Source organism: Limimonas halophila, assembly GCF_900100655.1.
Lineage (GTDB): Bacteria > Pseudomonadota > Alphaproteobacteria > Kiloniellales > Rhodovibrionaceae > Limimonas > Limimonas halophila.
The window spans coordinates 2,501-56,489 of record NZ_FNCE01000012.1 but is presented as its reverse complement, the minus strand read 5'-3'; the positions used below and the strand labels follow the sequence as shown (position 1 = coordinate 56,489).

At 70.7% G+C, this 53,989-nt stretch carries 36 protein-coding genes, 2 tRNA genes, 2 rRNA genes, 1 other RNA gene and 1 pseudogene; 30 read left to right on the top strand and 12 right to left on the bottom strand.

Features of this window, described 5'->3' with window-relative positions; all coding sequences use genetic code 11:
- Positions 1 to 98: 98 nt before the first annotated feature.
- The 5 genes from BLQ43_RS12630 to BLQ43_RS12610 form a co-directional block, all read right to left on the bottom strand.
- Positions 99 to 3,455 carry an AsmA family protein gene (locus BLQ43_RS12630; protein WP_090021555.1) on the bottom strand — a complete coding sequence of 1,119 codons (3,357 nt, stop codon included), beginning with the start codon at positions 3,453 to 3,455 and terminating at the stop codon, positions 99 to 101.
- Between the two features lie 139 nt (positions 3,456 to 3,594).
- Entirely contained in the window at positions 3,595 to 5,454 is a 1,860-nt protein-coding gene (locus tag BLQ43_RS12625; RefSeq protein ID WP_090021553.1) for a methyl-accepting chemotaxis protein, read from the bottom strand.
- A gap of 48 nt (positions 5,455 to 5,502) precedes the next feature.
- A complete protein-coding gene (locus tag BLQ43_RS12620; RefSeq protein WP_143006281.1) occupies positions 5,503 to 6,471 on the bottom strand; it encodes a hypothetical protein in 969 nt (322 codons plus the stop codon).
- Between the two features lie 322 nt (positions 6,472 to 6,793).
- Positions 6,794 to 10,423 carry a hydantoinase B/oxoprolinase family protein gene (locus BLQ43_RS12615; protein ID WP_090021557.1) on the bottom strand — a complete coding sequence of 1,210 codons (3,630 nt, stop codon included), beginning with the start codon at positions 10,421 to 10,423 and terminating at the stop codon, positions 6,794 to 6,796.
- Between the two features lie 106 nt (positions 10,424 to 10,529).
- Positions 10,530 to 10,781 carry a hypothetical protein gene (locus BLQ43_RS12610; RefSeq protein ID WP_090021549.1) on the bottom strand — a complete coding sequence of 84 codons (252 nt, stop codon included), beginning with the start codon at positions 10,779 to 10,781 and terminating at the stop codon, positions 10,530 to 10,532.
- A 24-nt stretch (positions 10,782 to 10,805) separates the two neighbouring features.
- Here BLQ43_RS12610 and BLQ43_RS12605 point away from each other — a divergent pair, with 24 nt between their 5' ends.
- The 3 genes and pseudogenes from BLQ43_RS12605 (at position 10,806) to BLQ43_RS12600 (ending at position 12,015) form a co-directional block, all read left to right on the top strand.
- On the top strand, positions 10,806 to 11,177 hold the full coding sequence (locus BLQ43_RS12605; RefSeq protein ID WP_245659583.1) for a helix-turn-helix domain-containing protein: 372 nt from the start codon (positions 10,806 to 10,808) through the stop codon (positions 11,175 to 11,177).
- A 31-nt stretch (positions 11,178 to 11,208) separates the two neighbouring features.
- Positions 11,209 to 11,268: pseudogene (locus BLQ43_RS14920) on the top strand (SEC-C metal-binding domain-containing protein); the annotation flags it as partial.
- Between the two features lie 99 nt (positions 11,269 to 11,367).
- The gene (locus BLQ43_RS12600) at positions 11,368 to 12,015 is read left to right on the top strand and encodes a hypothetical protein (protein WP_245659582.1); all 648 of its coding nucleotides are present in this window, start codon (positions 11,368 to 11,370) and stop codon (positions 12,013 to 12,015) included.
- 289 nt (positions 12,016 to 12,304) lie between these two features.
- Here the strand turns inward: BLQ43_RS12600 and BLQ43_RS12595 are convergent, their stop codons facing one another.
- The 3 genes from BLQ43_RS12595 to aceA all read right to left on the bottom strand — a co-directional run bounded on the left by BLQ43_RS12595 (position 12,305) and on the right by aceA (position 17,511).
- Positions 12,305 to 13,765 carry an AAA family ATPase gene (locus BLQ43_RS12595; protein WP_090021540.1) on the bottom strand — a complete coding sequence of 487 codons (1,461 nt, stop codon included), beginning with the start codon at positions 13,763 to 13,765 and terminating at the stop codon, positions 12,305 to 12,307.
- Positions 13,766 to 13,922: 157 nt separating this feature from the next.
- The gene (locus BLQ43_RS12590; RefSeq protein WP_090021537.1) at positions 13,923 to 16,115 is read right to left on the bottom strand and encodes a malate synthase G; all 2,193 of its coding nucleotides are present in this window, start codon (positions 16,113 to 16,115) and stop codon (positions 13,923 to 13,925) included.
- Positions 16,116 to 16,212: 97 nt separating this feature from the next.
- A complete protein-coding gene (gene aceA / locus BLQ43_RS12585; protein ID WP_090021534.1) occupies positions 16,213 to 17,511 on the bottom strand; it encodes an isocitrate lyase in 1,299 nt (432 codons plus the stop codon).
- Between the two features lie 574 nt (positions 17,512 to 18,085).
- Here aceA and BLQ43_RS12580 point away from each other — a divergent pair.
- The 27 genes from BLQ43_RS12580 to BLQ43_RS12450 all read left to right on the top strand — a co-directional run bounded on the left by BLQ43_RS12580 (position 18,086) and on the right by BLQ43_RS12450 (position 50,177).
- Positions 18,086 to 18,862, top strand: coding sequence for a TerB family tellurite resistance protein (locus BLQ43_RS12580; protein ID WP_090021531.1), 777 nt, complete (start codon positions 18,086 to 18,088; stop codon positions 18,860 to 18,862).
- Between the two features lie 6 nt (positions 18,863 to 18,868).
- Positions 18,869 to 20,716 carry an ABC-F family ATP-binding cassette domain-containing protein gene (locus BLQ43_RS12575; protein ID WP_090021528.1) on the top strand — a complete coding sequence of 616 codons (1,848 nt, stop codon included), beginning with the start codon at positions 18,869 to 18,871 and terminating at the stop codon, positions 20,714 to 20,716.
- An 8-nt stretch (positions 20,717 to 20,724) separates the two neighbouring features.
- The gene (locus BLQ43_RS12570) at positions 20,725 to 21,426 is read left to right on the top strand and encodes an N-acetylmuramoyl-L-alanine amidase (RefSeq protein ID WP_090021524.1); all 702 of its coding nucleotides are present in this window, start codon (positions 20,725 to 20,727) and stop codon (positions 21,424 to 21,426) included.
- A gap of 45 nt (positions 21,427 to 21,471) precedes the next feature.
- An RNA gene (gene rnpB / locus BLQ43_RS12565) (RNase P RNA component class A) lies at positions 21,472 to 21,910 on the top strand.
- Between the two features lie 381 nt (positions 21,911 to 22,291).
- A complete protein-coding gene (gene mraZ, locus BLQ43_RS12560; protein ID WP_090021521.1) occupies positions 22,292 to 22,759 on the top strand; it encodes a division/cell wall cluster transcriptional repressor MraZ in 468 nt (155 codons plus the stop codon).
- An 11-nt stretch (positions 22,760 to 22,770) separates the two neighbouring features.
- The gene (gene rsmH, locus BLQ43_RS12555; RefSeq protein ID WP_090021517.1) at positions 22,771 to 23,763 is read left to right on the top strand and encodes a 16S rRNA (cytosine(1402)-N(4))-methyltransferase RsmH; all 993 of its coding nucleotides are present in this window, start codon (positions 22,771 to 22,773) and stop codon (positions 23,761 to 23,763) included.
- Positions 23,760 to 24,182 (top strand): cell division protein FtsL, encoded by a 423-nt coding sequence (gene ftsL / locus BLQ43_RS12550; RefSeq protein WP_090021516.1) that lies wholly within the window; start codon positions 23,760 to 23,762, stop codon positions 24,180 to 24,182. Before rsmH ends, ftsL begins: the two co-directional genes overlap by 4 nt.
- Positions 24,179 to 25,885: a peptidoglycan D,D-transpeptidase FtsI family protein gene (locus BLQ43_RS12545; protein ID WP_090021511.1), complete on the top strand. Its 1,707-nt coding sequence runs from the start codon at positions 24,179 to 24,181 to the stop codon at positions 25,883 to 25,885. The genes ftsL and BLQ43_RS12545 overlap by 4 nt, the downstream gene beginning before the upstream one ends.
- Complete coding sequence (locus BLQ43_RS12540; RefSeq protein ID WP_245659581.1) at positions 25,872 to 27,392, top strand: UDP-N-acetylmuramoyl-L-alanyl-D-glutamate--2,6-diaminopimelate ligase; 1,521 nt, start codon at positions 25,872 to 25,874, stop codon at positions 27,390 to 27,392. The genes BLQ43_RS12545 and BLQ43_RS12540 overlap by 14 nt, the downstream gene beginning before the upstream one ends.
- On the top strand, positions 27,389 to 28,804 hold the full coding sequence (locus BLQ43_RS12535) for a UDP-N-acetylmuramoylalanyl-D-glutamyl-2,6-diaminopimelate--D-alanyl-D-alanine ligase (protein ID WP_090021506.1): 1,416 nt from the start codon (positions 27,389 to 27,391) through the stop codon (positions 28,802 to 28,804). Before BLQ43_RS12540 ends, BLQ43_RS12535 begins: the two co-directional genes overlap by 4 nt.
- 9 nt (positions 28,805 to 28,813) lie before the next feature.
- On the top strand, positions 28,814 to 29,902 hold the full coding sequence (gene mraY, locus BLQ43_RS12530; RefSeq protein ID WP_090021503.1) for a phospho-N-acetylmuramoyl-pentapeptide-transferase: 1,089 nt from the start codon (positions 28,814 to 28,816) through the stop codon (positions 29,900 to 29,902).
- Between the two features lie 7 nt (positions 29,903 to 29,909).
- Complete coding sequence (gene murD / locus BLQ43_RS12525) at positions 29,910 to 31,364, top strand: UDP-N-acetylmuramoyl-L-alanine--D-glutamate ligase (RefSeq protein ID WP_090021501.1); 1,455 nt, start codon at positions 29,910 to 29,912, stop codon at positions 31,362 to 31,364.
- The gene (locus tag BLQ43_RS12520; RefSeq protein ID WP_090021499.1) at positions 31,361 to 32,482 is read left to right on the top strand and encodes an FtsW/RodA/SpoVE family cell cycle protein; all 1,122 of its coding nucleotides are present in this window, start codon (positions 31,361 to 31,363) and stop codon (positions 32,480 to 32,482) included. The genes murD and BLQ43_RS12520 overlap by 4 nt, the downstream gene beginning before the upstream one ends.
- The gene (gene murG / locus BLQ43_RS12515) at positions 32,479 to 33,636 is read left to right on the top strand and encodes an undecaprenyldiphospho-muramoylpentapeptide beta-N-acetylglucosaminyltransferase (RefSeq protein WP_090021496.1); all 1,158 of its coding nucleotides are present in this window, start codon (positions 32,479 to 32,481) and stop codon (positions 33,634 to 33,636) included. The genes BLQ43_RS12520 and murG overlap by 4 nt, the downstream gene beginning before the upstream one ends.
- On the top strand, positions 33,633 to 35,069 hold the full coding sequence (gene murC / locus BLQ43_RS12510) for a UDP-N-acetylmuramate--L-alanine ligase (RefSeq protein WP_090021494.1): 1,437 nt from the start codon (positions 33,633 to 33,635) through the stop codon (positions 35,067 to 35,069). The genes murG and murC overlap by 4 nt, the downstream gene beginning before the upstream one ends.
- Positions 35,066 to 36,010, top strand: coding sequence for a UDP-N-acetylmuramate dehydrogenase (gene murB, locus BLQ43_RS12505; protein ID WP_090021491.1), 945 nt, complete (start codon positions 35,066 to 35,068; stop codon positions 36,008 to 36,010). The genes murC and murB overlap by 4 nt, the downstream gene beginning before the upstream one ends.
- Positions 36,007 to 36,924, top strand: coding sequence for a D-alanine--D-alanine ligase (locus BLQ43_RS12500; protein WP_090021488.1), 918 nt, complete (start codon positions 36,007 to 36,009; stop codon positions 36,922 to 36,924). The genes murB and BLQ43_RS12500 overlap by 4 nt, the downstream gene beginning before the upstream one ends.
- A complete protein-coding gene (locus tag BLQ43_RS12495; protein WP_176758670.1) occupies positions 36,912 to 37,742 on the top strand; it encodes a cell division protein FtsQ/DivIB in 831 nt (276 codons plus the stop codon). The genes BLQ43_RS12500 and BLQ43_RS12495 overlap by 13 nt, the downstream gene beginning before the upstream one ends.
- A 13-nt stretch (positions 37,743 to 37,755) precedes the next feature.
- Positions 37,756 to 39,021 carry a cell division protein FtsA gene (gene ftsA, locus BLQ43_RS12490; protein WP_090021482.1) on the top strand — a complete coding sequence of 422 codons (1,266 nt, stop codon included), beginning with the start codon at positions 37,756 to 37,758 and terminating at the stop codon, positions 39,019 to 39,021.
- A gap of 46 nt (positions 39,022 to 39,067) precedes the next feature.
- Entirely contained in the window at positions 39,068 to 40,705 is a 1,638-nt protein-coding gene (gene ftsZ / locus BLQ43_RS12485) for a cell division protein FtsZ (RefSeq protein WP_090021479.1), read from the top strand.
- Positions 40,706 to 40,997: 292 nt separating this feature from the next.
- Positions 40,998 to 41,870, top strand: a complete 873-nt coding sequence (locus tag BLQ43_RS12480; RefSeq protein WP_245659580.1) for an outer membrane protein assembly factor BamD — start codon at positions 40,998 to 41,000, stop codon at positions 41,868 to 41,870.
- Positions 41,871 to 41,994: 124 nt separating this feature from the next.
- Positions 41,995 to 43,680: a DNA repair protein RecN gene (recN, locus tag BLQ43_RS12475; RefSeq protein ID WP_090021473.1), complete on the top strand. Its 1,686-nt coding sequence runs from the start codon at positions 41,995 to 41,997 to the stop codon at positions 43,678 to 43,680.
- The gene (gene ligA, locus BLQ43_RS12470; RefSeq protein WP_090021471.1) at positions 43,677 to 45,830 is read left to right on the top strand and encodes an NAD-dependent DNA ligase LigA; all 2,154 of its coding nucleotides are present in this window, start codon (positions 43,677 to 43,679) and stop codon (positions 45,828 to 45,830) included. The genes recN and ligA overlap by 4 nt, the downstream gene beginning before the upstream one ends.
- Before the next feature lie 156 nt (positions 45,831 to 45,986).
- Positions 45,987 to 46,364 carry a photoactive yellow protein gene (gene pyp / locus BLQ43_RS12465; RefSeq protein ID WP_090021468.1) on the top strand — a complete coding sequence of 126 codons (378 nt, stop codon included), beginning with the start codon at positions 45,987 to 45,989 and terminating at the stop codon, positions 46,362 to 46,364.
- Between the two features lie 64 nt (positions 46,365 to 46,428).
- Entirely contained in the window at positions 46,429 to 47,685 is a 1,257-nt protein-coding gene (locus BLQ43_RS12460) for an AMP-binding protein (protein WP_176758669.1), read from the top strand.
- Complete coding sequence (locus BLQ43_RS12455; RefSeq protein ID WP_090021463.1) at positions 47,682 to 49,241, top strand: HAL/PAL/TAL family ammonia-lyase; 1,560 nt, start codon at positions 47,682 to 47,684, stop codon at positions 49,239 to 49,241. The genes BLQ43_RS12460 and BLQ43_RS12455 overlap by 4 nt, the downstream gene beginning before the upstream one ends.
- A gap of 66 nt (positions 49,242 to 49,307) precedes the next feature.
- Positions 49,308 to 50,177: a sterol desaturase family protein gene (locus BLQ43_RS12450; protein WP_090021460.1), complete on the top strand. Its 870-nt coding sequence runs from the start codon at positions 49,308 to 49,310 to the stop codon at positions 50,175 to 50,177.
- A 169-nt stretch (positions 50,178 to 50,346) separates the two neighbouring features.
- Here BLQ43_RS12450 and BLQ43_RS12445 read toward each other — a convergent pair.
- The 4 genes from BLQ43_RS12445 to BLQ43_RS12430 form a co-directional block, all read right to left on the bottom strand.
- Positions 50,347 to 50,423 (bottom strand) — tRNA-Met (locus BLQ43_RS12445).
- Positions 50,424 to 50,486: 63 nt separating this feature from the next.
- A 5S ribosomal RNA gene (gene rrf / locus BLQ43_RS12440) occupies positions 50,487 to 50,602 on the bottom strand.
- Positions 50,603 to 50,729: 127 nt separating this feature from the next.
- Positions 50,730 to 53,477 (bottom strand): 23S ribosomal RNA (locus tag BLQ43_RS12435).
- Between the two features lie 293 nt (positions 53,478 to 53,770).
- A tRNA-Ala gene (locus BLQ43_RS12430) sits at positions 53,771 to 53,846 on the bottom strand.
- Positions 53,847 to 53,989: the final 143 nt, after the last annotated feature.

Below are 53,989 nucleotides of genomic sequence, written 5' to 3'. Positions count from 1 at the left end.
CCGTTCTACGGCGATCTGCGGCCTTGTATTTCCGACGCGCAGATTCACGCACGAGCGAACGGATCATCCAATGATCCGTTCTACGGCGATCTGCGCTGTTATTCCCCGTACTCTTCGATCACGCCTTCGATGATGGAGTCCGCCTCGCCCGCATCGTTGGTCGCGGGCTGCTCCGGGGCCGGCGTCGCTTTCAGGTCGGGAAGGGCCGGCTTTTCCGGCGCGGGCCGTGGGGCCGGCTCGTTCGGCGCAGGCTGCCCCTCTCCCGTCGCGCCGTCGGCGTCCGGCACCGCGCCGATAGCGGGTCGATCCGGCGTGGGCCGGTCGGGCGCCACGGGGCCGATCGCCGGCTCTTGCGGCACCGGGCGTTGCGGCGCGACCTCGCCAATCGCCGGTTCGACCGGCTCGGGCGCGGATGTCGCTGGCGGCTCGGGGTCGGCCGCGCCCGCCTCGGGCAAGATGTCCGCCTCGGGCTCCGGCACGGTCACGGCAGGTTCCTGGGGCTCGGGCGCGGCGGCCTCAAGCGCCACGGACGGCGCATCCAGTGCGCCGGACAGGCGCGCCGTCAGCACCGGCTCGCCCCCTGCCCCGGCGTGCGTGACCTCGACCGTCGCGTCGGCCGCCCACGCCGGAAGGTCGGCGGTCCCTGTTAGGCTGGCGCGCGCGCCCGGGCCTGAAAGCGTCGTGTCGTTCGTGGCCAGCACGCCGCCGTCGAGCTCGACCGTCCCCGACAGCGCCGCCTCGCGCCCCGCAAAGGCATCGAGCAGGGCCGCCGGCCCGCCGGCGCGGTTACGGATCGCGGCGGCCGCACCCGGCGCCAGCGTGAGCTGCCCCGTGAGGCTCCCGCGCCCGGTCAAGCCCCGCACCAGCGCATCGGGCGCGCGGCCCTGGGTGCGCAGATTGGCGCGCAGCTCCACCGGCCCCGTCACCGGCTTGCCCGCGCCCAGGCCGCTCAGCACCGGGCCGATGCGAACGTCCCTGGCATGGCCCTGCGCCGTGAGCGACGGCGTCGTGCCGCCGCGCAGCTCGCCCGACAGCGTCAGCCGCCCGCCCGCGAGCCCGCCGGCGAAGCGGGACAGCGCCAAGCGCCCGTCGTCGACGCGTCCGCTCAGGCGTGCGTCCGTAACCGTGATCCCGCGGCCGAGCGGCACGCTGGTCGCCGTGACGTCCACGTCGGCCCCGTAGCCCGTCAGCCAGCGCGTGGTCAGCTCGCCGCCCCCGGCGGTCCAGGCACCCGCGACCAGTTTCCCGAGCGGCAGGCGCGGCGTGCGCAGGTCGGCGTCGAAAGCCGGCTGCTGCCCCTGCCAATCGGCCGAGAGGGTGCCCGACACGTCCATGGGGCCGAGCGTCCCGGCCAGCTTGTGCAGCGTCACCTCGCCCGGCGTGGCCGTGGCCTCGCCGGAGAGGTCCACGCGCGACAGCACGGGCGGCAGGCCAGGCGCGCCCGGCATGCGGCGCGCGAGCGCCGTCAGGTCGTCGTGGACCAGCTTGAGCGTGCCCTGAAAGCTGGGCGGCGTGGCGGCGGGCTGCAGCAAGCCACGCGCGGAAGCCAGTCCATTCAGGGCGTCCAACGTCAGGTCCACGGTGAGCCGCCGCGGCGGCCCTGTGATCGTGCCGCCCAGCGTCATGGCGCCGGCTCCCGGCGGGATCACGGCGTCCAGCCCGGCGAACGCGGCAAACCGCGCCGGGTCGTCGATCGACAGGTTGAGGTTGAGGTCGGCCTCGGGCTGGGTGCCGGCGAGCTTGTCGACCGTTCCGTCCAGATTGAGCGCGCCGCCCGCGAGGCGGCCGATCCGGCCCGTCTCGATGGTCAGCGTGCCGCGGTTGAGCGCGCCCTTGAGGCGCACCTCGCCGAATTTCCGGCCGCGGTAGACGAGACTGTCGGCGCGCAGGTCCAGGTTGGCGTCGAAGCGCCCGAACACCGCCATGACCTCGTCCAGCGGGCGCGCAGTGAGCGGCCCCAGGTAGCCGCCCAGGCGCAGCGTGGGCACGCGCAGCCCGATCCCGAAGCCCGGCCGGTCGCGCAGCGCAATGGCGATACCGCCCTCCAGCTCGGTGGTGTCGATGGCCCCGGCCATCTCGGTGAGCGTGACGCGCCCCGGAGCGGCCCGAATGTCGGCCGCGAGGTCGAGCCGGCGCAGGCGGTCCGCCGCCACCGCTTCCGGTTCCAGGTCCAGCCACCGCAGCGTCCGCCGCAGGCTGCTGGCCGCCACCTCGGCGTGACCGTCGAAGACCGGCGTGCCCTCGTTCAGCGCCACCCGGCCGCGCGCGCTGGCCTCGCCGCTGCCGGGCAGGAGCGCCGATGCCTCGGCGACGCGCACGCCGGCACCCGTCAATGCCACGTCCAGCTCGGTCTGGCGCATGAGCTGGCCGCGATAGGTCAGGCCGGCGACATCCAGGGTTACGCGGCCCTCAACGGCCGACAGCCCGGCGAGCCAGCGCCAGGCGCCGCGCGTCCACGGGATCGGAAGCGTGTCGTCGCCGTTGCCGCGGAAGCGGTCGAGGCTGAGGCGCTGCGCGCTGAGGGATGCGTCGAGGCCGAAGGGGTCGCCGAAGCGCAGCGTGGCGTCGCCCGACAGCTCCGCCTCGCCGAGCGCGAGCGTGAGCGAGTCCGCCCGCACGCGCTCGCCGTCGACATCGAGCTCGGCTTCGGCCACAAAGTCACGGGCGAGCGCCGGGTCCGCCCCGAGCCCGAAGCGATCCAGCATCCCGGCCAGCGTCGCACCGCGCGCCGAGACGGAAACTGTGGCGCTCGTCACCCGCCCGGCGCCCCGCCGCAGGCCGCCCGTCACCGTGGCGCGCGCGTCGCCCTCGGCGAGCCCGAGCTTGAGGCGGTAGGGCACGGTTCCGTCCGCCGCGAGCCGGCCCAGGCGGCCCTCCAAGGTCACGGGCGCGCCGCGCGCGGTGAAGCGCCCGTCGCCGCGGAACGGTCCCCGCAGCGTGCGGGCGGCGAAGCGGGCGTTGACGTTCTTCAGCACGCGGCGGTCACCGGATGCCAGGTCGCGGTGGACGACGCGCCCGTCCACCACATCCAGCGCCGCCACGCTCAGGTCGGACGGAAGGTCGCCGCGCCCCAGCCTGCGCCAGTTCGGCCCTTCGGGGCCGCCGGTTTCCAGCGTGACGCGGGGCTCGACAAGCTCCACCGCGTTGAGGCGGATGCTCCCCTGTAACAGCGGCGCCCACGCGAGTTCCAGGCGCAGCGCGCCCGCGCGCAGGATATGCTCCGCGCGCCCGCCCGGGGCGTTGGCGATGCGCAGGCCGTTCAGGGTGAGCGTGGGACTGGGCAGGACATTGACGTCGACACGGCCCGCAATGGCGACGTCGCGCCCCGTCGCGTCCGCCAGGCGCGCCGCGACGGTTTCCTTGTACGCCGTCCAGTCGATGAAGCGCGGGCCCAGCAGCACCGCCGCCACGAGCAGCACCGCGAGGCCGGCGAGGCCGTAGAGCAGTGTTTTCACGGGCGGTCCTTCGTCGCGGCCGCCGGGAGCAGCCGATCGTCGCGGTGGGCGTCCAACGCCGGGACGTTAATGCACCGTGCGGCAAGCGGCAAATCCGCCGTGCGGCCGTTCCCTCGGCGTGCCCCGCGCGACCGCCCCGTCAGCCCGCCCGGACTTCGTCCAGGAACGTCGTGACCTTCTGCTGCAGCGTGGAGGCCTGCTCGTCGATCGTCCGCGCGCTGTCGCGCACCTCGTCCGCCGCCGTGCCGGTGCGGTCGGCGGCCTCCGTGACCTCGGCGATGGTCTGGGAGACGTTCTGCGTGCCCTGTGAAATCTCCTGAATGTTGCGCGCGATCTCCTGCGTGGAGCTGTTCTGCTGCTCCATCGCGGAGGCGATTGAGCCCGTGGCCTCGTCCATCTCCTTGATGCTGGCGGTGACGGTCTGGATGGCGTTCACCGCCTCCCCCGTCTCCGTCTGCACGCGCGTGATGCGCTGGGAGATGTCCTCGGTCGCCTTGTGGGTCTGATTGGCGAGCGACTTGACCTCGTCGGCCACGACGGCGAAGCCCTTGCCCGCCTCGCCGGCCCGCGCCGCCTCGATCGTGGCGTTGAGGGCGAGGAGGTTGGTCTTCTCGGCGATGTCCTGAATCTGCTGGATGACGTCGCCGATCTCGTCGGCGGCCTCGCGCAGGGTGTTGACGCGCTCGCGCGCCTTTTCCGCCTCGCCGCGGGCGCTCTGGGCGGTGTTGGCGCCCTCGGTCACGCGCCCGGAGACCTCATCGATGGAGTGCGTGAGCTCCTGCGCCGAGGACGCGACGGTCTGGACGTTGGCCGCCGCCTGCTCGGCCGAGGCGCTGACCGTGCGCGCCTTGGTCTGCACGTCCTGGGCGACGGTCGCCATGTTCTGCGAGGTGGAGTCGAGCTGGCGGCCGGAGCTGGCCACCTGCTCCACGATGGCGCCCACCTCGCGCTCGAAGCGGTCGGCCATGTCGCGCAGCGCCTGCTTGCGCTCCTCGGCCGCACGCTTTTCCGCCTCTTCCTGCTCGCGCTTGAGGCGCTCGGCCTCTTCGGCGTTGCTTCGGAATACCGCCAGCGCCTGCGCCATCTCGCCGATCTCGTCGTTGCCGGCACTGGGAATACGGGAGCCGTAGTTGCCCTCGGCAAACTCGCACATGACGGCGATCATGCGCTTGAGCGGGCGCGAGATTCCGAAGACCGCATAGGCGATCACGAGCGCCGCCACGACGAGCACCACGGCACCGCCGACCCCGGCCTGAACCCACGCCTGTTGGTGCGCGTTGGCGCGAGCGGCCGCGTGCGCGGCTTGCAGCTGCTGCTTGCCGTACTGCCGCAGCTGCGTGCTCAGCCCATCGACGACCGTGGCGGACCGCTCGACGGCCTCGCGAAGCGCCCGGATACGCGCGCGCTCCTCATAGGCGAAGTTGTTCACGGCGGCCGTGTGGTTGTTCGCCTTCAGCGCGTCGATCGTGCGCTCGTTGGCCTCGGCGAAGAGCGTGAAGAGGCGTTCCAACTTCGTGCGCGCGCGCTGCAGCACCCCCAGCCGCCGGTCCGCCAAGCGGCGCTTGTCGGCCGCCACGCCCGCGTCGGTGAGCAACCCCGCGTTCTCGACCACGCCCGAGAGCGCCTTGACCTGATCCTGAAACGCGGCCAGGGCCTCCCGCGCCGAGTCGGTTTCGCGGCGGGTGGCCTCGACCAGCCCGGGGTCGCGCTTCAGCAGGCTGCGCTGGTGCACCGCGTTCACGCCGTCCACCTTGGCGCGCAGCTGGGCCATGCTGTCGTTCGTGTTCGCGACCACGGCGTTGACCGTGGCCGTGTGCGCGCGCCGGTCGTTGGCGTCGTCCAAAACCCGCGTCAGCAGGCCGTTGGCCGAAACCATGGTGTAGGCGTTCAGGCCGGCCAGCAGCACGATGGGCACGACCGCCAGGGCGATCACCTTGGCCGACAACCCGAACCGGCGCCCGGCGTGCGTGTGTCCGGCGCGTGCGCCTGCTGCGCTCATGCGGCCCTCCCTCGCTCCTGTCGTTCCGTGCTTGCCGGGGCGGTTGGCTCAGCCAGCGGTCAGCTTGGCCTCGATGCGGTTGAGCATCTCGCCGCACACGCGGACGACGTCGTAGACGTCCGAGGGGGTGCGCCCGACCGGCCTGTCGGGCACGGCCGCCGGGCTGTCGATGCCGAGTTCCGCCTTGATGGCGGTGGTGTCGGCCAGCAGCAGCCGCACCAGGGCTAGCACATCGGCGGGAGTCGGCGTCTCCGGCGGCTCCGGCGAGGGGGTCACGCCGCCCGGAATCGAAAGGTCCGGGGCGCTGGCCACGACCGCACGCATGTGCTCGGCCAGCCCGGCCACACGCTTGTAGACCTGGGCGGGAGTCTTTCCGCTGGACGGCTCCTCGACCGGCTGGCGTCCGGGCACGCCGAAGTGCTCGGCGAGCTTGTCCAGCTCGTTCGCCAGCATCTGGGCGCGGCGGTAGACATCGTTGGGGACGATGGCCGGAACGCCCAACCCGCGCAGCGCCGCCTGCACCTTGCGGACCTCGACGTAGACGTCGCTGGGCACGATGCCGTCCCGCAGGGCAGGCCGCTCCACCTCGGCCTCAATGCCGTAGACCTTGCGCAGCGTGCGCAGCTGCTTGAGCGTGCGCTCGGCCATCTCACCCACGTCGGCCGGGCGCACGTGCCGCACCGGCACGGGATCAAGCGACCGCCGCTCCAGGCCGTTGAGGTAGCGCAGGCGTTGGGTGGATTCGTAAACGCGCCGCACCTCCATCAACACGTGGCGGGGCTTGCGCCCCGACACCTCGGGCACCTCGGGAAGCTCGAAGTCCCGCAGATCCGCCCGGTACAGCAGCTCCAGCTCGGCCAGCATCGTCTCGGCGAGCCGGTGGACGTGCTTGGGCTTGGTCGTCTGGGCGTGGACCGGCCCTGCGACGCCGGCCGCGAGCACGGCGGCGAGCACCAGGGCCAGCCCCCGTCCGGCGGCCCGGCGACGATTGGTTCGGACGGCGGCACAACACGGCATGAGACGATCCCAGAGATTGTTTTAACAACAAATATCCGGTGTTGCTGCGTACAATTTATCGAACGCCTTCCTGGCCCTCAATACACGCGCGGATCATATGAAATCAACTGATAGTGAGAAGCAAGCCAAAGTTTATGCGTTTTTTGCGTGCATACGCGGGGTTGGCCCTGCGGCCATTCGCCGGCAACCGGCCAGGGCGCGGCCACACCTAGCGCGAATCGGCCACCGCTGCAACCAGCACGGGGCGTTCGTGCGCAGCGCCGCAACCGGAAGAATGGCCCGGCGCGCCGCCGCGTGCCGCGCCGCGATCAGCCGGCCACCATCACCCCGTGGCGGAACCGTAGCCGCCGCCGCCCGGCGTTTGAACCACGAGCACGTCGCCGCGGTTCATCGTGGTGCGGTCGGTCGCCCCCAGCTCCTCGCGCGTGCCGTCGGCGCGCTCAACCCAGGCCGCGCCGCAGGCGCCGGGCTCGCCCCCGTTCAGCCCGAAGGGCGGAACCGTGCGATGGTTCGACAGGATCGCCGCCGTCATGGCCTCGTCGAAGCGCAGGCGCCGCTCCACGCCGTCGCCGCCCGTATGATGCCCCCGCCCGCCGGAGCCGCGGCGGATGTGGAAGTCCTCGACGCGCACGGGGTAACGCCACTCCAGCACCTCGGGGTCGGTCAGGCGGGAGTTGGTCATGTTGGTGTGCACGGCGCTGGTGCCGTCGTGGTCGGGGCCGGCGCCGGAGCCGCCGCAGATCGTCTCGTAGTACTGGTGGGTGGCGTTGCCGAAGGTGAGGTTGTTCATCGTCCCCTGCGAGCCCGCCATCACCCCGAGCGCGCCGTAGAGCGCGTCGGTCACGACCTGGCTGGTCTCCACGTTCCCGGCCACGACGGCGTGCGGGTACGTGGGGTTGAGCATCGATCCCTCGGGCAGCGCCAGCTCCAGCGGCTTCATGCAGCCCTCGTTCATGGGGATCTCGTCGTCCACCAGCGTGCGGAAGACGTAGAGCACGGCCGCCCGCGACACCGCCGCCGGGGCGTTGAAGTTGTCGTCGCGCTGCGGGCTGGAGCGCGAGAAGTCCAGGTGCGCGGTGCGCGCCGTCTTGTCGATCGTGATGTCGACGGCGACCTGGCTCCCGTTGTCCATGGGATAGGTGAAGCTGCCGTCCGACAGCACGTCGAGCACGCGGCGCACCTGCTCCTCGGCGTTGTCCTGAACGTGGCGCATGTAGGCGTGCACCACATCCAGCGAGAAGTGGCCGATCATGCGGTTGATCTCGCGCACGCCCTTCTCATTGGCGGCGATCTGGGCCTGCAGGTCGGCGACGTTCTGCGTGGGATTGCGCGCCGGGTAGCGCCCGCTCGCCAGCAGCTCACGCAGCGCGTCCTCGCGGAAGGTGCCTTGCTCGACCAGCCTGAAGGTGTCGATGAGCACGCCCTCTTCGTCGACGTGCGTGGAATCCGGCGGCATGGAGCCCGGCGTGATCCCGCCCACGTCGGCGTGGTGGCCGCGGCTGGCGACGTAGAAGACGACGCGCTCGCCCGTCTCGTCGAACACTGGCGTCACCACGGTGATGTCCGGCAGGTGCGTGCCGCCGTTGTAGGGCGCGTTGAGCATGTAGACGTCGCCGGGCGCCAGCGTGTCCCGCGTCTCGCGGATGATGGTGCGCACCGACTCGCCCATCGAGCCCAGGTGCACGGGCATGTGCGGCGCGTTGGCGACGAGCTTGCCGTCGGGGTCGAAGACGGCGCAGGAGAAGTCCAGGCGCTCCTTGATGTTCACGGAATAGGCCGTGTTCTCCAGCGTCGCGCCCATCTGCTCCGCAACGGACATGAAGAGGTTGTTGAAGACCTCCAGCATGACCGGATCGGCTTCGGTGCCGACGGCGTGGGCGCGGTCCTTCGCCTGCGTGCGCGTGAGCACGAGGTGGTTGCGGTTGGTCAGCTCGGCGCGCCAGCCCGGCTCCACCACGGTGGTGGAGGTGGGTTCGATGACGATGGCCGGCCCGTCCAGGGCGTCGCCGGGCAGCAGGTCGGCGCGCTCGTACACCGGCGTCTCGCGCCACTGCCCCTCGGCGTACATGGAAACGCGGGCGCGTTCGCCGAGCGGCTCCACGCGCGCGTCCGCCTCGACCCAGGGGTCTTCCGCCTGCTCGGTTTCGCCCACGGCCTCGACGGAGGCGGCCTCCACCACCATGGGCTTGCTGGGCATGACGAAGCCGAAGCGCTGGCGGTGCTCGGCCTCGAAGGCTTCGACCACGGCCTCGCGCGAGCCCTCGGGAACGATCAGCGCGGCGTCCGTGCCCGCGTAGCGCACGTGCAGGCGGCGCAGCACCCGATCCGTGGCGACGCCCTGCGCCGCGATCTCGCTCGCCGCCGCCTCGGCCAAGCTGTCGAGCACACCCGCCGCTTCGGTCAGGGTGTGGGCGTCCAGCCGCCGGTCGATGGCCTGTTCCCGCATGGCGCGCACGTCCGCCAGCCCCATGCCGTAGGCGGAGAGCACGCCGGCGAAGGGGTGCAGGAAGATGCGCGTGATGCCGAGCGTGTCGGCGATGTCGCAGGCGTGCTGGCCGCCCGCGCCGCCGAAGCTGGTGAGGGTGTAGCCCGTGACGTCGTGCCCGCGCTGGATGGAGATCTGCTTGATGGCGTTGGCCATGTTGGCGACGGCGATGCGGCGGAAGCCCTCGGCCACCTCGGCCGGCCCGCGCGTGTCGCCCGTGGCGCGCGCAATCTCGTCGGCCAGCTCGGCGAACTTGCGGTGAACGGCGTCGGCGTCCAGCGGCTGGTCGGCGTCGGGCCCGAAGACGTGCGGGAAGAAGTCGGGCTGGACGCGGCCGAGCATGACGTTGGCGTCGGTCACGGTCAGCGGCCCGCCGCGCCGGTAGCTCGCGGGGCCGGGGTTGGCGCCGGCGCTGTCGGGGCCGACGCGGTAGCGCCCGCCGTCGAAGTGGAGGATGGAGCCGCCGCCCGCCGCGACGGTGTGGATCTGCAGCATGGGCGCGCGCATGCGCACCCCGGCGATGCGGGTTTCGAAGGCGCGCTCCAGCTCGCCGGCGTGGTGCGCGACGTCGGTGGAGGTGCCGCCCATGTCGAAGGAGATGATCTTCTCGAAGCCCGCCATCTGCGCAGTGCGCGCGGCGCCGACGATGCCGCCCGCCGGGCCGGAGAGGATGGCGTCCTTGCCGCGAAAGACGCGCGCGTCCGCCAGCCCGCCGTTGGACTGCATGAACATCAGCCGCACGTCGCCCAGCTCCCCGGCGACCTGATCCACGTAGCGCCGCAGGATGGGCGAGAGGTAAGCGTCCACGACCGTGGTGTCGCCGCGCGAGACCAGCTTCATCAGCGGGCTGGCGTCGTGGCTGGTGGAGACCTGCGGGAAGCCGACAGCGCGCGCGATCTCGGCCACTTGGCGCTCGTGCTCGGCGTGGCGGTAGCCGTGCAGGAAGGCCACGGCGACGGCGCGGATGCCCTGGGCGTAGAGGTCTTCGAGCTCGGCGCGCACGGCCTCGGGGTCGGGTTCCGCCACCACGGTGCCGTCGGCCGTGATGCGCTCGTCCACCTCGACGGTCGCCTCGTGCAGCAGCTCGGGCAGGACGATGTGGCGGGCGAACAGCTCGGGCCGGTTCTGGTAGGCGATGCGCAGGGCGTCGCGGAAGCCGCGCGTGGTGACGAGGGCCGTGCGCTCGCCCGTGCGCTCCAGCAGGGCGTTGGTGGCGACCGTGGTGCCCATCTTCACGGCGTCGATGCGCTCGGCCGGGATGGGCTCGGCCTGGGAGATGCCCAGCAGGTCGCGGATGCCCTGGATGGCGGCGTCGGCGTACTGCTCCGGGTTGTCGGAGAGCAGCTTGTGGGTGACGAGCGCGCCGTCGGGGCGGCGGCCGACGACATCGGTGAAGGTGCCGCCGCGGTCCACCCAGATCTGCCAGCGCCCGGTGCCGCCCGCGCGCTCACTCTCGAAGCCCGGCAGCGTCCCCGCGCGCTCGCTGCGCGCCCGCCGATCGCCGTTCCCGCTCACGTCTCAGCCTCCGCCCGGTCGTCGCTGGCCGCAGCCTAGCCGGGTGGCGGCGCGGGTGTCACCGGGAATGCTGTGCGGTCCGGTTGGCGGCGGTGGCGACGTTCTGCGCGATGCCGAACCGCACGCGACCCTGATCCGCGATGGCCCCGGTCTGTTCGGCCAGGGCGGCAAGAAGTCGGCTGTCCAACGGCTGTTCGCTCGCCTGCGCGAGTTCCGCCAGCCCGGCCAGCACGCGCCCGAGCCCTTCCAGCCCGATCACGGCCGGTTCCAGATCGTGAATGGCTTGATAGACCTCGTCCATGTTGGTCATTTTCACGTGCCCAAGCGAATATGGATGGCGTTCGATGTCGGCCGATGCGAGTCACGCGCGAAACGAACCGCCTCACGAGCCCTGAATCATCGATTTTCGCTGATCTTGCATGGATCGCCCGGACCGGTCAATAGGAATTCGATGACCTCATCGGATAAAACCATAACCCCCGGTCAGTGCAGGGCCGCGCGTGGCTTCCTCGACTGGAGCCGGGACCAGCTCGCGAAAGCCGCCAACGTGGGCGTGGCGACCATCGCGGACTTCGAGCGCGGCAAACGCCAGCCCTACGAACGCACGCTCCGCGACATCCGCGCCGCGTTCGAGGCGGAGGGGATTGAATTCTTACAAGACCCCAGCCCTGGTCTACAAATCTCACGATTAAAAATACGAGAATAAATAACAGTTAATACAACGGGAAAACGGCGATATGAGACGTAATGAATTATGCATCTGCGGAAGCGGACTTCGCTGGAAAAACTGTTGCGGATCGCTTTCTAAGAACTTCCACAATTTCAAAAAATCAGGGAAATCTTTTATCGTAACCAACGACACCCTGATAAACTCTATATCTCGCGACGCACGAGTTGTGGAAGAATCGTTTGACGAGATTGCGCGTGATCAGTTATGGAAAATTAGTGCGTTTTACAGCAATGTAATAGAAATTTTATATGTTCAAAAACAACTTTTAAATAAATCAGATGATAAATTAAAACATTCATGCATAAATCTTATCGATCAAGCAATGGTCAGTTTCACAGCCAGTGTAGATTTGGCGAGAAGAGGATTCAGAAAGCAGCACGCTATAATGACACGAAACATGGATGAGCTTCTGATGACTGTTGTATACATCTTGTCAGAAGAAGAAGGACTAGAAAGATTTTATAAAGGAAACATAAAGCACAACGAGATGATGAGAGCATTTAAAAAGATTTTTCCAGATTTTGGTCATATGTATGGACTTTTAAGTGACAGATTCGTTCATGTAAACCAAAGTCATGCCGAAACGGAGCGTCCAACTAGTTATAGGCAAGATGAAGAATCTCTAGCTTTTATCATCCAAAATTTACGGCTTCATGTTTGGCTCTTAGACGCTGTGACCGAACTTGCGTTTATTGATGAAATCCAAGAAAGAAAATATTTCACTTCAAAATTCGGTGGATTAATCGAATACAACCCCTCGAAAAGCGTGTTGGACTGGCTGAACGAGACGATCGGAGATGAATACAGCACATAGTATGATGTTTATATATATATATTTTTTTAAGGTTCACTTACAAGTAGACTGCTCGAAAACCGGAGGGTCCAATAAAATGATTATCACGTTCGGCTATGCTGTATATTCTTATAATAGCGAATCTCGTTCGCACAGGGTTTGTGAATGGCCATTACGGGCAGCGGCTATGATAACCTAAGGGAAAGCCCCCGTTATCGTCATACCCTGCAAATGCCAACCGCTCCAGTGATTCGCAAAATGCCTTCGAGTGTGATCGGCTGAACTGTTGACCAAGACGAAGTTTGCAGGTTCACCCACCCCTCACCGCGGGATCGTCGGCGCGGAGGCGCTCGCTGGCGGTGCGGGTGTCCACGGTTTCCACGGCCGTGCCGGATGGGGCCGTGCCGGATGGGGCCGTGCCGGCGGGGGCCGTGCCGGCGGGCTTGCTGACGGCGTGGACGTGGCGGGGCGCGGCGGCGTCGATCACGCCCGGCGCCTGGGTGGTGGCGAAGACCTGGGCGTGCTCGCCCTGGGCGGCGAGGAAGCCCGCGACGCGGCGCGCCACGGCGGGCGACAGCCCGCGCTCCGGCGTTTCCACCAGCAGGATGTCCGGGCGCGAGAGGTCGCTGTCCAGCACCACGCGCAGGCCCTGGTGCACACCCTCGCCCGCCGCCGCGACGGGAATGTCGTCGACGTCCAAGCGCGCGGGCACGCGGTCCACGGCCGTGCGCGTGTCCGCGTCCGCCGCGGCGAAGGCGTCCAGCTCCACGCCCAGGACGTCGCGGGCGGTTCGTTGCAGGCGGCGGAAGTGCCCGGCGTCGTCCTTCTGCATCTTGAGCTGGAGGAGCTTGTCGGCGTCCTGCTGGCCGATGCCGGGGCGGTCCGCGCGCAGGTGCGTGACCGTCACGCCGCCCAGGGTGCGCGCGATCTCATTGTAGAACGCCGGGATCACGCTTTCCGGGCCGGCGAAGCTCGTCACCTCGCCCTCGATGTCGCGGAAGGCCAGGTTGCTCTTCTCGCCCTCCAGGTCGTCGATGATGCCCTGGACGGCGTGCACGAAGGTGTCGAAGTCGTCGCTGTCGCGGACGAGCTGCTCCAGGCGCTCGGTCAACTCCGCCGAGCCCGCGCCGAGCAGGCGGCCGATGATGCGGTGGGTGCTCATGCGCACGCGGCCGGCGTATTCCGGCTTCACCGCCTCCTTGATCATGTCCCAGTCGTCGCTGTCGAAGCGCTTGAGGAAGCGCCGCAGCTTGCGCTGCTCGCCGCTGATGCCGGCGATTTCCTGCGTGCGCGCGTAGAGCGCGTCCGCCGTGGCCGCGGGCACGTGCAAGAGCGTGTAGGGCCGGTCCGTTTCCAGCTCGACCCGCGCGACGTAGGTGAAGGGCTCGCCCGTCTCCGTGGTCTTCGTCGTCAGCCCCACGGTCAGGCGCGCGGTGTCGACCTTGGTTTCCACGTACTGCGCCAGGTGCGGCGCCGTGCGGCACAAGCGCGCCAGCACATTCGCGGTGTCGGCGCCCAGATCCAGGGTGCAGGTGATCGTGATGGGCGTGGCCGTGGCGGCGTTGTGGAAGTCCAGCTGCCCGGCGAAGGCGTCCGCGCGGTAGGCGATGTTGGTGCTGGCGAAGAAGCCGAAGAAGCCCTCGATCGCCGCGAAGAGGTTGGACTTGCCGGCGGCGTTGGGCCCGGCGAGGACGTTGACGGCGTCCAGGTCCGCCACGTGGCCCTGGGCGAAGCTGCGGTAGTTCTCGATGGCGATCTGCTGGAGCTTCACGGCAAGCCTCCACCCGCGCGGTGTTGCAACGCACCGCCGTCGCCCCGCGACCACGACGGCACCTCGTGTGCGGTTAGCAGCGCCGTGCGCGCGCAATCAAGCCCCGGCCGCACGCCCGCCGGGACGAACGGCGGGCGTGCGGTGCGGGTCAAGCCGATCACTCGCGCGGCCGGACGGGTGCGGTGGTCACACGGCCCGCCTTGGCCTCGGCGCGGCGCGCGTGGAGGATGGGCTCGGTGTAGCCGTTGGGCTGCTCGCGCCCCTGGAAGACGAGGTCGCAGGCGGCGCGGAAGGCCACGCTGGTGCCGAAGTCGGCGGACATGGGCTTGTAGTTGGGATCGCCCTGGTTCTGGCGGTCCACCACCTCGGCCATGCGCTTGAGCGTCGCCATCACCTGCTCCTCGCTGCACACGCCGTGCAGCAGCCAGTTGACGATGTGCTGGCTGTTGATGCGCAGCGTGGCGCGGTCCTCCATCAGCGCCACGTCGTCGATGTCCGGCACCTTGGAGCAGCCGACACCCTGCTCCACCCAGCGCACGACGTAGCCGAGCAGGCTCTGCGCGTTGTTGTCCAGCTCCTGCTGGATGTCTTCCTGCGTCCAGGCCTCGCGGTCGCCCAGCGGCAAGGTCAGCAGCTCGTCCAGGCTCGGCGGCGTGGCGCCCACCAGTTCCCGCTGGCGCGCGAAGACGTCGACCTGATGGTAGTGGATGGCGTGCAGCGTCGCCGCCGTGGGCGACGGCACCCAGGCCGTGGTTGCACCGGCGCGCGGGTGGCCGATCTTGTCCTCAAGCATTGCCGCCATGTGGTCGGGCTTGGCCCACATGCCCTTGCCGATCTGGGCGTGGCCCGGCAGCCCGCAGTCCAGGCCGATGGCAACGTTGCGCTGCTCGTAGGCGTTCAGCCACGCCGAGCCCTTCATGGCCGCCTTCCGCACCGCGGGGCCGGCTTCCATGTCGGTGTGGATCTCGTCGCCCGTGCGGTCGAGGAAGCCGGTGTTGATGAAGACGACGCGCTCGGAAATCTCGGCGATGCAGGCCTTGAGGTTCGCCGAGGTGCGGCGCTCCTCGTCCATCAGCCCCATCTTGAGCGTGTTGCGCGCCAGGCCGAGCACGTCCTCGATGCGGGCGAAAAGCTCGTTCTCGTAGGCCGCCTCGTCCGGCCCGTGGAGCTTCGGCTTGACGATGTAGACCGAGCCCGCGCGCGAGTTCTTCAGCCGCGTGCGCCCGGCGAGGTCGTGGCAGGCGATCAGCGAGGTGATGAGGCCGTCCAGCAGCTCCTCCGGAATGGGCGCGCCGTCCTGGTCCAACACGGCGTCGGTCGTCATCAGCGGGCCGACGTTGCGCACCAGCATCAGGCTGCGCCCGTGCAGCGTCAGCTCGCTGCCGTCCGGCGCGGTGTAGTGGCGGTCGGCGGCCAGCGTGCGCTCCATGAAGCGCCCGCCCTTGGTGAAGCTCTCGGACAGCGTGCCCGTCATAAGGCCGAGCCAGTTGCGGTAGACATGCACCTTGTCCGCGGCGTCCACGGCCGCGACCGAGTCCTCGCAGTCCATGATCGTGGTGACCGCGGCCTCGACCACGACGTCGGAAACGCCCGCCGGGTCGTTGCCGCCCACGCGCGTGCTGCGGTCGATCTGGATCTCCATGGACAGACCGTGGTGCTGCAGCAGGATCGCAGCCGGCTCGGCGGCATCGCCGCTGTAGCCGGCGAATTGCGCGCCGTCGGCCAGCTCCGTGCGCGTGCCGTCGTCCAGCTCGACCATCAGCCGGCCGCCCTGCACGGCGTAGCGGGCCGAATTGCGGTGCGAGCCCGTCGCCAGCGGCGCGGCGCCGTCGAGGAAGTCCCGCACCCAGGCGACGACCTTCTCGCCGCGCTTGGGATTGTAGGTTTCGCCGCGCTCGGCGCCGTCCGTCTCCGGAATGGCGTCGCTGCCGTAGAGCGCGTCGTAGAGGCTGCCCCAGCGCGCGTTGGCCGCGTTGAGGGCGAAGCGCGCGTTGGAGACCGGCACGACCAGCTGCGGCGCCGCCACCTCGCCGATCTCGGCGTCGACGTTGGCGGTGGTGACGCGCACCTCGCCCGGTTCCGCCTTCAGGTAGCCGATATCCTCCAGAAACCGCTTGTACTGCGCGTGATCGTGGGCGCCGTGGCGGTGCTCGCGGTGCCAAGCGTCCAGCCGGCGCTGAAGCTCGGCGCGCTGGGCGACCAGCTCGCGGTTGCGCGGCGCCATGTCGTGAACGAGGCGATCGAAAGCGCCCCAGAGGGTTTCGGCATCCAGCCCCGTGCCCGGCAGGGCTTCCTCGCGGACGAAGCTGTCCAGCTCCGGCGCGATCTGCAGGCGACCGTACGCGCGCATCCTTGCACCTCCCCTGTGGACCCCACCCATTCTCGGATGTGTTCTTCGTCAAAAAAAGGGCCGGGCGTGGCGCCCGGCCCGGCCGCGGTGTCCGCGGTTAGTCCTTCTTGAATTGCGAGGTTTCCGTGGATCCGGCCATCGCGCCGGTTCCCGAATCCTCGCCCTTGATCGCCATGTTCACGGCGTCGAAGTAGCCCGTGCCCACCTCGCGCTGGTGGCGCGTGGCGGTGTAGCCGTACTGCTCGGACTCGAACTCGGCCTGCTGCAGCTCGGCGTAGGCCTCCATGCCGCGCTCGCGGTACTGGCGCGCCATCTCGAAGGCGCCGTGCAGGATCTGGTGGAAGCCGGCCAGGGTGACGAACTGGTACTTGTAGCCCATCGCCGCCAGCTCCTTCTGGAACTTGCGGATGGTCTCGTCGTCCAGGTTGCGCTTCCAGTTGAAGCTGGGCGAGCAGTTGTAGGCCAGCATCTTCCCCGGATAGTGCTTGTGAATCTCCTCGGCGAAGCGGCGCGCCTCGTCGAGATCCGGGGTCGAGGTCTCCCACCACAGCAGGTCGGCGTAGGGGGCGAAGATCTTCTGCCGGTGGATGCAGTAGTCCACGCCGTGGCCCTGCTTGATGCGGTAGAAGCCTTCCTCGGTGCGGTTGTCGAAGTCGATGAAGGGATGATCCCGCTCATCGACGTCGGAGGTGATGAGCTGGGCCGACTGTGCGTCCGTGCGCGAGACGATGAGGGTCGGCACGCCCTCGACGTCCGCGGCCAGGCGCGCGGCGTTGAGCGTCTTGATAAAGTTGCGGATGGGCACCAGCACCTTGCCGCCCAGGTGGCCGCACTTCTTCTCCGAGGCGAGCTGGTCCTCGAAGTGGACGCCCGCGGCGCCCGCCTCGATCATCCAGCGCATCAACTCGAAGGCGTTGAGCGTGCCGCCGAAGCCGGCCTCGGCGTCCGCCATGATCGGCAGGAAATAGTCGATGTTGCCGGCGTTGCCGCCGTCCATGTTCTCCATGGTCTGGATCTGGTCGGCGCGGCGGAAGGCCTCGTTGATGCGGTTCACCATCGCCGGCACCGAGTTGGACGGGTACAGCGACTGGTCCGGATAGGTCTGCGAGGCCAGGTTGGCGTCGGCCGCGACCTGCCAGCCCGAGAGGTAGATCGAGCGCAGCCCGGCCTTGGCCATCTGCACGGCCTGATTGCCCGTGTAGGTGCCGAGCGCGTGGACGTAGTCGCGCTCGTTCAGGTCCTTCCACAGGCGCCAGGCGCCGCGCTCGGCCAGGGTGTGCTTGACCTGCACCGAGCCCTGGAGCCGGCGCACGTCCTCCTGGGTGTAGTCGCGCTTGATGCCCTCGAAACGCCGGGCCTTCAGCTCCTCGGAGAGCCCGAGATCGTCTGCCACCATTGGCGTGCCCTCTCCCCGTTGTTGGGCCGCCGCCGCGCCGGCGGGCGCGGGCGGCGGGTGACTCCTGCCTGACGTGCGTCAACAGCACGCGCCCCACGGCCCCGCGCTGGCGCCCGGGCGTGGCGCGCCGGCCGCGGCGGTGCGGGCCGGACCAAGGGACGCACGCCCTTGACCGCCGCGCGGTTGTGCGCCGCAGCACGAGCGGCACCCTATCGTTTGCAGCGCACCATATCAACGCACTCTACCCCGCCGGAACGCACCAAAAGATTTACATGCATAAACATTCGGCTGGAAATAAAGCAACAATCTTGCTCGAATGTATCAACGAGCGCGCATTTCTTGCGCGTTCGGCGCGTGCCGGCGCGGTCGCGGCGCCGAACGGCCCGCCCGCGCGCTCGGTCCCCGTGCGCGCAGCTTTTTTCGGGTCGCGCTCGGTCCCCTTGCGCGCAGCTTTTTTCGGGTCGCGCTCGGTCCCCTTGCGCGCACCTTTTTTCGGGTCGCGCTCGGTCCCCTTGCGCGCGCGGGCACCAGCGTGAAACAAACACCCCCAAGAGGCAGGAGCCCGGCACGCGGGATGTCGATCTGGGGCAAACTTCTGGGCGGTGCGACCGGCTTCGCCCTGGGCGGGCCGTTGGGCGCCCTTCTCGGCGGGCTGGCCGGGCACGCCGTTGACCACGTGCGCTCCACGACCCAGCGCCTCGTGGGCACCGACGGCCCCATCGGCGACGCCGAGGCGTCCCACGACACCGACGACAACACCCGCAAGATCGCCTTCACGATCGCCGTGATCGTCCTGGGCGCCAAGATGGCGAAGGCCGACGGCACCGTGCGCCGCTCGGAGATCCGCGCCTTCCGCGAGGTCTTCCACGTCCCGCCCGAGGAACTCGACAACGTCGGGCGCATCTTCAACCAGGCGCGCCGCGACTCGCGCGGCTACGAGCCCTACGCCAAGCAGATGGCGCGCCTCTTCCGCCACAGCCCGCACGTGCTGGAGGAGCTGCTCAACGGCCTCTTCCACATCGCCCGTGCCGACGGCGTGGTGACCGAGGGCGAGCTGGCCTACCTGCGCGATCTGGCCCGCATCTTCGCGCTCGACCAGGCGGCGTGGGAGCGCGTCTACGCCGGCAACATGCCGGAGGGCCCCGACAACCCGTATACGGTTCTGGGCGTTGATCCCGACGCCTCGGATGCCGACATCAAGGCTGCCTATCGCCAGCTGGTGCGGGAAAACCACCCCGACCGCCTGACGGCCCAGGGGATGCCGCGCGAGTTCGTGGACACGGCCAACGACAAGCTGGCCACCATCAACGAAGCCTTCGAAACGATCCGCAAGCAACGCGGCCTGACCTGAGCATTCATGGCAACACCCTCTCCGATCCTGCAGCTCAAGCGCGCCACGCTGGCGCTCGGCCATCAAACACTCGCCGAGAACGCCGACCTGGCGCTGGCGCGCGGCGAACACGCCTGCCTCGTGGGGCGCAACGGCAGCGGCAAGTCCACGCTGCTGCGCGCCCTGGCGGGGGAACTCGACCTCGACGGCGGTGAACGCTTCGTCCAGCCCGGCGCGCGCGTCGCCTACCTGCCCCAGGACCCGGACCTGCCCGACGGGCGCAGCGTGAGCGAGCACGTCGCCGCCGGCCTGCCCGAGGACCGCGCCGACGAGCAGCACCGCGTCGACGCCGTGCTGGCGCGCCTCGACCTGCCGGCCGAGCGCGACGTGGGCCACCTCTCCGGCGGCGAGGGCCGGCGCGTGGCGCTGGCGCGCGCGCTCGTCGCCGACCCGGACGTGCTGCTGCTGGACGAGCCCACGAACCACCTGGACCTGCCGACCATCGCCTGGCTGGAAGGCGAGCTGAAGCGCTTCGAGGGCGCGCTGGTGCTGGTCAGCCACGACCGCGCCTTCCTGCGCGCCGTCACCGGCATAACCTTCTGGCTGGACCGCGCGCGTCTGCGCCGGCTGGACAAGGGCTTCGCCCACTTCGACGACTGGGCCGAGGAGGTCGCGGCGGAAGAGCGCCGCCAGCTGGAAAGCCTGGAACGCCGCATCAAGCAGGAAGAGCTGTGGATGCACCAGGGCATCTCCGGCCGGCGCCGGCGCAACATGGGCCGCGTGCGCAAGCTGGAGGCCCTGCGCGCCAGCCGCGCGCAGATGCTCACCAACCAGCCCGGCAGCCTGAAGATCGACGCCGCCCAGGCCGATGACAGCGGGCAGACCGTGATCGAGGCCCGCGACGTCGCCAAGCGCTTCACGCGCGAGGACGGCGAGACGGTCACCGTGGCCGACGGCTTCTCCACCCGCATCCGCAAGGGCGACCGCATCGGCATCGTGGGCCCGAACGGCGCGGGCAAGACCTCGCTGATCCGCCTGCTGACGGGCGAGACGGCGCCGGACAGCGGCACGGTGCGCCACGGCACCAACCTACAGCCGATCTACTTCGACCAGCGGCGCACCCAGCTCGACCCCAACGCGACGCTGTGGGAAACCCTGGCGCCCAAGGGCGGCGACTCCGTCACCGTGGGCGGCAAGCAGCGCCACGTCGTCGCCTACCTGCGCGACTTCCTGTTCGAGGACGAGCAGGCGCGCCAGCCGGTGCGCGCGCTGTCGGGCGGGGAGACCAACCGCCTGCTCCTGGCCAAGCTGTTCGCGCGGCCCAGCAACCTCATCATCATGGACGAGCCCACCAACGACCTGGACATGGAGACGCTAGACCTGCTGGGCGACGTCCTGGCCGATTACGACGGCACGCTGCTGATCGTCAGCCACGACCGCGACTTCCTCGACCAGACCGTGACCTCGATCGTCACGGTCGAGCACGGCGGCCGCGTGGAAGAGTATCCCGGCGGCTATTCGGATGCGGTGCGCCAGCACGGGGAGCTGCTGGGCGGCAGCACGCTCGGCCGCAAGACGAAGGCGGAGAAGAAGGCCAAGGGCGGCGGTGGAAACCGTGCGCGCGAGCGCCCCGACAAGCTGAGCTACAAGGAAAAGCGCGAGCTGGACGAGCTGCCCGGCAAGATCGAGCGCCTGCAAACCAAGGTGGCCGAGCTGGAGGAGCAGCTCGCCGACCCGGACTTTGCGCAGAATCAGCCGGACAAGTTCCAGGAAGCCAGCGACGCCCTCCGGCGCGCCCAAGACGCCCTGGACAAGGCGGAGACGCGCTGGCTGGAGCTGGCCGAGCGCCAGGAGCAGCTCCAGGCCGGGGCGTGAGCACCCCCATGCGGGTTATCGAGGCGCCCTCGCCCAACCACGAGCCGCGCGCGGCGGGCGTGCCGCTCGACACCGTCGTCGTGCACTACACGGGCATGCCGACGGCTGCGCAGGCCATCGACCGCCTGCGCGACCCGGCGGCGAAGGTGAGCGCCCACTACCTGATCGAGACCGGCGGGCGCGTGCTGCGGCTGGTGCCGGAAGGCCGGCGTGCCTGGCACGCGGGCGTGGCCTGCTGGCAGGGGCTGAGCGACATCAACTCGCGGTCCATCGGGATCGAGCTGGTCAACCGCGGCCACGCCTGGGGCTACCACCCGTTTCCCGAGTCGCAACTCGAGTCGCTGCGCGTTCTGCTCGCCGACATCCTGGCGCGATACGGCATTCCGCCGGCCCGCGTGCTCGGCCACAGCGATGTCGCGCCCGAGCGCAAGACCGATCCGGGCGAGCTTTTTCCTTGGCGCACCCTGGCGGCGCATGGGCTCGCCGTCTGGCCCGACCCCGTCCAGCCGCCGGCCGAGACGCCGCCGGTCGCGTGGTTCCAAGCGCGCCTCGCCGCCGTCGGCTACTGCACGCCGCAATCCGGCAGGTTGGACGACGCCACGGCCGCCGTGCTGGCCGCGTTCCAGCGCCGCTTCCGGCCGAAGGCGGTCACGGCCGCGCCAGACACCGGGACGGCCGCGCGGCTGATGGGGCTGACCGCGTCCGCGTAGCGGCTGCTTGCGCCCGCGCCGCACGCGTCCCATCTTCTCGGTGGGTCAGACGGCCGGACGGTCGCTCCCGCGTGCGCGCCACGCGGGGGAGGAAAGTCCGGGCTCCACGGAAGCACGGTGCCGGGTAACGCCCGGCGGGGGCGACCCCAGGGAAAGTGCCACAGAAAGCATACCGCCGCGTACGGGGCGTACGGCGCACGTACACCCGCGCGGTAAGGGTGAAAGGGTGCGGTAAGAGCGCACCGCGCCCCTGGCAACAGGGGCGGCCATGGTAAACCCCACCGGGAGCAAGACCAGATAGGGGCGGCACGCCGGCCGGCACGCCCGGCCGGCAGGCGAGGCTTCCGCGCCGGCCGCCCGGGTCGGTCGCGCGAGGCGTCCGGTAACGGGCGTCCCAGAGGAATGGCCGTCACCCGTGACAGGTGTGGGTTCGCCCTGGCCTGGCACGGGCCCACAGAACCCGGCTTACAGGCCGTCTGACCCCATTACCGTCAATTTAACCATGAATTGCACCTTTTTTGGGTGGCGGGCTCGGCAACGGCGCGGCACGCCGGGCCACACGGCGCGCGACGGCCACACGCACCGGTTGGCTCGAACAAGAACGAAAAACGAACAAATAGCGTGAAAGACTCCGACTGTGTGGGGTTTTCAGGGACTCCGGGGCGTGACTGGAGCCGGCAAAATTTGACACATCTTTCGAATGACCGCGGCCAAAAATCCTTGTTATGAGGGAACTTCCTATTTGGTGTTCGCATTGACCCACGGGGTACCCCATGCTATCCCATGACTTCCCAGATTGTGGCGTGGCATCCCATCTCGTGCGCGGCGCCACACTGGGTCTCAGGGGACGACGAGGGGGCTTGGCGTGGCGGTTTTTCTCGGCACCTTCGAAAACAAGGTGGACCGGAAAGGCCGTGTCTCGGTCCCTGCCGCCTTTCGCAACGCGGTGGCGGGGCAATCGTTTCATGGGATCGTCGCGTTCCCGTCCTATCGCGCGCCGGCGCTCGAAGGTTGCGGGATTGCGCTGATGGAGGAGCTCGGCGAAACCATGGACGAATACGACTTGTTCTCCGACGACCACGATGACCTGGCAACCACGGTGTTCGCGGATTCCCAGCAACTCCCCTTCGACGCCGAGGGCCGCATCATGCTGCCGGCCGAGTTCATGGAGCACGCCGGCATCAGCGAGCGCGCCGCCTTCGTCGGCAAGGGCAAGATGTTTCAAATATGGGAGCCCAACACCCTGAAAAGTCACAAGAATACTGCACGCCAGCGCGCCAGGGAACGCGGGCTGACCATGCCGCTGAAGCGCGGCGGCAAGCAGGAGGCGTAGCGGGGATGGCGATGGCCGCGCTCGACCGCGATCAGCAGGGCGCCCATACGCCGGTCATGCTCGACCCGGTGCTGGCGGCGCTGAATCCGCGCGCCGGCATGGTTTACGTCGACGCAACCTTCGGGCGTGGCGGTTACACCCGCGCCCTGCTGGATCACGGCGCGCACGTCATCGCGCTCGACCGCGATCCCAACGCCCTCGCCCACGGCCGCGAGCTGGTGGGCGAGCACGGCGACCGCCTTCAGCTCCTCCAGGGGCGCTTCGGCGAGCTGGACGCGCTGCTGGCCGAACACGGCGTGGGGCGCGTGGACGGCGTGGTGTTCGACCTGGGCGTGGCCTCGCCGCAGCTTGACGATCCCGAGCGCGGCTTCTCCTTCCGCTTCGACGGCCCGCTGGACATGCGCATGGGCCGCGACGGCCCCACCGCGGCGGACGTGGTGAACACCGCGGACGTGAACACGCTCACCTGCATCATCCGCGACTACGGCGAGGAAAAGAAGGGCCGCGCCGTCGCCCGGGCCATCGCGGCGGCGCGCGAGCACGGGCCGTTCACGCGCACGGGCGAGCTGGCGGAGGTGGTCCGCCGGGCCGTGGGCCGACGCGCCGCCGACGGGCTCGACCCGGCGACGCGCACCTTCCAGGGCCTGCGCATCCACGTGAACGACGAACTGGGCGAGCTGGCGCGCGGCCTGACGGCCGCGGAGCGCGTGCTCGCCCCCGGGGGTCGGCTGGTTGTCGTGGCGTTCCACTCCTTGGAAGACCGCGCTGTGAAACGCTTCCTGCGGGAACGCAGCGGCGACCGGCCGAATCCCTCCCGGCACGCCCCGGCGCCGGCCGACACGGGCGCGCCCGCCCCGAGCTTCCGGCTGCTCACGCGCTCGGCGCGCAAGCCCAGCGAGGCCGAGGCGGCGGCCAACCCGCGCGCCCGCTCCGCCCGCATGCGCGCCGCCGAGCGCACGGACGCCCCGGCCTGGCCCACGGCGGAAAGCGGGGTGGCGCCATGATCCGGCCGGTGGCGGTGATCTGGCTGATCGCGCTCGCGGGCGTCGCGGCCGGAGTCTACCTGGTCAAATACCGCGCCAGCGAGCTGCGCACCGAGATCAAGGAGGTGCGCAGCGACATCCGCAGCGAGCGCGAGCGCCTGCGCGTGCTGCGGGCCGAGTGGACCTACCTGACGCGGCCCGAGCGGCTCGCCCGGCTGGCGCGCGAGCGCCTGGACATGCGCCCGGTGCAGCCGCAGCAGGTCGTCGAGCTGGACCACCTTCCTCCGCGCGTCACCACGCGGGACATCGAGCCGGCGCAGGAAACCATCGCGCTCGCGGACGATCCGGACTCGCCCACGGTCGCGCTGCCGCACACGAAGCCCTGGTCGCTCAACGCCCAGATCGCACGGGTTCCGGCCCGCGAAGGAGGCCGGCAATGACCCCGCATCGGCAACCCGCCCCGCTGTTCGGCAGCCGCCCCGGCCGGGGTCAGGCGCTGGAGGTCTGCCGCACGCGCCTCGTGGTCGCGGGCATCGTCTTCGCCACGCTCTTCGCAGTGGTCGGGCTGCGCGTGCTCACACTCGCCGCGCCCTTCGGCAGCGGCGAGGCCAAGGTCGCCCGCGCCCACACGGGCGAGGGCGGCAAGCTGCGCCGTGCCGACATCGTGGACCGCAACGGCAAGCTGCTGGCCACCACGCTGCCCACGGCCTCGCTCTATGCCGATCCCGGCCGCGTCGACAAGCCGGCCCGGCTGGCCAAGCGCCTGAGCGCGGTGCTGCCGGACAAGGACCGCGCGGCGCTGGAAAAGCGGCTGCGCCGCGACAAGCGCTTCGTCTGGATCAAGCGCGAGCTGACGCCGCGCCAGCACGACCGCATCAACCGCCTGGGCAGTCCGGCGCTCGGGATCCGGCAGGAGCCGCGCCGCTACTACCCGCAGGGCGGGCTGACGGCCCACCTCGTCGGCTTCACCGACATCGACGGCCGCGGCCTGGCGGGCGTGGAAAAGGCCTTCGGCGAGACGCTGCGCGAGCGCGACGAGCCGCTGCGGCTGTCGCTCGACGTGCGCGTGCAGCACGCGCTGTCCGAGGAGCTGCGCGCAGCCATGACGCGCTTCGACGCCAAGGGCGCGGCCGGCGTGGTCATGGACGCGGACACCGGCGAGCTCGTGGCGCTCAGCTCCCTGCCCGCGTTCGACCCGGACGCCCCCGGCAGCGCGCCCGATCACGCGCGCTTCAACCGCACGACGCAGGGCGTCTACGAGATGGGCTCGGTGTTCAAGGTGTTCTCCACCGCCGCCGCGCTCGACAGCGGCGCCGTGCGCATCAGCGACCACTACGGCGTCGAGGAGCCGGTGAAGCTGGCCGGCTACACCGTGCGCGACTTCCACCACAACGAAGGCGAGCTGACGGTCCCGGAAATCTTCATGAAGTCCAGCAACATCGGGACCGTGAAGATGACCCGCGCCGCCGGGGCGGAGACGCTGCAGGCCACGCTCGCCGACCTGGGGCTGACGCGCCGCTCGGGCCTGCGCCTGCCATCGGTGAGCAAGCCCATGGTCCCCGACCCGTGGAAGCGCATCAACGCCATGACGGCGAGCTACGGCCACGGCATCGCGGTCACGCCCGTCAGCCTGACGGCGGCGGTGGCGGCGACGGTCAACGGCGGCACGCTGCCCCGGCCGACGGTGCGCGCGGACGCCGACCACGGCGCGCAGGCGCGGGTGCTCTCGCGCGCCACCTCGGCGACGATGCGGCAGATGATGCGCCTCGTGGTCGCCTACGGCACGGGCTCCAAGGCGCGGGCCGACGGCTACCGCGTGGGCGGCAAGACGGGCACCGCCGACAAGGTGGGCGCCGGCGGCTACAGCACCGACGCCCGCGTGGCCTCCTTCGCCGGGGCCTTCCCGATGGACGACCCGGAATACGTCATCTTCGCGCTCGTCGACGAGCCCAAGCCGCAGGAGGACACCTTCGGCTACGCCACGGGCGGCTGGGTCGCCGCCCCGGCGGTACGGCGCGTGGTCGAGCGCATCGGACCCATGCTGGGCGTGCGCCCCGAAAACGGGCTCACGGTGCCCGAGCAGGAAGACAACCCGCTGCTGCGGCGGGCGAAGCGGAAGGACGTGCAGGTTGCGGCTCGCTGAGCTGGTGCAGGGGATGACGGGCGTGACGATCGCGGCCGGTGACGCGGCGACGGAGATCCGCGCCCTCGCGGCGGACAGCCGCGAGGTGGAGCCGGGTGCGCTCTTCGCCGCCCTGCCCGGCGCCACGGCGGACGGCCGCGCCTTCGTCGCCGACGCACTGAACCGTGGCGCGGCGGCCGTCCTGGCGCCCGAGGGCACCACGCTGCCGGCCGAGGCCAAGGAAACGGCCCTCGTCACCACGGATGCCCCGCGGCAAACGCTGGCGCGCATGGCGGCGCGCTTCTTCACCCGCCAGCCCGCGACCATCGCCGCCGTGACGGGGACCAACGGCAAGACCTCGGTGGCGAGCTTCACGCGCCAGCTCTGGGCGCAGCACGGCGACACCGCCGCCAGCCTGGGCACGCTGGGCCTCGTGCCCGAGCACCTCGCGACGAGCCCCGGCGCGCTGACGACGCCCGACCCGGTGGCGCTGCACCGCTGCCTGGCGGAGCTGGCCGGGGCGGGCTGCGATCATCTGGCGATCGAGGCATCCAGCCACGGCCTCGACCAGGGGCGCCTGGACGGGCTGACGGTGACGGCGGCGGCGTTCACCAACCTCTCCCAGGACCACCTCGACTACCACGCCGACATGGCGGGGTACTGGGCCGCCAAGCGCCGCCTCTTCACCGAGCTGCTGCCCGCCGGCGGCACGGCCGTGATCAACGCGGACGCGCCGGAAGCCGGGGAACTGCTGGACATCTGCCAGGCGCGCGGGCTGCGCGCCCTGACCTACGGCACATATGCGGACAATGGGTCGCAACATTCGGGGTCGCACGGGGGGGCCGAGCTGCTGATCCAGGACCGGGAACCCGGTCCCGCGGGTCAGCAGCTCGGGCTGCGGCTCGCCGGCGAGCGGCACGATGTGCATCTGCCGCTCGTCGGGAGTTTTCAGGCGACGAACGCGCTGGCGGCGCTGGGGCTGGCCGTGGCCGGTGGCATGCCCATCGCCGACGCCGTCGCGGGACTCGCCAAGCTGGAGGGCGTGCCGGGGCGCCTGCAGCGGGTGGCGCAAACGCCGGGCGGCGGGCAGGTCGTGGTCGACTACGCCCACGCCCCGGGCGCGCTGGAGACGGTGCTGACGGCGCTGCACCCGCACGCGCACGGCCGGCTGGTCGTCGTGGTGGGCTGCGGCGGCGACCGCGACCGCGGCAAGCGCCCGCAGATGGGCGCCATCGCCGAGCGCCTCGCCGACCGCGTCATCGTCACCGACGACAACCCGCGCAGCGAGGACGCGGCAGCGATCCGCCGTGCGGTGCTGGCCGGTGCGCCGGGCGCCCGCGAGATCGGCGACCGGGGCGAGGCCATCCGCACCGCCGTCTCCGAGCTGGAACCGGGCGACGTCCTCTTGATTGCCGGAAAAGGTCACGAAACGGGCCAAGTCGTGGGCGAACGTACGCTTCCCTTCGACGACGCCGCCGTGGCGCGCGCGGCCGTGGCGGCGCAGGCAGCGGGAGGCCGAGCACAATGACGGCAGCGGCGCTTTCCACCCCCGAGCCCCTGTGGACCGCGCAGGACGCCGCGGAGGCCACCGGCGGCCACGTCACGCGCGACTGGGCCGCGACGGGCGTGGCCATCGACAGCCGCCACATCGAGCCCGGCGACCTCTTCGTGGCGCTGCGCGGCGAATCCACCGACGGGCACCGCTTCATCGCCGACGCCCTGGCGAAGGGCGCCGCCGCCGTGGTGGCCGACCACTTCCCGGACAACGCGGGCTCGGGCGTGCCCGCGCTCATGGTGGCGGACACCCAGACGGCGCTGGAGGACCTGGCGCGGGCGGCGCGGGCGCGCAGCCAGGCGCGGGTGATCGCGGTCACGGGCAGCGTCGGCAAGACGGGCACGAAGAACGCGCTGGCCCACGTGCTGGGCGCGCAGGGCGAGACGCACGCCGCCGCCGCCAGCCACAACAACCACTGGGGCGTTCCCCTGACCCTGGCGCGGCTGCCGCGCTCGGCCGCCTACTGCGTGGTGGAGATGGGCATGAACGCGCCGGGCGAGATCGCGGCGCTGTCGCGGCTGGCGCGCCCGCACGTCACCGTCATCACCGAGGTCGCGGCCGCGCACACGGCCGCGTTCGCCTCGGTGGAAGGCATCGCCGACGCCAAGGCGGAGATCTTCCAGGGCGCGGACCCCGGTGCGACGGCCGTGCTGCCGCGCGACAACCCGCACGTCGCGCGCCTGGCCGAGCACGCCGGCGCGGCGGGGATCGAGCGCCTGATCAGCTTCGGCCGCGACGCCGAGGCGACCATCCGCGTGGTGGAAGAAGCCCCCGACGAGCGCGGCACCGAGGTCACGGCGGCGCTGGGCCTGCGCCACCTCAGCTTCCGCGTCGGCATCCCCGGCGATCACTGGGTGATGAACGCCCTGGCCGTGCTGGGCGCGGTCGCGGCGGTCGACGCCGACCCCGGCGCGGCGGCGGCGAGCCTCGCGGAGCTCGAGCCCGCGCCGGGGCGCGGGCAGCGGCACACCGTCGCCGTCGACGGCGGCACGGCGACGCTGATCGACGAGAGCTACAACGCCAACCCGACGTCGATGCGCGCAGCCATCGCGCTGCTGGCGCGCGCCGAACCGGGTCCCGGCGGCCGGCGCATCGCGGTGCTGGGCGACATGCTGGAGCTGGGCGAGCGGTCCGCGCACGACCACGGCGGGCTGGCCGAACCGCTGCGCGCGGCGGGCGTGGACGCGGTCTTCACCTGCGGCGACCAGATGACGGCGCTGCGCGATGCGCTACCGGCGGCCGTGCACGCCGGCCACGCCGCCGACGCCGAGACGCTCACCGGGCAGGTCACGGCGGCGCTGCGGCCGGGCGACGTCGTGCTGGTCAAGGGCTCGGCGGGCGCGCGCACGGGCGCGGTGGTCCGCGCGCTGACGGACGCGGGGTGAGCGGGCGCGATGCTGCACAACCTTCTCACACCGCTGTCGGACGAGCTGATCGTCTTCAACCTCTTCCGGTACCTGACGTTCCGGAGCGGGGCGGCGACGCTCACCGCGCTCGCGATCTGCTTCCTGCTCGGCGGGCCGCTCATCCGCTGGCTGCAGAGCAAGCAGCGCGAGGGCCAGCCCATCCGCGAGGACGGGCCGGAAACCCACCTCGTCGGCAAGAAGGGCACGCCCACGATGGGCGGCATGCTCATCCTGATCGCGCTGTCGGTGTCGACGCTGCTGTGGGCGGACCTGACCAACGGCTTCGTCTGGGCCGTGCTCTTCCTCACCCTCGGCTTCGGCGCCGTCGGCTTCGCCGACGACTTCCTCAAGCTCACCCGGCGCAGTCACCACGGCGTGCCCGGCAAGCTGCGCTTGGGCGTGGAGATCGCGATCGCGCTGATCGCCGGGCTGTGGGTGCTTTATCTCACCGACCCGCGCCTCGACACCGCCCTGGCCCTGCCCTTCTTCAAGGACCTGCTGCTGGAGCTGGGCTGGGCCTTCCCGGTGCTGATGGTGCTGGTGATCGTGGGGGCGTCCAACGCCGTGAACCTCACCGACGGCCTGGACGGGCTGGCGATCGTGCCGGTGATGATCGTCGCCGCCTGCTACGCGCTGATCGCCTATCTCGTCGGCAACAGCATCTTCGCCGGCTACCTGCAGATCCACCACGTGCCCGGCACGGGGGAGCTGGCGGTGTTCTGCGCCGCGCTCGTCGGCGCCAGCCTGGGCTTCCTCTGGTACAACGCGCCGCCCGCGATGGTCTTCATGGGCGACACGGGCTCGCTGTCGTGCGGCGCGGCCGTGGGCGGGATCGCCGTCATCACCAAGCACGAACTCGTTCTCGTCGTCATCGGCGGCATCTTCGTGCTGGAGACGGTGTCGGTGATGGCGCAGGTGCTCTCCTACAAGCTGCTCGGCCGCCGCATCTTCCGCATGGCGCCGCTGCACCACCACTTCGAGAAGAAGGGCTGGCAGGAAGAAACCATCGTCGTGCGCTTCTGGATCATCGCCGCCATCCTGGCGTTGATCGGCTTGTCGACCCTGAAACTGCGGTGAGGTCGGGATGATTCCGCTCGCCTTCGCGGCGGACAGGCTGGTCGCGGTTTTCGGCCTCGGCACCTCGGGGCTGGCGGCGGCGCGCGCGCTGCACGAAAGCGGCGCGCGCGTGCTGGCCTGGGACGACGATTCCTCCCGCCGCGAGGCCGCGCAGGCGCAGGGCGTCCCGCTGACCCACCCGGACGAGCCGGCCTGGGGCGCGGCCGCATTCCTCGTGCTCTCGCCCGGCATCCCCGACCGCCATCCCGAGTCGCACCCCGTGGCGGCGCGGGCGCGGGCGAACGACGTGCCCATCGTCAGCGACGTCGAGCTGTTGGCGCGCGCGCAGGCGGACGCGCGCTTCGTCGGCGTCACGGGCACCAACGGCAAGTCCACCACCACCGCGCTCATCGGCCACATCCTCGACGAGGCTGGTGCGGCGCCGCAGGTGGGCGGCAACCTGGGCCGCCCGGCGCTCGCCTTCGAGCCCGCCGCGCCGAACCAGCCCTATGTGCTGGAGATGTCCAGCTACCAACTGGAGCGCACGGCCTCGGCGACCTTCGACGTCGCCGTGCTGCTCAACATCTCGCCCGACCACCTCGACCGCCACGGCGGCATGGACGGCTACGTCGCCGCCAAGCGCCGCATCTTCGAGGGGCAGCGCGCCGCCCACACCGCCGTCGTGGGCGTGGACGACGCGCGCACGCGCGAGATCGCGCGGGCGCTCCGCGCCGCCGACGGGCCGACGATCGTGCCCGTCTCGGCCAGCGAGCCGGTTCCCGGCGGCGTCTCGGCGGCCGGCGGCGTGCTCATCGACGATCTGGACGGCGAGCGCGCCGAGGCCGTGGACCTGCGCACCTGCGCCACGCTGCCCGGCGCACACAACTGGCAGAACGCGGCCGCGGCCTACGCCGCCTGCCGGCGGCTGGGCGTGGCGCGCGAGACGATCGCGGCGGCGTTGAACAGCTATCCCGGGCTGGCGCACCGCCAGGAGGTGGTTGCGGTCATCGACGGCGTCGCCTTCGTCAACGATTCCAAGGCCACGAACGCCGACGCGGCGGCGCGCGCCCTGGCCTCCTACCCGGCGATCTACTGGATCGTGGGCGGGCGCGCGAAGGACGGCGGCCTGACCGGCACCGAGGCCCACTGGGGCAAGGTGTGCCGTGCCTACACCATCGGCGAAGCCGCCGACAGCTTCCGCGCCACGCTCGCGGACACCGTCCCCACGGTCGCTGCCGACACGCTCGACATCGCCGTGCACCAGGCCGCAGAAGCCGCCAGGGCCGACGGCGTGCCGGGCGCGGTGGTGCTGCTCTCGCCCGCCTGCGCCTCCTTCGACCAGTACGCGGACTTCGCGGGGCGCGGCGACCATTTCCGCGCGCTGGTGGCGGACCTGCCGGGCACGCGCGAGCGCCTGACGCCGGCCCATCTGGGCGCGGACACGGACGCGAACACGGCGGCGGACGCGGGAGGTGCACCGTGACGGCGCTGACCCGCACCGACACCCGCCCCCTCAGCCAGTGGTGGTGGAGCGTCGACCGGTGGCTGGTGATCGCCCTGGCGGCGATCGTCACGCTGGGCGCCATCCTGATCCTGGCGGCGGCGCCGCCGGCCGCGGAGCGCATGGGCCTGGGCAGCTTCCAGCTGGTCCAGCGCCAGTTCGCCTACCTGGGGCTGGCGGTGAGCGTGCTCTTCGCGGTCTCGCTGCTCTCCCCCGTGGGCGTGCGGCGGCTGGGGCTGCTGGGCCTCGCGGGCGCGCTGGCGCTGCTGGCGCTGACGCCGCTGGTGGGGGTGGAAATCAACGGCGCGCAGCGCTGGCTGCACCTGGGCGGGCTGTCCATCCAGCCCTCGGAGCTTGTGAAGCCCGTCCTGGCCGTCACCGTGGCCTGGATGCTGACGCTGCCGCGCCGGGGCGAGCCCGTGCCCGGCGACGCCATCGCGCTGGCGCTCGTGGGGCTGACCTGCGCCCTGCTGCTCAGCCAGCCCGACCTGGGGCAGACGCTGCTGGTGGTGGCGACGCTGGGCGTGCAGCTCTTCGTCGCCGGGTTGTCCTGGCTTTGGGTGGCCGCGCTCGGCGCGACGGTTGTGGGCGGCCTCGTGATCGCCTACCTGAGCCTGCCCTACGTGGCCGAGCGCATCGACGCCTTCCTCGCGCCCGGGCCCGCGTCCTACCAGGTCGAGCGCGCGCTCACCGCCTTCGAGCGCGGCGGCCTGCTCGGGACAGGCCCCGGCGAGGGCACGGTCAAGGCGAGCCTGCCGGACGCGCACGCGGACTTCATCCTGGCCGTCGCCGGGGAGGAGCTGGGCGGCCTGGCGGCCGCCGCGATCGTGGGGCTGTTCGCCTTCGTCGTGCTGCGCGGCTTCGTGCGGCTGCTGCACGACGACAACCTCTTCGTGGTGCTGGCGGGAACCGGGCTGCTGGCCTCGTTCGGCATCCAGGCGGCGATCAACATGGGCTCCACGCTGCACCTCATCCCCACCAAGGGCATGACCCTGCCGCTCGTCAGCTACGGCGGCTCCTCGCTCATGGGCGTGGCCCTGGCGATGGGGATGCTGGTGGCGCTCACCCGCCGCAGCCGCAACCCGGAGGGCGAGGCATGAGCGCGCAGCGGGGCAAGCTCATCGTGCTGGCGGCCGGCGGCACCGGCGGGCACCTCTTCCCGGCGCAGGCGCTGGCCCACGAGCTGCTGGAGCGCGGCGACCGCCCCGTGCTGGTGACGGATACCCGCGGCGGCGGCTTCGGGCCGGAGCTGGCGGCGCAGGTGCCCACCCACCGCGTCGCCGCCGCCGGGATCATCCGCCGCGATCCGCTCCACAAGGCCATGGCCGCCGCCAAGCTCGCCTGGGGCTACCTCCAGGCGCGCCGTATCGTGCGCCGGCTGCAGCCCGACGCCGTCGTGGGCTTCGGCAGCTACGCCGCGCTGCCCACGGTGCTGGCGAGCGCCCACGCGGGAACGCGCGTCATCCTGCACGAGCAAAACGCCGTCGCCGGGCGGGCCAACCGCCTGCTGGCGCGCCGGACCGACGCCATCGCCACCGCCTTCCCCGAGGTGCGCGGGCTGCGCGCCGCCGACCGCGCCAAGACGGTGATGACGGGAAACCCCGTGCGCGCGGCCATCGCCGCCATCGGCTCGAAGCCCTACGCCGTGCCCAACCACGACGGGCCGCTGCGCCTGCTCGTCACCGGCGGCAGCCAGGGCGCGCGCGCCTTCAACGAGGTCGTGCCGGCGGCCGTGGCGCGGCTGCCGGAGAGTGTGCGCTCGCGCCTTCAGATCGCGCAGCAGGTGCGCAGCGGCGACAGCGACGAGGTTCGCGCCCGCTACGACGGCGCGGGCGTGGGCAAGCTGGAGCTGCGCACCTTCTTCGACGACATGCCGGCGCGCCTGCAGACGGCGCACCTCGTCATCGCACGCTCGGGCGCCTCGACGGTCACGGAACTGGCCGCCGCCGGCCGTCCGGCGATCCTGGTGCCCTATCCCTTCGCCGCCGACGACCACCAGACCGCCAACGCCGAGGCCATGGTCGCCGCCGGGGCGGCGTGGCTGCTGCCGCAGGCGACGCTGAGCGAGGATGTGCTGGCGGAGCGCCTGGGCGCGCTCTTCGCCGCGCCCGACCAACTCGTCCACGCCGCTGGGCACGCGCGCGCATTCGGGCAGCCGGACTCGGCGAAGAAGCTGGCGGACCTCGTCACGCAAACCGCGCCCGACGGCACGGGCGCCCACCCCGGCACTCCGGACAGGGAGGCCGCGGCATGAAACACCTGCCCCTCGACATCGGGCTGATCCACTTCGTCGGCATCGGCGGCATCGGCATGTCCGGGATCGCCGAGATCCTGCACAACCTGGGCTACCGCGTGCAGGGGAGCGACCTCTCGGAAAGCGCCGGCGTGCGCCGCCTGCGCGCGCTCGGCATCCCCGTCAGCGTCGGCCACGCCGCCGAAAACCTCGCGGACGCCGAGGTCGTGGTCGTCTCCGCCGCCGTGAAGTCCGACAACCCCGAGGTCGCGGCCGCGCGCGAGCGCCGGCTGCCCGTGGTGCGCCGCGCGGAGATGCTGGGCGAGCTGATGCGCCTGAAGGGCGCCGTCGCGGTCGGCGGCACGCACGGCAAGACGACCACCACCTCAATGGTGGCGGCGCTGATGGACGCGGCGGGCCTCGACCCGACGGTCATCAACGGCGGCATCATCAACGCCTACGGCACCAACGCCCGCCTGGGCGACGGCGACTGGATGGTGGTGGAGGCCGACGAGAGCGACGGCTCCTTCACCAAGCTGCCCGCCACGGTCGCGGTGGTGACCAACATCGACCCGGAGCACCTCGACCACTTCGGCTCGGAAGCGGCGCTGCACCGCGCCTTCGAGCAGTTCGTCGAGAACATCCCCTTCTACGGCTTCGCCGTGCTGTGCGTGGACCACCCGCAGGTGCAGACGCTCGTGGGCCGCGTGCGCGACCGCCGCGTGGTGACCTACGGCTTCGGCACGCAGGCGGACGTGCGGGCGGAAAACCTATCGCAGGGGTCGGACGGGGCGAGCTTCACCGTGGTCTTCAGCGAGCGCACCGAGATCGGCCCGGCGCGCGTGGACGACGTGCGCCTGCCCATGCTCGGCCGGCACAACGTCTCCAACGCCCTGGCGGCGATCACCGTGGCGACGGAGCTGGGCCTGGACGCAGAGACGCTGCGCCGCGCCTTCTCCGGCTTTTCCGGGGTGAAGCGGCGCTTCACCACCACCGGCGTCGTGGACGGCGTCACCGTGATCGACGACTACGGCCACCACCCCGTGGAGATCGCCTCGGTGCTCAGCGCCGCGCGCAACGCGGGCTCGGGGCGCGTGCTGGCGGTGGTGCAGCCGCACCGCTACACGCGCCTGAGCAACCTCTTCAACGACTTCTGCACCTGCTTCAACGACGCCGACACCGTGGTCGTGGCGCCGGTCTACCCGGCGGGCGAGGACCCTCTCCCCGGCGTCACGCACACCGCCCTCGCCGCCGGGCTGCGCGAACACGGCCACCGGCGCGTGCTGACCATCAACGACCCCGAGGAGCTGGCGCGGCTGGTGGACGCCGAAACGGCGGCCGGCGACACCGTCGTCTGCCTGGGCGCCGGCAGCATCACGCAATGGGCGCAGGCCCTGCCCTACGAGCTGGAGCGCCTGCACACCAATGGCCGCGCCGCGGGAGGTGGGTCATGACCGCCGCGCCCGCGCGCCCCAACCACCTGATCGACCGCCTGCCGGCCGTGCGCGGGCGTCTGTCGCCCGACGCGCCGCTGGCGCACACCACCTGGTTCCGCGTGGGCGGCCCCGCGGAGGTTTTGTTCCGGCCCGCGGACCGGGACGACCTGGCGCATTTCCTGCGCGCGACCCCCGAGGACGTCCCCGTCACGGTGCTGGGCGTGGGTTCCAACGCGCTCATCCGCGACGGGGGCGTGCGCGGGGTGGTCGTCCGCCTCAAGCGGGGTTTCGCGGAGGTCGAGCCGACCCCGGACACGGCGACGCTGACCGCCGGGGCCGGGGCGCTGGACCGCACCGTCGCCGTGCGCGCGCGCAAGGCCGGGATCGCGGGGCTGGAATTCTACGCCGGGGTGCCGGGCACGATCGGCGGCGCGCTGCGCATGAACGCGGGCGCCTACGGCCGCGAGACGAAGGACGTGCTCACCTGGGCCGAGGGGATCCACCGCGAGACGGGCGAGCTGCACACCTTCGCGCCCGAGGCGATGGACCTGCGCTACCGCCATTGCGGCCTGGACACCGGGTGGATCTTCCTGCGCGCGGGCTTCCAGGGCCACCGCGACGACCCCGAGGCCATCGCCGCGCGCATGGCGGAGATCGACAGGGCGCGCGACGACAGCCAACCCGTGCGCACGCGCACCAGCGGCTCCACCTTCAAGAACCCCAAGGGCGCGAAGGCGTGGGAGCTGATCGACCGCGCCGGCTGCCGGGGGCTGCGTGTGGGCGGCGCGCAGGTGTCCGAGAAGCACACCAACTTCCTCATCAACACGGGCGGCGCCACGGCGGCGGACCTGGAAACCCTGGGCGAGACCGTGCGCCGGCGCGTCTTCGAGACCACGGGCGTCGCGCTCGACTGGGAAATCCGGCGCATCGGCGAGCCGGCCGAAGGAGGGACGGCATGACGGAGGTGGCGGTCCTCTACGGCGGCGCCTCGGCGGAGCGCGAGGTCTCGCTCAAGTCCGGCGAGGCGTGCGCGGCGGCGCTCTACGAGCGCGGCTACAGCGTGCGCCTGATCGACGTGAAGCGCGACGTGGGCGTGCTGGTGAAGGAGCTGACGCCGCCGCCGGACATCGTCTTCAACGCCCTGCACGGCCGCTACGGCGAGGACGGCACCGTCCAGGGCGTGCTGGAGCTGATGGGGCTGACCTACACCCACTCGGGCGTGCTCGCCTCGGCGCTGGCGATGGACAAGGCGATGGCCAAGCGCGTCTTCGCCCGCGCCGGCCTGCCCGTCGTCGAGGGCACGGCCATCAGCCGCGAGGCCCTGATCGCGGAGGAGCCGCTGCCCCGGCCCTACGTCATCAAGCCGGTCGCCGAAGGTTCCTCGGTGGGCGTGCAGATCGTGCAGGACGGCGACCCGCCCGTGCCGGCGGCGGACGCGGACTGGCCCTACGGCGACACCGTGATCGCCGAGCGCTTCGTGCCGGGGCGCGAGCTGACGGTCTCCGTCATGGGCGAGCGCGCGCTGGGCGTCACCGAGCTGCGGCCCAAGGACGGCTTCTACGACTACCGCAACAAGTACACCGGCGGCGCCACGGAGCACCTGCTGCCCGCGCCCGTGCCGCAAAGCGTCCACGACGATGCGCTGACGCTGGCCGCCCGCGCGCACGAGGTTCTGGGCTGCCGCGGCGTGACGCGCGCCGACTTCCGCTACGACGACACCCGCGGCGAGCCCGGCGAACTCTACCTGCTGGAGGTCAACACCCAGCCCGGCATGACCGAGCTGTCGCTGGTGCCCGAGCAGGCCGAGCACCTGGGCATCTCCTTCGGCGACCTCGTCGAATGGATCGTGGAGGACGCCGCATGCGCCGCCTGATCCGCCCCGCGTCCAGCCGCCGCCCGGCCGAGCGCGCCGCGCGCCGACGCACGGTGCTGCGCGGCGTGATCGCGGTCGCGGCGCTGGCCGTGCTCGCGGCCGGAACCTGGGCGGTGCGCGCGGGCCTGCCGGGCATGGTGCTGGAGCGCGCGCGGGCCGGCGTGCTGGCGGCAACGGCGGACGCGGGACTGGCGGTCGCGTCGGTCACGGTGACGGGGCGCCAGCGCACCGAGGATCCGGCGATCCTGGACGCGCTCGGCGTCGACCAGGGCACACCCATGCTGGCGATCGACCCGGCCACGGCGCGCACGCGGCTGCGGAACCTGCCGTGGGTGGCGCGGGCGCGCGTGGAGCGCCGCTTCCCCGGCAAGCTCCTGGTGCGCCTGCACGAGCGCGAGCCCATGGCGGTGCACACCCGCGGCGAGGCCGCACGGCTGATCGACTGGCGCGGCAAGCCCATCCGGGGCGTCGACCCGGCCGGCTTCCCCGAGTTGCTGCGCGTGACCGGCGCGGGGGCGCCAGCCCACGCGCGCGATCTGCTGCGCGCGCTCCAGGCGCAACCGGTCCTGGCGGAGCGCGTGGCGCGCGCCCGCTGGGTCGCGGGCCGGCGCTGGGAGGTGCGCCTGCACAACGGCGTGCGCGTGGCGCTGCCGGCGGACGGCGCGGCGGACGCCTGGACGCGGCTGGCGCGGCTGGAACGCGAGAAGCGGGTGCTGCAACGGGACATCAAGCGGATCGACCTGCGCCCCGCGCAGCGCATCGTGCTGGAGCGCGGGACGCCCGGGGACGCATCCGGCGAACGGCGACGGAACGGCTGACGACGAGGGGGCCATGAGGGGCGTGCTTGCAGGCAGCAAAGCGGACGTGATCGCCGCGCTCGACGTCGGCACGAGCAAGGTGTGCTGCGCCATCGCCCAGCCGGACGGCGCGGGCGGCGCCAATCTGCTCGGCATCGCCGAGACCGCCAGCCGGGGCATCCGGGCGGGCAACGTGGTGGACATGAGTGCCGCCGAGATGGCCGTGCGCAGCGCCGTCGACGGCGCCGAGCGCATGGCCGGCGTCACCCTGGACCGCGTGGTGGTCAGCCTCTCCGGCGGCACGCCGCAGTCCACGCCGGTCGCGGTGGAGGTGCCGGTGACGGGCCGCACGGTGACCGACGCTGACCTGCGCCGCGCGGCGAGCAGCCATTCCATCGGCGACCGCCTCACCCCGGAGCACGAGGCGGGGCGCGAGATCGTCCAGACCATCGCCACCGGCTACGCCATCGACGGCTGCCGCGGCATCCGCGATCCGCGCGGCATGCACGGCACCGAGCTGGGCATGACGATGCACGTCGTCACCGCCGCCTCGGGGCCGCTGCGCAACCTGCGCCAGTGCGTGGAACGCTGCCACCTGGACGTCGAGGCGGTCGTGGTCGCGCCCTACGCCGCCGGGCTGGGCACGCTCGTCGACGACGAGGCGGAGCTGGGCGCGACCGTGATCGACATGGGCGGCGGCACGACCTCGATCTCGGTGTTCAGCGAGGGCGAGGCCGTCTTTGCCGACGTCATCCCGCTGGGCGGGCAGCACGTCACCAACGACATCGCGCGCGGCCTGGCGACCTCGCGCGCCAATGCCGAGCGCATGAAGACGCTCTACGGGGACGCGACCACGGGCGCGCGCGACACGCGCGAGATCCTGGAAGTCCCCCAGGTGGGCGAGGAACACGACGGCGCGGCGCAGCGCATCCCGCGCTCGCTGCTAACCGGCATCATCCAGCCGCGCCTGGAGGAAACCTTCGAGCTGGTGCGCGAGCGCCTGGAGAGCCACGGCGTCGACCGCGTCGCCGGCAGGCGCGCCGTGATCACGGGCGGCGCCAGCCAGATGCCCGGCACGCGCGACCTCGCGGCCATGGTGCTGGGAAAGCAGGTGCGCGTGGGCGGCCCGGTGGACGTGGCCGGGCTCGCCAGCACGACGAACGGGCCCGGCTACGCCGTGAGCGCCGGGATGCTGAGCTACGCGCTGGCCGCCGACACCGCCGGCCTGCCGCGCGGTGACTTGCGGGCCCCGGGCGGCGTCCTGGGCCGGCTGGGCACGTGGCTGCGCGAACATCTTTGACCGAACTGCGGGACAACAACCGCTGAGAAGCCCAACGGAGGCGGACATGACCCTGAACCTGCACGCGCCGGAGACCGAGGAGCAGCTCAAGCCGCGCATCACCGTCATGGGTGTGGGCGGCGCCGGCGGCAACGCCGTCAACAACATGATCACCGAGAACCTCGAGGGCGTGGACTTCATCGTCACCAACACCGACGCCCAGGCCCTGACGCAGTCCGAGTGCGGCAACCGCCTGCAGCTCGGGCGCAACCTGACGCGCGGGCTGGGCGGCGGCTCGCGCCCCGACGTCGGGCGCGCGGCGGCCGAGGAGGCGATCGACGAGATCGCCGACGCCACGGCCGACTGCGACATGCTCTTCATCGCCGCCGGCATGGGCGGCGCGACCGGCACGGGCGCGGCCCCGGTGATCGCGCGCACCGCCCGCGAGAAGGGCATCCTGACCGTCGCCGTGGTGACCAAGCCCTTCCAGTTCGAGGGCGTTCACCGCGCCCGCATCGCCGAGCAGGGCCTCACCGAGCTGGAGAAGGAGGTCGACACCCTCATCATCATCCCGAACCAGAACCTCTTCCGCCTGGCGAACGAGAAGACGACCTTCGCCGACGCCTTCAAGATGGCGGACGAGGTGCTCTACTCGGGCGTGCGCGGGGTGACCGACCTCGTCGTCAAGCCGGGCCTCATCAACCTGGACTTCGCCGACATCCGCTCGGTGATGACCGAGATGGGCAAGGCCATGATGGGCACCGGCGAGGCCGGCGGCGAGAACCGCGCCATCTCCGCGGCCGAGGCGGCGATCTCCAACCCGCTGCTGGACGACGTCTCGATGCGCGGGGCGCGCGGCGTGCTCATCAACATCACCGGCGGCGACGACCTGACGCTGTTCGAGGTGGACGAGGCCGCCAACCGCATCCGCGACGAGGTGGACCCCGACGCCAACATCATCTTCGGCTCCACCTTCGATCCCTCGGTCGAGGGCACGATGCGCATCTCGGTGGTCGCCACCGGCATCAACCAGGACGAGGACGAGCAGGGCAACGAGGTCACGGTCGACGTCGCCAGCGGCCAGCGCCGGGGCGGCGGTCAGCCCGCCGGCGGGGGCGAGCCGCGCGAGCGCGCCCAGGCCCAGCCCCAGCCCCGCACGGAACCCCGCACCGAGCCGCGCCGCGAGGCGGTGCAGCCGGAGCCGGCCCAGCGCGAGCCGGAGCCCGAGCCGGTCCAGGCGCGCGAGCCCCGCACCCCGGTCGAGGCCGAGGACCGCGAGGAGGCTTTCATCGCCCCCGCCCCGCAGGAACCGCGTGCCGGAACGCGGGACGAGGGCCCGGGCGTGGCCGGGGGCCGTCGCCGCGACCCCTTCCAGGCGGCCGCGCCGGCCGGCGAGACGCCGGCACCGGAGAGCGGGGAACGCGAGCACGAGCGCGTCGGCCGCGGCCGGGCCGGCAACCTCTTCGACCGCCTAACCGGCGCGGCGCGGATGTTCGGCGACCGCGACAAGAACCGGGACCCGCGCCCGGAACAGCCCACCCGCGCGCGGGTCGCAGAGCCCACGCTCGGCGGCGCGCGCCAGGGCGGTGAGGCCGACGCTGCGGACGCCAGGGCCCCCCGGCGCAGCGAGGCCGCCACGGATCAGCGCTCCAGCGAGGAGGATCAACTCGACATCCCGGCCTTCCTGCGGCGGCAGGCCAACTGATCGTTTGACGGGCATCGCCCGTGCCCACGCACGGGCGCTTGCGGGCGCCGGTCCGCCACCCGGCGGGACGGCGCGACGACGGCGCGTATGCAGTTCGGGCCTGCGGGCCGGCTCCGGCCGGCCCGCCTTTTTCGTCCGGGCGCGCGCTCGCGACGGCGGTTGCGGCACGCCCGGGTTGGCACTACGCTCCCCGCCGTTCGGGGGTGCCCGATCAGACGGTGAACCGGCGGCTGCTGGTGCCACACGCCAGCCCAAGCAACGGCACCACCCCAAACGCGACGACACCCCAAGCGTGACGACACACGGCGAGGCGGTTTCGATCATGGCGAACGCCCCGACCCGCGGCGGCGGCATCCGGCGCCTGGGAGGACTCGGCGTCGTGCTAGCGGCGCTCGCCCTTTCCGGCTGCGCCAGCGACGACGATCCCAACGAGTACGAGCCGGGGTCGGTGGGCGAGTTGTACAACTCGGCCATGAACCTCATGGACGAGGAACGGTACAAAAAGGCCGCCAAGACCTTCGACGAGGTCGAGCGCCAGCACCCGTATTCCGTCTGGGCGTCCAAGGCGCAGCTGATGTCCGCCTACGCCCACTACCTGAACAACAGCTACACCGAGGCGATCAACGCGCTCGACCGCTTCATCGAGCTGCACCCGGGCAACCGGGACATCGCCTACGCCTATTATCTGAAAGCGCTGAGCTACTACGAGCGCATCCGCGACGTGCGCCGCGACCAGTCCATGACCAGCCAGGCGCGCGACGCGCTGCAGCAGGTCATCCGCCGCTTCCCGGACAGCAAGTACGCCCGCGACGCCGAGCTGAAGATGGACCTCGTGGAGGACCATCTGGCCGGCAAGGAGATGACCGTCGGGCGCTACTACTTGAACAAGGGCCACTATCTGGCCGCCATCAACCGCTTCCGCGCGGTGGTGAAGGACTACCAGACCACCAGCCACGTGCCCGAGGCGCTGCACCGCCTGACCGAAGCCTACCTGGCGCTGGGCATGAAGGACGAGGCGCAGAAGACGGCCTCGGTGCTCGGCCACAACTTCCCCACCAGTGAGTGGTACGTGGACAGCTACGAGCTGCTGACCGGCAAGGACCTGGCGCCCGAGCGCGCCGATGACGACAGCTGGATCGGCAAGGTGTGGCACTCGGTGATCTGATGCGGGGCGGCAGCCGGCCACCCGGCGGCGCCGCCGTGTTCTCGACCTGTTTCGGGTTCGGCGCAGGCATGGCAGGGTGGGCCACGGTCCGCTCTCGCCCCGTTCCAGACGCGGCCTTGGGTGCATGCTGCTCAGTCTGACCATCCGCAACGTCGTCCTGATCGAGCGCCTGCAGATCGACTTCGGCGCCGGGCTCTGTGCGCTCACCGGCGAGACGGGCGGCGGCAAGTCGATCCTGCTGGATTCGCTCGGCCTCGCGCTCGGCGCGCGCGCCGACAGCGGCCTCGTCCGCCAGGGCGCGGACAAGGCGCAGGTCACGGCACAGTTCGAGGTTCCCGACGGCCACCCCGCCCGCGCCATTCTGGAGGAGTGCGACCTCGCGGCCGCCGAGGACGAGGAGCTGGTGCTGCGGCGCAGCCTGGGCGCCAACGGGCGCGGGCGCGCCTACGTCAACGATCAGCCCGTTTCCGTGTCGGTGCTGCGGCGGCTGGGCGACGCCCTGATCGAGATCCAGGGGCAGTTCGCCCAGCGCGGCCTGATGGACAGCGGCACCCACCGCGGCCTACTGGACGCCTACGGCGGCCTGGACCCCCGCGTGCGCGAGGTGGGCGAGCTGTACCGCGCCTGGCGGGACGCCGTGGCCGCGCACGAGCGCGCGCAAACGGAGCTGGCGGACGCGCGCCAGGACGAGGAACACCTGCGCCACGCGATCGGGGAGATCGACGAGCTGGCGCCGCAGGAAGGCGAGGAAGCCGAGCTCGCCCAGCAGCGCGAGCTGATGATGAACGCCGAGCGGCTGATGGGCGCGCTCAACCAGGCGGAAAGCGAGCTGGCGGGCGGCGGCACCGGGCGCGGGGCCGAAAGCGCCCTCGCGGCCGCGCGGCGCGGGCTGGAGCGCGGGCTGGACATCGCCGGGGACGCGCTCGATCCGGCGGTGGAAGCCATCGACCGCTCGCTGGCGGAGGCCGAGGAGGCGCTGGCGCGCATCCACTCCGTCGCCCACCGCGTGGAGCTGGACAGCGGCGAGCAGGAGCGCATCGAGGAGCGCTACTTCGCGCTCAAGGAGCTGGCGCGCAAGCACGGCTGCGAGGTGGACGAGCTGCCGGCGCTGCGGGACCAGCTGGCCCAGCGGCTGGCCACCGTGGAGCACGGCGAAGCCCACGTCGCCGAGCTGGCGGAGAAGGCCGAGGCCGCGCGCACCGCATACCTGGACGCGGCGCGCGCCCTTTCCGAGGCCCGCACCGCCGCCGGGCACGCGCTGGACGCGGCCGTGAACGCCGAGCTGCCGCCGCTGCGCCTGGACAAGGCCACCTTCCGCACCCGCGTCGACGCGCAGGACGACCCCGCCCAATGGGGGCCGAGCGGGCTGGACCGCGTCGCCTTCGAGGTCGCGACGAACCCCGGTTCCGCGCCGGGCCCGCTGGGCCGCATCGCCTCGGGCGGCGAGCTGTCGCGCTTCCTGCTGGCGCTCAAGGTCGTGCTGGCCCAGGTGGCGCCCGAGCGCACCCTGGTGTTCGACGAGGTGGACAGCGGCATCGGCGGCGCCACGGCCGACGCCGTGGGCGAACGCCTCGCCCGCCTGGCGGATGGGCGCCAGATCCTGGTGGTCACACACTCGCCCCAGGTGGCGGCGCGCGCGCACAACCACTGGCGCATCGGCAAGACCGAGGCGGGCGCGACCGTGGTGACGGACGTGGACGAACTCGGCCCCGGCGAGCGCCGCGAGGAGATCGCCCGCATGCTGGCGGGCGCCAGCATCACCGACGAGGCGCGCGCAGCCGCCGACAAGCTGATGGGACCGGCCGAATGACGAGCGTGGCGCGCGCGGACATTCCCCAGGGCCACCCGGACGTGGCCGTCGATGCGCTGAGCGAGGACCAGGCGCGCGCGGAGCTTCACCGCCTGGCGCTGGAAATCCGGCGCCACGACGAGCTCTACTACCAGCAGGACGCGCCGGAGGTCTCCGACGCCGCCTACGACGCCCTGCGCGCGCGCAACGAGGCGATCGAGCGGCGCTTCCCGCACCTCGTGCGCGGCGACAGCCCCTCGCGGCGGGTAGGCGCGCCGCCGGCCGCCGGCTTCGCCAAGGTCCAGCACAGCGTGCCCATGCTGTCGCTGGACAACGCCTTCGAGGACCAGGAGATCACCGACTTCCTGGCGCGCGTGCGGCGCTTCCTGAACCTCTCGGCGGACGATCCGGTCGAGATCCTGGCGGAACCCAAGATCGACGGGCTGTCGTGCGCCCTGCACTACCACCGGGGCCGGCTGGTGCGCGCGGCCACGCGCGGCGACGGCACCGAGGGTGAGGAGATCACGCGCAACGTCCTCACCATCCCGGACGCGCTGGACCGCCTGGACGGCGAGGACTGGCCGGAAACCCTGGAGGTGCGCGGCGAGATCTACATGGACCGCGCGCAGTTTCAGGAGCTGAACGAGCAGCGCAAGGAAGCCGGACAGCAGCCCTTCGCCAACCCGCGCAACGCCGCCGCCGGCTCGGTGCGCCAGCTCGACCCGCGCGTGACCGCGCGCCGGCCGCTGCGCTTCGTCGCCTACGGCTGGGGCGAGATTTCCGCATCGCTCGGGCAGACCCAGGCCGAGGTGCGCGAGCGCTTCCAGCGCTGGGGCTTTCGGCTCAACGCGCCGGCGCGGCTGTGCGAAACCGACGCCGACCTCTTCGCCTATTACGAAGAGATGCAGGGCCAGCGCGCCGAGCTGCCCTACGAGATCGACGGGCTGGTCTACAAGGTCAACGCCATCGCGCTGCAGGAGCGGCTGGGCTACATCTCGCGCGCGCCACGCTGGGCGATCGCGCACAAGTTCCCGCCGGAGCAGGCGCAGACGCGGCTCAAGCACATCCGCATCCAGGTGGGGCGGACGGGCCAGCTCACCCCGGTCGCGGAGCTGGAGCCCATCGGCGTGGGCGGCGTCGTCGTCTCGCGCGCGACCCTGCACAATCCGGACGAGATCGAACGCAAGGACGTGCGCGAGGGCGACACCGTCATCGTCCAGCGCGCGGGCGACGTGATCCCGCAGATCATCGGCGTGGTCCACGACAAGCGCCCGGCCGACGCCGAGCCCTTCCACTTCCCCGAAACCTGCCCGTGCAAGCTGGAAACGCCGGTCGTCTATCCCGAGGGCGAGGTCATCCCGCGCTGCTCGGGCGAGCTGGCCTGCCCGTATCAGCAGGTGGAGCGCCTGAAACACTTCGTCTCGCGCACCGCCTTCGACATCGAGGGCCTGGGCACGAAGACGATCGAGGCTTTCTGGCGCGACGGCCTGCTCCAGACCCCGCCGGACATCTTTCGGCTCGGCGAGCACAAGGGCCGGGTCCTGAACCGCGAGGGCTGGGGCGATCAGTCCTGGCGCAACCTCATGGACGCCATCGAGGCGCGGCGCGAGATTTCTCTCGACCGCTTCATCTTCGCGCTCGGCATCCGCGAGGTGGGGGAGACGACGGCCCGCCTGCTGGCGCGCACCTACGGCGACCTGCAAAGCTGGAAGAACGCCATGCTCACGGCCGCGCGCGAGCGCGCGGCGGCGCCCGACGAGCACAAAAAGGCGGAGCGTGTCGGCCCGACCTACGCCGAGCTGTGCGGGATCAACAACATCGGCATGAAGGTGGCCGACGCCATCTGCGGCTTCTTCCAGGAAGACCACAACCGCCAAGTCCTGGCCGACCTGGAGCGCGAGGTCACGGTCACGCCGGTCGAGCAGGCCGCGGCGGCCTCACCCATTTCGGGCGCCACGATCGTCTTCACCGGCAGCATGGCGCGCATGTCGCGCGACGAGGCCAAGAACCGCGCCGAACAGCTGGGCGCCAAGGTCACAAGCTCCGTCTCCCGCAAGACGGACTATCTGGTGGCGGGCGCCGATCCCGGCTCCAAGGCCCGCAAGGCGCGCGAACTGGGCGTCACCGTGCTGGACGAGGACGGGTGGCTGGACCTGATCGGGCGCGCCTGATGGACCCCCGCGCCGAATTTTCGCCCTTCAAAACCCTGCTACTCCAAACCAGTTCTTAACGGTGTGGTGCGTAGACATGCCCGCAGTGGGCGAATCGCCTGGATTCGTCTCAATGCCACCCGAAACCGAAGCCCACGCGAGCGCGAGGAGGAAACGATGGAGACGGTACGCTTCGGCTCCGACGACATCGAGAACCAGCTTCAGCAGATGAGCGACAAGGACCTGGACCAGATCGCCTTCGGGGCCATCCAGGTCGACGGCAACGGCAAAATTCTGCAGTACAACGCCGCCGAGGGCGACATCACCGGCCGCGACCCCGGTCAGGTCGTGGGCAAGAACTTCTTCAAGGACGTCGCCCCCTGCACCGACACCGACGAGTTCTATGGGCGCTTCAAGGAAGGCGTTCAGAGCGGCAATCTGAACACGATGTTCGAGTACACCTTCGACTACAAGATGACTCCGACGAAGGTGAAGGTGCATATGAAGAAGGCGCTGGCGGGCGACAGCTACTGGATCTTCGTCAAGCGCGTGTAACGGCCTGGCCGGCACCATGACCGAGGCTGGCGCATCTCCCCGGGGGCGGGCGCAAACCGCAACCGTGTGGTGGGACCGCCCCACGGCGGCGGCCGTGCTGCGCGACCTGCTTGCGGAAACCTGGCAGCGCCTGCGCCCGGGTACCACGCCGCCGGACGCCTTTCGCACAGAGGCAACGCCGCCCGCGCCGGCGGCGGTGGCCGACGTGCGCCTGGACGACGGAGGCCTGGGCGCCGACTCCCTGGAACGGCTGCAGCTCGCCACCGCCGCGGCGACCTTTTTCCGGCTCTACGAGACCGGGATCGAAGACGCGCTGCTGATGAAGCGCACGCTCGGCGGCTGGCTCGATCTGATCGAAGAGTCGCTCGGCGAATACGACGCCAGCGTGGGCTTCACCACGGGCGGCACCACGGGCGAGCCCAAGGTGGTCGAGCACCGCCTCGACGACCTGTGGCGCGAGGTGCGAGCGCTGGCCGCGCTGTGCCGCGACCGCCAGCGCGTCGTCGCGCTGGTGCCGCGCCACCACATCTACGGCTTCATTTGGACCGTGCTGCTGCCGCGCGCGCTGGACGTGCCGGTCGTGGACCTGCGCGGCGGCACGCCCGCCGGGCTCGGCCGCAAGCTCGCGGGCGGCGACCTCGTGGTCGCCATCCCCGACATCTGGCGCCTGGTGGCCGAGACGGGCGCGCGCTGGCCCGCCAACGTTGACGGCGTCACCGCGACCGCGCCCTGCCCGGCCGCGACCGCCCGCGCGGCGGCGCAACGCGCGGTGCGGCGTCTGTTCGAAATTTACGGCTCGACGGAAACCGGCGGCATCGGCTGGCGCGCCGACCCGGCCGAGCCTTATGCGCTGCTGGACCACTGGCGCGCCGACAGCAGCGGCGAGACGCTCACGGCCGAACGCGCCGACGGCAACGAGCTTAGGGTGGCGGCGCCCGACACGCTGCAATGGCGCGATGCCGGCCACTTCACCGTGGGCCGCCGGCGCGACGGGCTGGTCCAGGTCGCCGGCACGAACGTGGACCCGGAGCGCGTGCGCGCCGTGCTGGCCGATCATCCCGAAGTGGCTGAAGCCGCCGTGCGCCCGATGAACGCGGACGAGGGCGACCGCCTGAAGGCCTTCGTCGTGCCGCACCGGATGCCCGACGCGCCGCACGCCCTGGGCGAACGCGTCGCCGCGCACGCGGCCGAGCGCCTGACGGGCGTGGAGCAGCCGCGCGCCATCCGCGTCGGCCGGCGCATCCCGCGCACCGGCATGGGCAAGCTGGCCGACTGGCCGACCCACGATTCCCACACCGAGCCCGCGGACGACGCATCGTGAGCAGCCAGCCGATCGTGGACCTGGGTGGGGCGGTCGACCCCGCGGCAATGGCAGCGGTCGCGCGCGGCCACGCGTGCGCCCATCTGGGTGACGCGGCGCGCGCCCACATGCGCCGCAGCGAGGCGGCGCTGGACGAGCACCTGGCGGACGGCCGGCGCATCTACGGCGTCACCACGGGCTACGGCCCCCTCGCCGGCTACCGCATCGCCCCGGAGAACAGCGAACGGCTCCAACGCGGGCTTATCGACCATCTGGCCAGCGGCGTCGGCCCGCCGCTGCCGCGCGAGGCGGTGCGCGCGATGATCGCCGCGCGGGTGAGTTCGCTCGCGCGCGGCTGGTCCGGCGTGCGGCCCGGCGTGGCGGACCATCTCGTCGCCATGCTCAACGCCGACATCGTTCCCGAGGTGCCCGAGGCGGGCACGGTCGGCGCCAGCGGCGACCTGACGCCCCTGGCTCACACGGCGCTGGCGGCCATCGGGGAGGGCCGCGTGCTGGGCGGCGAGCCGGCGGCCGAGGCGCTGGCGCGCGCCCGCCTGGAACCGCTTCAGCTTGAGCGCAAGGACGGGCTGGCGCTCGTCAACGGCACCGCCGCGATGACGGGCATCGCCGCGCTCAACGGCGCGGACATGGCGAACGCCGTCGAGGCGGCGATGCGCCTGGCGGTGATCTACGCGGAGGTGCTCGGCGGGCGGCGCGACGCCTTCGACCAACGCTTTGGCGCCGCGCGGCCGCACGACGGCCAGCGGCGGGCGCTGGAGCGGCTGAATGCGCTCATGGCCGGGAGCGAGCGCCTGCACCCGGCCGAGCCCGTGCCGCCGCATCTGGACGACATCGCGCCCGAGGAAACGGCCCACCAGGACGCCTACACCATCCGCTGCGCGCCCCAGGAGTTCGGCGCCGCCCTGGATGCGCTGGCGCACCACGACGGCCTCGTCACCAGCGAGCTGCAAAGCGCCACGGACAACCCGCTCATCGACCCCGATACGGGCGATGTGCTGCACGGCGGCAACTTCTATGGCCAGCACGTGGCCTATGCGAGCGACATGCTGGGGAGCGTCGCCGTCAAGCTGGCCGCGCACGCCGAACGCGCGCTGGCGCGCCTGACGGACACGACGCGCAACGGCGACCTGCCACCCTTCCTCGCCGGCGGCGACCCCGGCCTCAACAGCGGCTTCATGGGCGCGCAGGTGAGTGCGACCGCGCTGGTCGCCGAGATGCGGACGAAGGCCACACCGGCGGCGATCCAGACCATCCCCACCAACGGCGACAACCAGGACGTGGTGACGATGGGCACGATCGCCGCCCGCAACGCCCGCGATCAGGTGAACCGGCTGTGGCGGGTGCTCGCCATCCACGCGCTGGCGCTGACGCAGGCGGTGGAGCTGCGCGGCGGTCTTCGGGGCGACGGCGGGTTCTCGCCCGCGTCCCGCGCCCTCGCCGGGGCCGTGCGCGCGCGCAGCGGCTTTCTGTGCGACGATCGGCCCCTTTCGCCCGAGATCGCGGATGTGGCGGACTGGCTGGCGGCTGGAGGTGCCTCGCGCTCGACCGGCGGATGACGGCGCCCCGGACCGCTCTAGATAGACGGGCAACACGTTTCGCCGCGGCAGTCGAGGAAACCCGGAATGCGCGACATCCTTCTGGCCAATGAGCCGACGATCCGCCTGGGGGTGTTCCTGGGCATCCTCGTCGCGATGGCCGCTTGGGAAGTGGCTGCACCACGCCGGCGGCGCGAAATTCCGCGTCTGGTCCGCTGGACCAACAACTTCGGCGTCGTGGTGGTCGACACCATCCTGGTGCGCCTGACCTTTCCGCTTGTCGCGGTGACGCTCGCGGTCTTCGCGGGCGAGCACAGCTGGGGGCTGTTCAACGCCGTCGACGTGCCCTACTGGCTGGCCTTCGTGGTGGCGGTGCTGGCGCTCGATCTGGCGATCTACCTGCAGCACGTGATGTTCCATGCCGTGCCCGCGCTGTGGCGGCTGCACCGCATGCATCACGCCGATCTAGAGTTCGACGTTTCCACCGGGTTGCGGTTTCACCCCGTAGAGATCCTGCTCTCCATGGGGCTCAAGCTGGCCGTGGTGGCGGCGCTGGGTCCGCCCGCCACGGCCGTGCTCGTCTTCGAGGTGCTGCTCAACGCGACCTCGATGTTCAACCACGCCAACATCCGTCTCCCGACCGGCGTGGACCGCATCCTTCGGCTGCTGGTCGTGACGCCGGACATGCACCGCGTGCACCACTCCATCCATCCGAGTGAGACGAACTCCAACTTCGGCTTCAATCTGCCATGGTGGGACCGGCTGCTCGGGACCTATCGTGCCCAGCCGCGCGACGGCCACGAGGGCATGACGATCGGCATTGAGCAGTTCCGCACGCGTGGGGATTTGTGGTTGCCGCGGATGTTGATGCAGCCCGTTCGCGGGCCGGCCAGCGGGTATTCGATCAACCGGGAGCGGGCTCGTTCCCGAACGACCGCCACTGACACCGGGGAGTAGGCGACCCCGTACGACGGCCGACGACCGATTTTTCGGCTCATCCGCGGCGGGCCACTCGCCAGCACATCGGAAGCAAACAAAAACCCCTGGGCCAATACAAGCCCAGGGCTTCATCTCGCAGCCCAAACGCACCAAGCCCTTAGCCAGGGGGCTAAGGGCTTGGTGGCGATGGTTGCGGGGGTGGGATTTGAACCCACGACCTTCAGGTTATGAGCCTGACGAGCTACCTGGCTGCTCCACCCCGCGGCAGGGATGGTGGGGTGGATCGGGACGGAGGTGGATATGGCGGGCGTGGCGTGCGCTTACAAGACCTGGCGGCGACCTACTCTCCCACGTCCTTGCAACGCAGTACCATTGGCGCAGGCGGGTTTCACGGCCGAGTTCGGGATGGTGTCGGGTGGTTCACCGCCGCTATGGCCGCCAGGTCGTGCAAGCGCACGCGCCGCCCGTTGGGGCGCGCGGTGTGGTGATGAGGGTGTGAGGCGATGTGTCGAGGGGTGGGGTTTGCCGCTGTGCGCGGCGTGTCTCAGGCAGGTAGCCTGAGGCGATAGGCGGATCAAGCCGATCGAGCGATTAGGACCGGTTGGCTTCACACATTGCTGCGCTTCCACCTCCGGCCTATCGACGTGGTGGTCTACCACGGCTCTTCTGGCGAGACCTGGTTTTGAGGAGAGTTTCCCGCTTAGATGCATTCAGCGGTTATCTCGTCCGCAGGTAGCTACCCGGCTATGCCGCTGGCGCGACAACCGGTCCACCAGAGCTGCGTCCATCCCGGTCCTCTCGTACTAGGGACAGGTCCTCTCAAGTCTCGAACACCCGCGGCAGATAGGGACCGAACTGTCTCACGACGTTCTAAACCCAGCTCACGTACCGCTTTAATCGGCGAACAGCCGAACCCTTGGGACCCGCTTCAGCCCCAGGATGCGATGAGCCGACATCGAGGTGCCAAACCTCCCCGTCGATGTGGACTCTTGGGGGAGATAAGCCTGTTATCCCCGGGGTACCTTTTATCCGTTGAGCGATGGCCCTTCCACGCGGGACCACCGGATCACTATGACCGACTTTCGTCTCTGCTCGGCCCGTCGGCCTCGCAGTCAGGCGGGCTTATGCCATTGCACGCACCAGCTGATTTCCGACCAGCCTGAGCCCACCTTCGCGCGCCTCCGTTACCGTTTGGGAGGCGACCGCCCCAGTCAAACTACCCGCCATGCAGTGTCCCGGACCCGGCTCACGGGCCTCGGTTAGGCACTAGAACCGACAAGGGTGGTATTTCAAGGTCGGCTCCACGAACGCTGGCGCGTCCGTTTCCAAGCCTCCCACCTATCCTACACATGCCGGCTCTAGTGCCACTGCAAAGCTGTAGTAAAGGTCCACGGGGTCTTTCCGTCTGACCGCGGGTACTCCGCATCTTCACGGAGAATTCAATTTCGCTGAGTCGGCGCTGGAGACAGTGGGGCAGTCGTTACGCCATTCGTGCAGGTCGGAACTTACCCGACAAGGAATTTCGCTACCTTAGGACCGTTATAGTTACGGCCGCCGTTTACCGGGGCTTCGGTTCGGGGCTTGCACCCCTCCCCTTAACCTTCCGGCACCGGGCAGGCGTCAGACCCTATACGTCGCCTTGCGGCTTCGCAGAGTCCTGTGTTTTTAGTAAACAGTCGCCGCCCCCTGGTCTGTGCCCCCGACCGCCGGTTGCCCGACAGCCGGGCTCCCTTCTCGCGAACTTACGGGAGCAATTTGCCGAATTCCTTCAGCGCCGTTCTCTCAAGCGCCTCGGTATACTCAACCAGCCCACCAGTGTCGGTTTCGGGTACGGTCTGTGTGTGGGGGCTATTTCCAGGAACCCTCCAGCCGCCGGGACAATCCGGTAAGCCCCGACGACACTTCGGATTCGTCACCACCCACAGGCCCAGGACTATTAACCTGGTTCCCATCGGCTACGGCTTTCGCCCTCGCCTTAGGGGCCGGCTCACCCTGCGCGGATTAGCCTTGCGCAGGAACCCTTGGGCTTTCGGCGAAGGTGTTTCTCACACCTTTTAACGCTACTCATGTCAGCATTCGCACTTCCGATACCTCCAGGGCCCCTCACGGGTGCCCCTTCGCAGGCCTACGGAACGCTCCGCTACCACGCACATTGTGCGTCCGTGGCTTCGGTGGACAGCTTGAGCCCCGTTACATATTTCGGCGCAGGACAGCTTATTTAGGCCAGTGAGCTGTTACGCTTTCTTTAAAGGATGGCTGCTTCTAAGCCAACCTCCTGGCTGTCTTGGCCGTCCCACATCCTTTCCCACTTAGCTGCCACTTTGGGACCTTAGCCGACGGTCTGGGCTGTTTCCCTCTCGTCCACGGACCTTAGCACCCATGGACTGTCTGCCGCGCTGCACTCGCCGGTATTCGCAGTTTGGTTAGGTTTGGTACCCCTCGCGGGGCCCTAGCCCATCCAGTGCTCTACCCCCGGCGGTGACCACGCGACGCCCTACCAAAATAGGTTTCGCGGAGAACCAGCTATCTCCGGGTTTGATTGGCCTTTCACCCCTAACCACAGATCATCCGCCGATTTTGCAACATCGGTCGGTTCGGCCCTCCAGTGGGTGTCACCCCACCTTCAGCCTGTCCATGGCTAGATCACCCGGTTTCGGGTCTGGTGCCGCGAACTCGACGCCCTGTTAAGACTCGCTTTCGCTTCGCCTCCACCTAACGGCTTAAGCTTGCTCGCGACACCAACTCGCTGACCCATTATGCAAGAGGTACGCAGTCACACCACCGCAGTGGTGCTCCCACTGATTGTAGGCACCCGGTTTCAGGTTCTGTTTCACTCCCCTCGTCGGGGTGCTTTTCACCTTTCCCTCACGGTACTGGTTCGCTATCGGTCACCGAGGAGTACTTAGGCTTGGAGGGTGGTCCCCCCATCTTCAGACAGGATACTCCGTGTCCCGCCCTACTCACGGACCGCGACCGACCTACCCGTACGGGCCTATCACCCTCTTTGGGGCGCCTTTCCAGACGCTTCCGGTTCGCCGTATCGCGGCCACTGGCCTGGTCCCCTTTCGCTCGCCACTACTCAGGGAGTCTCGGTTGATTTCCTTTCCTCCGGGTACTTAGATGTTTCAGTTCCCCGGGTTCGCGCCGCCGTGCCTATGGGTTCAGCACGGGGCGACCCTATACGGGCCGGGTTTCCCCATTCGGACATCCACGGATCACAGCTTGCTCGCAGCTCCCCGTGGCTTTTCGCAGCGTGCCACGTCCTTCATCGCCTCTCGGTGCCAAGGCATCCACCAGGTGCCCTTGAGACGCTTGATCCGCCCACCGCGCACAGGGGTAAACCCCATCCTCGCGACAGGCGCCTCTCAGCCTCATCACCGCACACGCTTTCCTCGCTGCCTGCCGGATCCATACAGCCCGGCCGCACGCGCGAAAGCCGTGCGCGCTCTTCGTCCCGATCCACGATGTCCAAGATCACCCGGCACCATCTGTGCCGGACGCCACGCCAGCGAGCCCACAGCCCGCGGCATGTTCTCTCTATCGCAACGCGCCGAGCTCACCCAGCCGCCGTCTGGTGGAGGCGGCCGGACTCGAACCCCTGCCGGCCGCCGTGGTGGAGGCGGCCGGACTCGAACCGACGACCCCCTGCGTGCAAGGCAGGTGCTCTCCCAGCTGAGCTACGCCCCCAAACACCAGCGTGTTTGATCGCGTCTGTTCGCACCTCTGAGCGGCCAACCGAACCAGGGCCCGATGGTCACCGAGGTGACGGCACCAAGTTCAGCCGCCCGATGCGAGCGTGGCCGGCTGCGATGTTCGCCGCTTGACCCCCG

Coding starts and splice junctions, on each gene's coding strand:
- ftsL (WP_090021516.1), top strand. CDS start 23,760: ATGATCCGGCCGGTGGCGGTGATCTGGCTGATCGCGCTCGCGGGCGTC.
- BLQ43_RS12545 (WP_090021511.1), top strand. CDS start 24,179: ATGACCCCGCATCGGCAACCCGCCCCGCTGTTCGGCAGCCGCCCCGGC.
- BLQ43_RS12535 (WP_090021506.1), top strand. CDS start 27,389: ATGACGGCAGCGGCGCTTTCCACCCCCGAGCCCCTGTGGACCGCGCAG.
- ftsA (WP_090021482.1), top strand. CDS start 37,756: ATGAGGGGCGTGCTTGCAGGCAGCAAAGCGGACGTGATCGCCGCGCTC.
- BLQ43_RS12625 (WP_090021553.1), bottom strand. CDS start 5,454: ATGAGCGCAGCAGGCGCACGCGCCGGACACACGCACGCCGGGCGCCGG.
- BLQ43_RS12450 (WP_090021460.1), top strand. CDS start 49,308: ATGCGCGACATCCTTCTGGCCAATGAGCCGACGATCCGCCTGGGGGTG.
- murC (WP_090021494.1), top strand. CDS start 33,633: ATGAAACACCTGCCCCTCGACATCGGGCTGATCCACTTCGTCGGCATC.
- BLQ43_RS12610 (WP_090021549.1), bottom strand. CDS start 10,781: ATGACCAACATGGACGAGGTCTATCAAGCCATTCACGATCTGGAACCG.
- recN (WP_090021473.1), top strand. CDS start 41,995: ATGCTGCTCAGTCTGACCATCCGCAACGTCGTCCTGATCGAGCGCCTG.
- BLQ43_RS12620 (WP_143006281.1), bottom strand. CDS start 6,471: ATGCCGTGTTGTGCCGCCGTCCGAACCAATCGTCGCCGGGCCGCCGGA.
- BLQ43_RS12575 (WP_090021528.1), top strand. CDS start 18,869: ATGGCAACACCCTCTCCGATCCTGCAGCTCAAGCGCGCCACGCTGGCG.
- ftsZ (WP_090021479.1), top strand. CDS start 39,068: ATGACCCTGAACCTGCACGCGCCGGAGACCGAGGAGCAGCTCAAGCCG.
- aceA (WP_090021534.1), bottom strand. CDS start 17,511: ATGGTGGCAGACGATCTCGGGCTCTCCGAGGAGCTGAAGGCCCGGCGT.
- murG (WP_090021496.1), top strand. CDS start 32,479: ATGAGCGCGCAGCGGGGCAAGCTCATCGTGCTGGCGGCCGGCGGCACC.
- ligA (WP_090021471.1), top strand. CDS start 43,677: ATGACGAGCGTGGCGCGCGCGGACATTCCCCAGGGCCACCCGGACGTG.
- murD (WP_090021501.1), top strand. CDS start 29,910: ATGATTCCGCTCGCCTTCGCGGCGGACAGGCTGGTCGCGGTTTTCGGC.
- pyp (WP_090021468.1), top strand. CDS start 45,987: ATGGAGACGGTACGCTTCGGCTCCGACGACATCGAGAACCAGCTTCAG.
- BLQ43_RS12605 (WP_245659583.1), top strand. CDS start 10,806: ATGGCGTTCGATGTCGGCCGATGCGAGTCACGCGCGAAACGAACCGCC.
- BLQ43_RS12495 (WP_176758670.1), top strand. CDS start 36,912: ATGCGCCGCCTGATCCGCCCCGCGTCCAGCCGCCGCCCGGCCGAGCGC.
- BLQ43_RS12590 (WP_090021537.1), bottom strand. CDS start 16,115: ATGCGCGCGTACGGTCGCCTGCAGATCGCGCCGGAGCTGGACAGCTTC.
- BLQ43_RS12500 (WP_090021488.1), top strand. CDS start 36,007: ATGACGGAGGTGGCGGTCCTCTACGGCGGCGCCTCGGCGGAGCGCGAG.
- rsmH (WP_090021517.1), top strand. CDS start 22,771: ATGGCCGCGCTCGACCGCGATCAGCAGGGCGCCCATACGCCGGTCATG.
- BLQ43_RS12580 (WP_090021531.1), top strand. CDS start 18,086: ATGTCGATCTGGGGCAAACTTCTGGGCGGTGCGACCGGCTTCGCCCTG.
- BLQ43_RS12570 (WP_090021524.1), top strand. CDS start 20,725: ATGCGGGTTATCGAGGCGCCCTCGCCCAACCACGAGCCGCGCGCGGCG.
- mraY (WP_090021503.1), top strand. CDS start 28,814: ATGCTGCACAACCTTCTCACACCGCTGTCGGACGAGCTGATCGTCTTC.
- murB (WP_090021491.1), top strand. CDS start 35,066: ATGACCGCCGCGCCCGCGCGCCCCAACCACCTGATCGACCGCCTGCCG.